Here is a 55407-nt window from a genome sequence, read left to right on the forward strand (position 1 = left end):
GCCCGGCGGCTGGGCCCAGTCCACCCGCGCCACCATGGCCGACCAACGCCTCGCCACCACGCTGCTGCGGATCGAGATCGACCTCCGGCTGGGCCGCTTCGGGGAAGTCGTCCCCGAACTCACCGCCCTCCGCGAGGAACGCCCCACCGACGAACGGGTCGCCGCGCACCTCCTGGTCGCACTGCACGGCGCCGGCCGGCAGGCGGAGGCGCTCGCCGTCTACCCCGCCGTCGTCCGCCGACTGCACGCCGACCTCGGCACCGGCCCCGGCGAGGCCCTCACCCGACTGCACGAGCGGATGCTCACCGGCGCCCCGCTGACCGGCCCCACCGTCCGCGCTCCCGCAGGCCGCGCTCCCGCGGGCCGGACTCCCGCCGACCGGACTCCCGCCGGTCCGCGTCCGGCAGCCGGCCCGCGCGGTGGCGCCGCCCCGGCCCCGCCGCCGGGGCGGCACATGATCGGCCGCCGGGACGACCTGCGCCGACTGCTCGGCAGCACCGGGGACGCGGTCGAACAGGGCGGCGTGGTGACGGTCTCGGCGATCCTGGGCATGGCGGGCGTCGGCAAGACCACCCTGGCGCTGCACGCCGCCCATCTGATGCGCGGCAGGTTCCCCGAGGGGTACGCCCACCTCAACCTGGGCGCCCACATCGTCAACCGGCACCCGCTCACGCCATCGGCGGTGGCCACCGCGCTGCTGCGCCGGCTCGGCGTGCCCGCCACCACGGTGCCGATCGACAGCGAGGAGCTGTTCGCCCTGTGCGCCGAGGTGCTCGCGACCCGGCGCGCGGTGGTCGTCCTGGACGACGCGGCGACCGCCGCCCAGATCAGGCCGCTGCTCCCCACCGCGCCCGCCTCGCTGGTCCTCGTCACCAGCCGGCGCCGGCTGGCCGAACTGCCCGGCTCCAGGGCCGTGTTCCTGGACATCCTGCCGGTGGACGACGCGGTCGCCCTGTTCACCTCGGTGGTGGGGCGGGAGCGCGCCGACGACCGCGGCCGGATCGTCGAGATCGTCGACCGCTGCGGGCTGCTCCCGCTGGCCATCGAGATCGCCGCCAGCCGGTTCAAGGCCCGGCCGTCCTGGACCCTCGGGCACCTCGCCCAGCGGCTGTCCCGCAAGACCGGGCGGCTCGCCGAGATCCGGCACGACACGGAGAGTGTCGCCCGGGCCTTCGAGATGACGTACCGGTCATTGCCGACCGAGCAGCAGGAGGCGTTCCGGCTGCTGGGCGCCCACCCGGGGCCCGACATCGGCCTCCATGCCGCGGCCGCCCTGTTCGGACGCCCGGTCGACGAAGCGGACCACCTGCTGGAGGCGCTGCTGCACTGCCACCTGATCCAGGAGGACACTCCCGAGCGATATCAACTCCATGATCTCATAAGGGAGTACGCACACGTCCTGACCCGTGACGAGGGAGGTGCGGAGGAGGCCTCCGGCGCACTCCGGCGACTTCTCGGATTCACCCTCCACGCGGCCGACCGGGCCGACCGGCTGATCTATCCGCGGCGATCACGGCTACCTCTTCCGATAATCCGTCAATTACCTGGATCGGAAGGGCTGCTGTTCGACCTTGACCTCGATTCGCATGACTCGGCACGGAAATGGCTGGTCACCGAGCAGTCCGGTCTGATCGTCCTGGCGGGCCATGCCCGCAGCGCGGGCCATCCGGAGGCCGCCGCCTGGCTCGCGCACATCCTGGCCGGCCATCTGGACTCCCAGGCCTACTGGAGCGAGGCCCACGAGTTGCATCAGGCCTCGGCGGCGTACTGGCGTTCGGTACCGAACGACCGCCGCGAGGCCCGCGCACTGATCGACCTCGGCGCCACCCTCGCCAACGCCTCCCGCTACCCGGCCGCACAGGAGGCCCTCCAGCGCGGCCTGGCCCTGGCGCGCGCCGACCAGGACGACGACGCCACGGCGGAGGCGCTGAGCCTGCTGGGCGGACTGCTCTGGCACCAGAGCTCCCTGGTCGAGGCAGTCGACGTCCTGGAGGAGTCCCTGCGGATCCGAAGAGAGAGCGGCGACCTCTGGAACACCGCGCGCTGCCTCGCCAACATCGGCACCATCGAAAATTCGCTCGGGAACCGGAAAAGCTCGCTCGCCGCCTACGAAGCAGCCCTTCCATTGGCAAGGGAATTCCAGGACAGAACTCTGGAGTTCCGCATCCTGAACAATCTCGGGGATCTCTTCCTGGGAATGCACGACCACGAGTCGGCCCGCACTTCCTTCGAGCGCATCCTGGATATCGCGGGCGACGATATTTCTCATTTCGACCTCGCCGTGGCGCAGGCCAACCTGGCCGCGTCCCTGCCAGTCCCGGAGCAGTACGACCGGGCGGTCGGCCTGTACCGGTCCGCACTGTCGACCTTCCGGTCGACCGGGAGCGTCCGGCACGAGGCGAACGCCCTGAACGGCCTGGGTGCCACCCTCCTAGCCACCGGTCGGTCCGCCGATGCACGCGACCAGTACACCCTGGCCCGGGAGTTGGCCCGCTCGGTCGGTGCCGCCCGCGAGGAGGTGACGGCCCTGCGCGGCCTCGGCGAGTGCGAACTGACCCTCGGCGCCCGCGTCCCCGCCGCTCTCCTCCTGACCGAGGCCGTCGCCCTGGCGGACCGCATCAAGGCGGCCGACGAACTCGCACTCGCCCGGGAAACTCTCGCCCGGACCTGCGACGAGCACGACGCCTGACGAAAATCCGCTCGAATACCACCCTCGGACCGAGCGCTCAAAGACGATTTGGCCCAACACTCTAGGAATGATTAACTGACCGCACGTTCAAACGACTTCGCGCCTGGCGCAGAAATGTGCGGTTCACCGTGTTCAAGATGATCATCGTGGGTGCCCTTTCGACCGTCTCCGCCCTCGGGTTCGACGGGACATCCATCTGGGGCATCGCCATTTGGTGCTGACGCCCGACGCGGAAAAACCCCGGGCCGGTGCGAGTCGCACCGGCCCTTGGTATGCGGGCACGCCTCGCGGGTCAGGGGGTCGTCAGGGGGACGGCGGCTTCGGGGGTGAGGAGGCGGGCGGTGAGGGACTCCTGGAGGTACAGCGCGACGGTGTCGGCGGTGTGGGAGAGGTAGCCGACCGAGACGTCCTGGCCCAGGACGAGGGTGAAGTCGCCGCCGCGGGTGGAGACGAGCAGGGCGCCCTCGATGGCGGGGGCCCAGATGAGTTCGCCGTCGAGCAGCCGGGCGATGTGGCTGGCGATGGGATATCCGTGGTCGGAGGTCTCGTTGACCGCCGTGTACGCGTCGGCGCCGAGGAGGAGGGCGTAGGGGCCGCCCACTCCGGCGAGGCGGAGGGTGGTGAGGGCGCGGCTCACCGCTTCCGGGTATTCGCGGACGTCGACGGGGAGCGGGACGGCGGGGTTGGTGGCCGCGGCGCGGAGGCCTTCGATGCCGGCGGCCGGGTAGCCGTCGAAGAGCGCCCGGTCCTCGGTGAGGGCGAGGGTGCGGGCGGCGTCCTTGACCGGCTGCCAGTCGGAGTCCCGGGAGCCGCGTTCGACGTCGTCCACCGCGGCACGGTCGACCGAGAACGGGACCCGGAGCTCGATCAGCGGGCGGACCTCGCGGGCGTGGGCCTGGACGCCCGGGGTGGGCGGCTCGATGGTGGTGAGGTGGCCGGTGCCGACCGCGGCGAGGGCGGGGCCGTCCGGGCCGGTCAGGTCGACGACCCGGCGGCCGGCGACGTGGAGTTTGAAGGTCTGCCTCGCCTCCTCCTCGATCTCCTCCCAGGCCGCGGCGGAGACGGGGGCGAGGTCGCGGTGCAGGTTGTTCATGACGCGGGGAGGCCTTTCAGGCTGCCGATGGCGAGGGAGCCGTCGGTGGGGAGAGCGGCGACGGGGAGGGCGGCCTCGGCGAGCGGGGCCGCGAGGGTGGCGGAGGCGGCCGGGGCCGGTGGCGGGTCGGCGAGGAAGTCTGCGGTCGGGACGTGGAACAGCGTGCCGGTGACCGCGGTGGAGAAGTCGAGCAGGCGGTCGTGGGCGGCCGGGCCCCGGCCGGCGAACATGTTGCGGATCATCTCCTCGGGCACCCCGGGGTCGCGCGCGTAGCCGATGAAGTAGGTGCCGGCCTCGCCGCGCCCCGACTCGCCCCCGTCGAACCGGCCGAAGGGCATGTTGAACCGCAGGATCTGCCGCTCCTCGCCGTCCGGGCCGGTGACGGAGGTGAGCGCGACGTGGGAGTCGGCCGGCTTGGCGGCGTCGGCGAACTCGATGTCGTCGGCCTTGCTGCGGCCGACCGCGCGTTCCTGCTGGTCGACGGTCAGGTGTTCCCAGGCCGCCAGGTCGTGCAGGTACTTCTGCACGATGACGTAGCTGCCGCCGGCGAACTCCTGGTCCTCCTCGCCGATCAGCACGGCCTCGGCGGCCTCCCGGCCCTCCGGGTTCTCCGTGCCGTCCACGAACCCGAGCAGGTCGCGGGCGTCGTAGTAGGCGAAGCCGTTGGTCGCGTCGACGACGGTGGCGGCGCCGGCGAGCCGCCGGGTGATCCGGCCGGCGAGTTCCCAGCAGACGTCCGTCCGGGCGGACCGGATGTGCAGGAGCAGGTCGCCGGGGGTCGCCGGGGCGCGGTGGCGGGGGCCGGCCACCTCGGGGAACGGGTGCAGGGCGGCCGGGCGGGGGCCGTCGAAGAGCCGGTCCCAGGCGTCGGAGCCGATGCCGGTGACGCAGGTGAGGCCGACGTCGGGGGCGCGGAAGGCGATGGCGTGGCGGAGGCCCGCGAGGTCGGGCAGCAGCTCGCGGACGGTGTCCTCACCGCCGGGGTCGACGGTCAGGACCAGGAAGATCGCGGCGGTGGTCAGCGGGGTGAGGACCGGCTGCGGGGCCGGTGGGTCGGCGGGCCGCGGCTGCGGCTGCGGCTGCGCCTGGGGTGACTGTGGCGGCATGGGCGGACTCCGGTCTCCGGGGCCTGATCATCCGTACGATTACACCCCGGAGCGGACATTTCGGCGCGGGCGGCGGTCCGGTCGGCCGTACGCCCCTCACCGCGCGGGAGCGGGAGGGGCGACAGCGGGACGAGGGCGGGCGTCGGTCAGACCCGGCCGCGGCGCAGACCGAGGGCGGTCACCAGGGCGCCGAGCGCGACCGCCACGACCGGCACCACCAGCGCGGCCCGCAGGCCGTCCGAGCCACCGACGGTCAGGCTCACGGTGGTGACCGCCGAGAGGCCGAGCGCCGCGCCGAACTGGAAGGCGGTGTTGAGCAGTCCGCCGGCCAGCCCCTGCTCCTCCTCGGCGACGCCGTCGGTGGCGGCGATGGTCAGCGGCCCGTAGGCGAGGGCGAAGGCCAGTCCGGTGAGGATCATGGTCGGGAACATCATCGGGTACGTCCAGTCCGGCCCGACGGGCAGGAACAGCGCGTAGGAGACCACCGCCAGGCAGAAGCCGCCGAGGATCACCCGGACGTTGCCGAAGCGCTCCACCAGCCGGGGCGTGAGGGTCGGCGCGAGCACCGCGTCCACCCCGACCGCGAGCAGGGCGAGACCGGTCTGCAGCGGGGACCAGCCGCGCAGGTCCTGGAGGTAGAGGGTGACGGTGAACTGGAAGCCGAAGAACGAGGCGGCGAACAGCAGCGCGCCGATGTTCGCCCGCAGCAGCGGGCCGGAGCGCAGCAGGCCGAGGCGGAGCAGCGGGGCGGCCGAGCGCCGTTCGATCGCGACGAAGGCGGCCAGCAGGGCGGCGCCGGCGGCGAACAGGGCGAGGGTCGGGCCGGCCGCGGCGTCGGGTTCGCCGAGCCGGACCACGGCCTGCACCAGCAGCAGCATGGCGCCGGTGACGGTGACGGCGCCGCCCAGGTCGAAGCGCTCGCCGGGGCGGCGGGCGGGTGCCTGGTCGCGCGGGAGCAGCGGCACGGCGGCGAGCAGCAGGCCGCCCGCGAGCAGCACCGGGGCGAAGAAGACCCAGCGCCAGCCGACGGCGGTGAGCAGTCCGCCGGCCACCAGGCCGAGGGAGAAGCCGGCCGCGGCGGTGCCCGCGTAGACGAGCAGCGCCCGGTTGCGGCGGGGGCCCTCGGCGAAGGCGGTGGTGATGATCGCGAGGCCGGCGGGGGTCATGAAGGCGGCCGAGAGGCCGGTGAGGAAGCGGGCCAGGATCAGTACCCAGGGGGCGCCGGCCAGGCCGCCGAGGCCGGAGCAGAGCACGAAGACGGTGAGCCAGAACAGGAACATCCGGCGCCGTCCGAGCAGGTCGGCGACGCGGCCGCCGAGCAGCATGAAGCCGCCGTAGCCGAGCACGTAGGCGCTCAGCACCCAGCTCAGCGAGCCGGTGTCCATCCCGAGGTCCGCGCGGATCGACGGGAGGGCCACGTTGAGCATGGCGACGTCGATGCCCTCCAGGAAGATCGCGCCGCAGAGGACGAGCAGGACGGCCGCCTCCCGGCCGGTGAAGCGGGAGGACGGTTCCGCCGGTGGCGACCCGGCCGGAGCGGCGGCCTGGCGGCCGGTTTCGGGCACGGCTGAGGACGTGGACACGGTGGTCTCCTGGAAGTGCGCGGGGGCGGGGACGCCGGACGGGGGCGGTTCCCCTTCGTCCGGCCGGTTCCCTCTTGTAACCATTGCCATCCTGAGGCAGCATCAGGGAGCATGGAAGAAGGCACTTTGAAGTCACCGACGCACTGTGCGGTGACCGAGGACGACTACGACGTGCTCCAGTGGGACACCCGGGAGGACTGCGAGGTGCGGCAGATCCTCGACCGGATCGCCGACAAGTGGTCGCTGCTGGTGATCGCGCTGCTGGACCGCGGCTCGCTGCGCTTCACCGAGCTGCGGCGGGAGATCGACGGGGTCAGCCAGCGGATGCTGACCGTCACCCTGCGGCAGCTGGAGCGGGACGGCCTGGTGGAGCGGACCGTGCACGCCGTGGTGCCGCCCCGGGTCGACTACGCGCTGACGCCGCTCGGGCGGACGCTGCACGAGACCGTCCGCTCGCTGGTCGCCTGGACCGAGACCCACCAGCGCGAGATCGCGACGGCCCGGGCCTCGTACGACGCGCGCGTGGGGTGAGGGCATGCGGGAGGGGCGGGTCCGAGACCTCCGGACCCGCCCCTCCACGGGCGCTCACGCCACGGGCTCAGACCCGCAGCGCCGCCAACTGCTGTTCGAACGGCACCACGGCCTCCTCCTGGGCCGCGCCGCCCCCGGCCCGGCCGTTCGGGGCCCGGCCGACGAGCAGTCCGGCGAGTTCTCCGGCCGCGCGGTCGATCCGGCCCGGGAGGCCGTCGGTGAGGCGGTCCCCCGTGGTGCCCCAGTCGTCGGTGGCCGCGTAGACCGAGGTCGGCACGACCACCGAGCGCAGGTAGGAGAACAGCGGGCGGACGGCGTGCTCCAGGGCGAGCGAGTGCCGGGCGGTGCCGCCGGTGGCGGCGATCAGCACCGGCTTGCCGGTGAGGGTGTCGGGGTCGAGCACGTCGAAGAACGACTTGAACAGCCCGCTGTAGGAGGCGGCGAAGATCGGCGTCACCGCGATCAGCGCGTCCGCCCCGCCGACCGCCGTGATCGCCTCGCGCAGCGCGGGGCCGGGGAAGCCGGTGACGAAGTTGTGCGCGATGTCGGTGGCGAGGTCGCGCAGTTCGACCACCTGGACGTCCACCTCGCGTCCCTCGGCGCCCAGTCGGCGGACCGTCGCCTCGGCGAGGCGGTCGGCGAGCAGCCGGGTCGAGGACGGCTTGCTCAGTCCGGCGCTGATCACCACCAGTCGGTACGCGGTCACTTGGACACCTCCACGGTCTGCTCGTTCTGCTCGGCCCCCTGCGCGGAAGCCTGCTCCTGACGGGCGCGCTCGGCCGCGAGCCTGCCGGCGTGGGTCGGCGCGTCCGGGACACCGGCCGGGCGGCCCTTGGCGAACTCCTCGCGCAGCACCGGCAGCACCTCCTCGCCGAGCAGGTCCAGCTGCTCGAGCACGGTCTTCAGCGGCAGACCGGCGTGGTCGATCAGGAACAGCTGGCGCTGGTAGTCGCCGAAGGTGTCGCGGAAGGCGAGGGTCTTCTCCACGACCTCCTGCGGGCTGCCGACGGTGAGCGGGGTCTCCGCGGCGAACTCCTCCAGCGACGGGCCGTGGCCGTACACCGGCGCGTTGTCGAAGTACGGACGGAAGTCCCGCACCGCGTCCTGCGAGTTCTTGCGCATGAACACCTGGCCGCCGAGGCCGACGATCGCCTGCTCGGGCGTGCCGTGCCCGTAGTGGGCGTAGCGCTCCCGGTAGAGGTTGACCAGCTTCTGGAAGTGCTCCTTGGGCCAGAAGATGTTGTTCGCGAAGAAGCCGTCCCCGTAGTAGGCGGCCTGCTCGGCGATCTCCGGGCTGCGGATCGAGCCGTGCCAGACGAACGGCGGGACGCCGTCCAGCGGGCGCGGGGTCGCGGTGAAGGACTGCAGCGGGGTGCGGAAGCGGCCCGACCAGTCGACCACGTCCTCGCGCCACAGCTGGTGCAGCAGCGCGTAGTTCTCGATCGCGAGCGGGATGCCCTGGCGGATGTCCTTGCCGAACCACGGGTAGACCGGGCCGGTGTTGCCGCGGCCCATCATGAGGTCCACCCGGCCGTCGGCGAGGTGCTGGAGCACCGCGTAGTCCTCGGCGATCTTCACCGGGTCGTTGGTGGTGATCAGCGTGGTCGAGGTGGAGAGGATGATGCGCTCGGTCTGCGCGGCGATGTAGCCGAGCAGCGTGGTCGGGGAGGACGGCACGAACGGCGGGTTGTGGTGCTCGCCGGTCGCGAAGACGTCCAGGCCGACCTCCTCCGCCTTGCGCGCGATGGCCACGGTCGCCTTGATCCGCTCGTGCTCGGTCGGGGTGCGGCCGGTGGTCGGGTCGGGGGTGACATCGCCGACGGTGAAGATTCCGAACTGCATGGTGCTCACCACACTCCTGGCTGATCCCGCCGGGAAGCCGGTTCAGGATCCGATCGTCAAAGTTTCAACCACCTTAGCATCCACCCCCTCGGGGTTATTCCCCCGAGCGCCCGGGGACCGGCCCGGGAGCGCACGGCGACCGCGCGGCACGTCCGGGAGCAGGCTGAGCAGCCCGGCGACGGCCATCGCGACCCCGAGCCACAGCACGGCACGCAGGCCGAACGCGTCGATGGCGAGGCCGCCGAGCAGCGAGCTGAGGATGACGCCGAGCGTGATGAACGAGTTGTGGACGGTGTTCACCAGCGGTCGGGAGCCGCCGATCCGCTGGACCCGCGAGACCATCGCGGGGTTCATGGTGACGCCGACCAGGCCGACACCCAGCAGCAGGCCGACGGCGGGCACCCGGAACTGGGCGAGCAGCGCGAGGCCGGCCAGGAACACGGCGTTCAGCGCCAGGCCGGTCGCCAGCACGGGCAGCGCGTACCGGTCGGCGAGCCGGCCGACCACGGTGTTGCCGACCACCGTCGCCGCGCCGTAGGCGACCAGCAGCAGCGGGACGGAGCCGACCGCGAAGCCGGTGAGCTCGGTCAGGATCGGGTTGACGTAGCTGAACAGCGTGAAGGTCGCGCCGATGATCAGGGTGCTGGTGACGAAGGCCAGCCACAGCCTCCGGTCGCGCAGCGCGCCCAGCTCGTCCCGGAGCGAGCCGGTGCCCTCGGCGTGGTCGACGTCCGGGACCCCGGCGAGGGTGCACAGCGCCACCGCCGCAGTGAGGACGGCCACCGCCCAGAACGCCGCGCGCCAGCCGAGGTGCTCGCCGATCACGGTGGCGAGCGGCAGACCGAGCAGCGTGCCGAGCATGAGGCCGTTCATCAGGACGGCGATCGCCCGGCCGCGGATCTCCGGACGGGCCAGCTGGGCGCAGAGCGAGATCGAGATCCCGAAGAAGGCCTGCGCGGCGACGCCGGAGACCACCCGGGCCGCCAGCATCACCGGGTAGCCGGAGGCCGTCGCGGCCAGCAGGTTGCCGACCAGGAAGATCGCGAACAGGAGCATCAGCGCCGCCTTCTGGCGCGCCCGGAGGAGGGCGACGGCGAGGAACGGGCCGCCGAAGGACATCGCCACCGAGAAGGCGGTGATCAGATAGCCGATCTGCGGGATGGTGGCGTCGAGGCCCTCCGCCAGCTGGGGCATCAGCCCGGCGACGGCGAACTCGCTGGTCACCATCGCGAAGACACCGAGGGCGAGGACGTACACGGCACGTGGCATGGGAAGGACTCCCCCGTTGCTTTTGGATCGATCGGTACATAATGAGGGCAGGCATGGACCCGCTCCGGAGCGGGCCGCACAGGACGGGCCGGATCGGATCAGGGAGCGAGGGCGTCCAGGGCGGTGGCGGCCACGGCCTCGACGGCGGCCCGGTCGGCCCCGCCCTTGGCGGCGACCCGCATGCCGCCGATCACCGCGTTGACGAAGCGCGCCAGCTCCTCCGGCGCCCGCCGGGCGGCGATCGCCCCCGCCAGCTGCCCGGCGGCGATCGCGGCCCGCAGCGCGGCGAGCCGCACCTCCTGGTCGCGGACCAGCATCGCGTCCGCCTCCGGGTCGCGCCCGGCCAGCTCCACCACGGTGTTCACGGTCAGGCAGCCGATGCTGCGACCCTCCGGGCGGTGCTCGAACTCGGTCTCGACGATCCGCGCGAGCAGGACCCGGATCCGCTCCAGCGGGGGCAGCTCCGGATCCTCCAGCAGTTCGATCTGCGGGACGGTCATCAGCTCGATGTAGCGGGCCAGCGACCGCTTGAACAGGTCGTGCTTGCTGCTGAACGTGTTGTAGATGCTGCTCCGCCCCAGGCCGGTCGCCTCGCAGAGGTCCTGGGTGGAGGTGGCCTCGTAGCCGTTCGCCCAGAACGCGTGCATCGCCGCGTCGAGCGCCCGGCCCTCGTCGAAGGTGCGCGGTCTCGCCATGGCAGCACGTTAGCCTTTTTGGAACGGTCGGTGCAATACCGGCGCGGTCGCTCGGGGCAGGCGGCGAGGCCGGGCGCGGGGAGGCAGGACGCGGGGGCGAACGCGGGGAGGCCCCCGACGGCGCGCCGTTCGCGCGCCGCCGGGGGCCTCCCCGTGCTTCCGAGTACTTCCAGGTGCTTCCGGGATCAGAACTCCGGTGTCAGTACTCGGCCTTGATGTTGGCGCCGGAGAAGGCCTGCTGGCCGTAGAGGCTCAGGAAGACGTAGCCGGCCGGCGGGTTGGTGATGGTCAGGGTCTCGGTGTTGCTGTTCGCGTTGGTGGACTTGGCGGTGTACGAGTTGGTGTACGCCCAGTTGGTGGCGTTGTAGTAGAGGTCGGCGTTGCCGGTGCCGCCCGTGCTGGTGAGCTTCAGCTGCTTCACCCCGGCCGGGAGGTACAGGTAGAAGTGCGCGTAGTTGCCGGTGCTCGCAGAGAGGTTGCTGCGGCCGCAGTTCTTGTCCAGCTGGCGCGGGTCGGCACCGGTGCACTCCGACAGGCCCGCCACGGTGACGTTCTGGCGGGTGCTCGCGGTCGCGCCCTTGTCGTCGGTCACGGTGAGGGTGACGGTGTAGCTGCCGGCCTTGGTGTACGACTTGGTCGGGTTGGCGGTGGTGGCGGTGGTGCCGTCGCCGAAGTCCCAGGCGTAGGCGGCGATCTTGCCGTCCGGGTCGGTGGAGCGGTTGGCGAAGGTGACGGCCAGCCCGCTGACGGCGGCGGTGAAGGCGGCGGTGGGCGGCTGGTTGCCGGGCGGGTTGGTGCTGCCGGAGCAGGCACCGGCCGCGCAGCGGGTCAGCCAGGCGTCGAAGTCGGCGTCGTAGCGGGTGCCGATGGTGGTCTTGAGGACGGTGCGGGCACCGTTCCAGTCACCGGCGCGGTACTTGGCGAGCACGGCGTCGACGTCGGCGCGGTGCTGCTCCAGCATGTAGCGCACCGCGAGGTAGCCCCAGCGGTAGGTGCGCTCGGTGTCGGTGTTCTCGTAGGTGGTGTCGAACAGCGTGGAGAGCTTGTAGGTGTGCAGGCCCGCCGCGGAGATCGCCGCGTCGTAGTTGACCTTGCGGTAGGAGTAGGAGACGTACTCCGCGAAGCCCTCGATCCACCAGATGGTCGGGGTCGTCACGCCGGCGTCGAAGTCGCCGTACATGTCGAACCGGCCGTCGAGGTAGTGGGTGTACTCGTGGTTGAGGTTCCAGACCTGGAAGTCCGGGCGCGCCCACTCGGCCTCGTAGGCGAGGAAGCGCGGCTGGTTGCCGACCTCGTTGGGCTTGCCCTCCAGGTACATGCCGCCGTTGTCGGTGTTGATGCCGTAGATCGAGGCGGCGAACACCCCGTAGTCGAAGGAGCTGTGGAAGACCACGACCTCGATGGTGGTGTTCCGGTCGTCCGCGACCGGGCCGTTGTCCTTGGCCACGCCGTGGAAGTACGCGTCCTGGCCGGTCAGGCTGGTGCAGGCGGTCGCCAGCTGGGTGGCGTCCAGCGCCTGGGCGAGGATCTTGATGCTCTGGCTGCAGGTGTAGCTGACCGTCAGCACGGCCGACTTGAGCCGGGCGGCGGAGTCGCAGGTGCCGTAGTAGGAGCAGTTGCCGTTGTCGTAGGCGTCGGTCATCTCGGCGACGGCGGCCCACTGGTAGGCGGTGTTGCCGGTGGGCGAGGAGCGGTCGGCCAGCCCCTTCAGCAGCGGGCGCACCTTGGACTGGAGCACCGGGTACTGCACGAAGCGGCCCAGCTCACGGGTGGCGTTGTAGACCAGGAAGGTGTAGTCGCCGCCGAGCAGGCCGCTGTTGGCGGACGCGAAGGAGTAGAGCGCGTCGAGCACGCTCGGGTCGGCCGCGACCGCGTCGACGAAACCGGTGGTCTGGTGGCCGCGCCACAGCACGGTGAACACGCTGTTCAGCGCGTTGCCCATGTTGGTCGGGTTGTGGGTGGCGGCGTCGTAGGCGCCCAACAGCCGCTTCACCACGGGGAGGTAGCGGACGTTCTCCTGCGCGCTGTCGATCAGGGTGATCGCCTCGCCGAGGGTGCCGGCGTTGGCGGAGGTGACGTCGCGGGAGTGCGCGCTGTTGAAGAAGCTGTCCAGCGCGCCGCGGATCGAGGTCTGCAGGGCGGTGCCGTAGGTGCCGACGTCGGAGGCGTGGTACCACTGCACGAAGTAGCCGGCCCGGAGGAAGAGCACCAACTGGCCGGTGGAGGTGGAGTTGTCGCCCGGGTAGGCGGCCGCGTTGTCGCGCAGGGCGTCGGCCACCGAGACCATCTGGGCCTCGCGGAAGGCGCCGCGCGCGTCGGTGCCGACCAGGTTGAACAGGCTGTTGATGCAGCCGAGGTCGGCCGCCTTGACCGCCTGGACCAGGGCACTGCCGGTGCGACCGGCGAAGTCCGGGATGTTGCAGGCCTGTTCGGCGAGGGCCTTGGGGGCGGCCGCGCCGAAGGTCTTGACGATCTCGGCCTGCCGGTGGGCCGCCGACGGGGCGTCGGAGCGGTCCGGGGAGGCGGTCGAGAACGGGGCGCGGTCCCGGGCCGGGACCGGCTGGTTCTTGCCGCCCGCGTCGGGGGTGTCACCGACGGCGGGCCTCGGGGCGAGCCCGGCCGGGCCGGCCGAGGTGGCGGCGGGAGAGCCGCCGCCGAAGTCCGGACGGGTCCGCTCGGTGGTCGCCTGGGCGCGCGGGGCGAACAGGCCGACCGTCACGAACAGCGCCAGGATCAGCGTCAGGAGCTTTGCGACGTGCGGTATTTGCGTTAAAGGGCGTGCGGTTCTCATGTGGGGGCCTCCGGGCCTTCGTCGGTCGCATGGGGGTGCGGCCGGTGGGGGTGAATGAGGGCCGTTGTGGCGCACCGTTGGGGCGGTAGCGCCGAACACCGTTGGGGAGTGTGACATGTACAATGGCATACATCACAAGGCCGGGGAACCCTCGAAACGGAGATTCTCCGGCAACTGCCCCGCCTGCACAGGAAATTCACCGCTCGACCACGGAACGGCGAAGGCCGCCGGTCGGTGGACCGGCGGCCTTCGCGGCGATTCACGGCCTCAACGGCCTTTCATCGATGGTCAGTTGCGAGCCAGAAGCACGGCGCCCGCGGTGACGAGGGCGAGCACCACGGCGGCCGCCCCGTAGCTCAGCCGGTGCGCGCGCACCACCGGCAGGTAGCGGTCCGCGGCGTAGCGGCCGGGGCCGGTCAGCGCGAGCGCCGCCGCGGCGGCGATCAGCAGGAGTTCGTACTCGCTGCCGCCCTTGGCGGCGAAGAAGGTGCTGCTCCAGGTGACGGCCAGGGCGTTGATCATGGTGCCGAGGATCGCGGCGGCGGCCAGCGGGGTCAGCAGGCCGACGGCGAGCGCCAGTCCGCCGCCGGCCTCGGTGAGACCGGCCACGGCGGCCATGAACTTCGGCGCCGGGTAGCCCTTCGCCTCGAAGAACTGTCCGGTGCCGTCGATGCCGCCGCCGCCGAACCAGCCGAACAGCTTCTGGCTGCCGTGGGCGGCCATGGTCAGGCCGAGAGCCACCCGCAGCAGCAGGAGGCCGGCGTCGTAGGCGTGCGGGGAGGTGGTCACCGATCCGGGGACCGACCCGGATGCGGAAGGGGGGGCGGTGGCGGCGGTCGTGCTCGGGCTGCTGCTCGGCATGCGCGTCTCCATCAGAAAGGGGGGTTCGTCGATACCGGCCGAATTGTTTGTTCAAATTCGAACCAGCTGGGGTGTGTCGACCGTACCTGGAAGTTTGAATTTGAACAACCGACTGGACCGAGGATATTGGCGTGGCCGGGTCACAAGTGGTGTAGACCGGCGTACGGAAGTGCGCGGCGGGGCACGCTCAGGACATGGCACATCGCAAGGAACACCCGTGGCCGGCCGACCGGGGCACCCCGCACGCCGAGGCCCTCGCCGCCTTCACCGAACGGATCCGGCTGGTCACACCCGACCAGTGGGACGCCCCCACCCCGTGCACCGACTGGAGCGTCCGCGATCTGGTCAACCACCTCACCGGAGAGCAGCTCTGGGTGCCCGAACTGCTGATGGGCGCGACGATCTCCGAGGTCGGCGGCCGCTTCGACGGCGACGTGCTCGGTGACGACCCGGTCGCCGCCTGGACGGCCGCCGCCGACGCCGCCCGCGAGGCCTTCGCCGTCCCCGGCGCCACCGAGCTCACCGTCCACCTCTCCTTCGGCGACGTCCCCGGCCAGTACTACCTGGACCAGCTCACCACCGACGCCGTCGTCCACAGCTGGGACCTCGCCGAGGGCATCGGCCGGCGCACCCGGCTCCCGGAGGAGCTCGTCGACTTCGCGCTCGCCGAGTTCGCCGGCTACGGGGACCTCTCCGGCAGCGGACTGTTCGACCCGCCGCTCCCGGTGGCCGGGGACGCCGGGCCGCAGACCCGGCTGCTGGCCCTCGCCGGGCGGCGCGACCGCCCCTGAGCGGACGGCGGCGCGGGGCCTGCGGACCGGCGCCGGCACGGGCGCCGGGAGCGGGCGGGTCCGGTGGATGCCCCGGTTGCCCGGGCGGCGCCGGATACTGGAGGTATCGGGGGGCGCACCGGACGTCGACGGAGAGGCGGGCGCGCCATGAACCGCAGGCCGGACATCCTGGGTGAGTTCACCGCGGAGCACCGCGCGGTGGAGGAACTGCTCGTCCGGATCGAGGCCGGCCGGGCCGAGGGCCGGGCGCCCGGGGTGCTGCTGGACCAGCTCACCGACCTGCTGCTCAGCCACTGCGCGGCCGAGGAGGAGCACCTGTTCCCGGTCGTCCAGCACGATGTGCCGGACGGCGGCGCGGTGGTGTTCCGGTGCATCCACGACCACCTCGCGATCGGCCAGTACCTCGCCGACCTCCAGGCCCTCCCCGATGGCGACCCGGCGCTGGGCACCCTGCTGAACGGACTCACCGAGCGGCTGCGGCGGCACCTGGCGACCGAGGAGAAGCAGCTCTTCACCGCCGCCCGCAAGGCCCTGCCGGCCGCCGAGCGGGCCGCGCTCGGCGAACGGCTGCGGGCCGATCGGGCGGAGATCGCCGGGGCGTAGGGAGGTGTTCGACGGGCGCGGTCAGGACTTGGCGCTGATCACCGCGAAGCGGCCGCCCTCGGGGTCCCGCAGCCGGGCCACCCGCCCGTACGGCGAGTCGAAGGCCGGGCCGAGCACGCTGCCGCCGAGCCGCTCCGCCCGGACCAGCGCCTCGTCGGTGTCCGGCACGGAGAAGGAGACCTCCCAGTGCGGGGTCAGCCCCGTCGGCCCGCCCGCCTGCTCCCGGGCCAGCGCGGCGACACTGTGCCCCTCCGCCCGCAGCACCACCCGGTCGTGCTCCCAGCGGACCTCGAACCGCTCCGGGTCGCGGCCGTCCCAGCGGAACACCTCGCCGTAGAAGAGCGCCGCCGCGAACGGGTCCGGGGTGCGCAGCTCGATCCAGACCGGGGCGCCCAGCAGGTCCAGCCGCCGGGCCCGGCCCGGCGGGCCCTCCCAGATGCCGAACACCGCGCCCGCCGGGTCGGCCGCGAACGCCAGCCGGCCGGCGTCGAAGGACAGCGGACCGACCGCGAGGGTCGCCCCGCGCTCGCGCACCGCGTCGGCGGCCGCGTCGGCGCTCTCGGTGCCGAAGTAACTGGTCCAGGCGACCGGCATGTCCCAGCCGCCGCCCGCCACGCCGACCCCGGCCACCGCCTCGCCGCCGACGACCGCGTGCTCGTACGGGCCGAAGCGGTCCGGGCCCGGCTCGAACTCCCAGCCCAGCAGCGGTCCGTAGAAGGCCCGGGCGGTGTCGAGGTCGCGGGCCATCAGGCTCACCCAGCAGGGGACGGCCGCCACGCAGCGCACCTCGGCCGTCGGACCGTCGCTCGTCGAACCGTCGCCGCCCATCGCGCACCACCTCCGAGATCCCGGCCGCCGGGCCCCTCCCGACTCCCACGGCCGTCCGGCCGTCCGGGCGGGTTCAGCCTAGGCCCTCTCTTTCGGATCCCGTCGGATCAGCGGGCGTCTCCCCCAGCCTTCGGCCGGGAGGTACCCCCATTCGTGCGTGCCTCGGCGGTGCGGAGGTGGGGGTACCTCCCGGCCGGAGGCTGGGGGAGGAGTCCATGCGGTGGGGGCACCTCCCGGCCGGAGGCTGGGGGCCATCGGCGACCGACGACAAGCCGGCGTGGGGGTACCTCCCGGCCGAAGGCTGGGGGCGTGCGTGCTCCGGCGGCGACCGCCCGGCGTGATCCGAAAGAGAGGGCCCAGGACGTGTCCGAGATTTCGTGCCGCGCCACGCGCGCGGGGGTGGGTGTGGGGCCGGTGAGGTGGTGGTGAGGGTGACGGAAGGGCCGGGAGTCCGGGGGTGCTACCCGGGCGGGGCTGCGTCCTGTCGCCCGAACGGGTGAGCCGTCGAGGCGGGGTGCAGCCGGCCGTCGGCCAGGGTGGCCACCCGGTCGGCCAGGGCGTCGACGGCCGCCGGATCGTGGGAGACGAACAGCAGCGCCAGACCGGCCCGGTCCCGGCGGTCGGCGAGGTGGGCCAGGATCGAGTCCCGGGTGTCCGCGTCCAGTCCCGCGGTGATCTCGTCGCACACCAGCACCGCCGGTTCGACGATCAACGCCCGTGCCAGTGAGGCCCGTTGAAGCTCGCCACCGGAGAGGCCGGCGGGCGGACGGGCGGCCTTCGCCGGATCGAGGCCGAGTGCGGCGAGCAGGGCGGCCGACTCCGCCCCGGCCGCCGACGGGGTGCGGCCGCGCAGCCGCACCGCCGCCCGGGCGACCTGGTCGAGCATCGGGCGGTGGTCCGCGAACGCCGACCGGGCGTCCTGGAAGGCGTACTGCACGGCCGCCAGCCGCCGCCGTCCGCGCTGCCGGACACTGCGCGGCAGCGGCTCGCCGTCCAGCAGGACCGTGCCCTCGTGGCGCGGGTGCAGCCCCGCCAGGCAGCGGCCGAGGGTGGTCTTGCCGCTGCCCGTGCGGCCGGTGAGGGCCAGGCACTCCCCCGCCCGCAGGCTCAGCGCGACCTCGCGCAGCACCACCGCGCCGCCCGGGTGGCGGGCGGTGAGGCCCGTGACGGCGAGCCGGACCGGCGTGGCCGGGGCCGACGTCGGAGCCGGGGCGGGCCGGACCGGGGGCACCGCCGCCCGGGCGAGCACGCGCAGGACCTCCTCGGGCGGGCCCGTCCGCACCGCGCGGCCGTCGGCCAGCAGCACCACCTCGTCGGCCGCCTCCCGGACCAGGGCCAGGTCGTGGCTGAGCAGCAGCAGCCCGGTGCCGCGCGCGGCGAGCCGGCGGAACAGGGCGGCCAACCGGCGTGCGGTGGCCGGGTCCTGGCCCGTGGTGGGTTCGTCGGCGACGATCACCCGCGCTCCGGTGAGTAAGGCCTGGGCCAGCACCAGGCGTTGCTGCTGGCCGCCGGAGAGCTGGTGCGGATAGCGGCGCAACAGCCCCTCCACCTCGGACAGTTCGGTGTCCTGGAGCGCGCGCCGGACGGCCTCCTGGCCGCCGCCGTGCACCCTGGCGAGGTCGCGCAGCAGGACGCCCGCCCGACGGGCCGGGTTGAGCACCGCGCCGGGGTGCTGGGGCACATGGCCGACCGGGGCGCCGCCCGCCCCGGCGAGGGAGACCGTGCCGGACACCCGGGCGCCCTCGGGGTAGGCGCCCAGCAGGGCGAGCGCGGTCGTCGTCTTGCCGCTGCCGGACGGGCCCACCAGGGCCGTCACCCGGCCGGCGCGCACGCGCAGCGACACCCCGTCCACCAGGACCCGGGGGCCGACCCGCACCCGCAGGCCGTCCACGGCGGCCAGCTCCGGCCCGCTCACGCGGCGGCTCCCGATCCGCGCCGACCCGCTCCCGGACCGCGCCCGCGCGGCCGGGCCAGGGCCGTGTCGAACAGCAGATTGGTGCCGGTCGACAGCCCGGCCACCAGCAGTGCCGGGACGACCACCGCCCAGGGCTGCAGGAACAGCCCCGCCCGGTTGCGGTCCACCATCACCGCCCAGTCGGCGGTGTCCGGCCGCACCCCGACACCGAGGAAGGCCGCCGTCGCCACCAGGTACAGGGCGCCCACCAGCCGGGTGCCCGCGTCGGCGGCCAGGGTGCGGCGGATCGTCCGGACGACCTGTCCGAAGGCGATCCGCCCCCAGGACTCGCCGTGCAGCCGCAGCGCCTCGACCACCGGGCGGGACGCCGCCGCCACCGCCGCCGCGTGCGCGACCCGGGCGATGTCCGGCACCGCCGTCACCCCGACCAGGACGGCCAGCCCGACCGGTCCCGGCTCCGCGGCGGTGGCCACCAGCAGGACCAGGAGCAACGCCGGTACGGCGATCAGCACGTCCAGGGGCCGCAGCAGCAACTCCTCGACCCAGGTCCGCCCGGTCAGTGCGGCGGCCAGCGCGAGCGGCAGCGCCAACGCGTACCCGAGGACGGTCGCGGCGACCGCCACCAGCACCACCGGGCGGCCCCCGAGCAGGACCTGGCGCAGGACGTCGCGGCCGGCGTAGTCGGTACCGAGCCAGTGGCCGCCGCCCGCCGTGAAGGAGACCCCGCGCGGCCCCGGCCCGCCCGCCAGCAGCGGCCCGCCGAGGGCGAGCAGCAGCGGTACGGCGACCAGCGCCAGCCCGAGCGCGTAGCGCCTCACGGTGCCACCGAGGCGCTGGGGTCCGTCGCCCGGCGGCGCCCGGCGACGGACCCGCCGACCCGGCGGACCAGCCACCGGCAGCGCCGGGCGAGGGCCCGGCAGACGCCGCAGTCGCAGCGCCGGGCGGTGAGGTGGTCAGCAGGTCCGCGGGCGGGCCGGTGGTCGGCGGGACGGTGGAGCGGGGTGGCACGGGGCGGGGCGGTCATACGGCGACTTCCGTTCGGGGGGCGAGGCGGCGGGCGGCGAGGTCGGCGGCGAGGTTCAGCAGGACGGTCACGGTGCCGAACAGCACCGCCAGGCCCTGGACCACCGGCACATCACGGGCGGCGACGGCGTCCAGCAGCACGGTGCCGAGCCCGGGGACGACGAACAGGGCCTCCGCCACGATCACCCCGCAGAGCAGCCATTCGGCGGTGCGGGCGAGGTGCTGGACCACCGGGGCGAGGGCGTTGGGCAGCGCGTGGCCGAGTCGCACCCGGTTCGGCGGGACTCCGCAGCGCAGCGCGTGGACGGCGTACGGGGCCGCCATGGCGTCGAGCAGCCCGGCCCGGACCAGCCGCGCGGTCGAGCAGACCGGGCGGGCCAGCAGCACCACGACCGGCAGGACCAGCACGGCGGGCTGCCGGCCGATCCCGCCGACGGCGGTCGGCGGGAGCCAGCCCAGCCACAGCGCGAAGACCCCCGTCAGCAGCACGCCGAGGGCGAACTCCGGTACCGCGTACACCGCGAGGGTCACCGTGCTGACGGCGCGGTCCAGCGGTCCGCCCTCCCGCCGGGCGGCGAGCAGCCCGAGGCCGACCGCCGCCGGGACGAGCAGGGTCAGGGTGAGCGCGGCCAGCAGCAGGGTCGGGGCGAGGGCCTCGGTGAGGTGGTCGGCGACGGGGCGGCCGCCGACGAGCGAGCGGCCCAGATCGCCGTGCGCCAACTCCCCCGCCCAGTCGGCGAAGCGCTCCACCGCCGGGCGGTCCAGCCGCAGCGCGGCGCGCAACGCGGCGATCCGCGCCGGGTCGGGGTCGTCCCCCGCGGCGACCACGGCTGCGTCGCCGGGGAGCGCCTCGGTGAGGACGAAGACCAGGACCGGGACGGCCGCGACCTGCCCGGCGCCGAGCAGCAGCCGGCGCCGCACCCAGCCGCGCGGCGTCGCCGTCACGCCAGCCGGACCTTGTCGAACCTGGCCCAGTCGAGGGTGTTGGCCGGGGCGTCCGCCGCCACGCCGCGCAGCCGCGGGGCGTGGCCGACGATCCAGTCGGCGAACCCCCACACCAGCAGTCCGCCCTCGTCGAACAGCCGGCGCTGCATCCGCTCGTAGAGGGCGGTGCGGGCCGCCGGGTCGGCCGTGGACTGCGCCTGGGTGTAGAGGTCGTCGAAGTCGGGGCGGCGCCAGTGGGTGGCGTTGGTGGTGGAGCCGGAGAGCAGCCGCTGCGAGAGGTGCGACTCGATCGGCATCGCGCCGGAGCGGAAGGAGGCGAGCACGCCGCCGTCCAGGATGTCCTTCCAGTAGGTGTCCTTGTTGCCGACCCGCACGTCGATCGTGATGCCGGCCCGCGCCGCCTGGTCCTTGAGGATGCCCGCCGCCTCGACCAGTCCGGCCGCGACCGGCGAGGTGTCGAGGGTGACCCGCAGCCCCTCGGCACCGGCCTCGCGCAGCAGCGCGCGGGCCCGGTCGAGGTCCCGGGTGCGCTGCGGGAGACCGGCCGGGTAGTACTGACTGCCCTTGCCGAAGAGGTCGTTGCCGATCTCGCCGGCACCGGAGAGCGCGCCGTCGACCAGCTCCTGCCGGTCGACCAGATGGAAGAACGCCTGGCGGACCCGGGGGTCGTCGAAGGGCGGCCGGTCGGTCTTCATGACGAAGCCCTGCATGGCGCTGTTGCGCAGCCGGACGACGCCGATCCGCCCTCCGGACGCGTGGGCGCGGGCGGTGGCCGGCGCCAACTCGTGGGCGTACTCGGCCTGTCCGGCCAGCAGGGCGTTGGCGCGGGCGGACTCCTCGGCGGCCGCGAGGATCTCCAGCTCGTCGAGGTGCGGGGCGCCGTCCCAGTACCCGTCGAACCGCCGGAGCAGCAGGGAGCGGCCGGGCTCGAAGGAGACGAAGGAGAACGGCCCGGAGCCGACCGGTGCCCGGAAGTCCTCGGCGCCCTCGGGGACGATGTAGGCGCCGAACGCGGCCAGGACGTTGGGGAATTCGGCGCACGGCCGGTTCAGCCGGAACTCCACGGTGCGCGGGTCGGTGGCCCGGCTCCCGGCGAGGTCGATCGGTTCGAGCGAGGCCCGGGCCCGGAACGCCCGCTTGGGGTCGGCTATTCGGCGGTAGCTGTACAGGACGTCGGCGGCGGTGACCGGTCGGCCGTCGTGGAAGGCCGCCTCGCGCAGCCGGACGGTCCAGACGTCGAGACCGGGGCCCGGCTCCCAGCCGGTGGCGAGCCGGGGGACGGCGGCCAGGTCGGGGCCCCAGTCGGCGAGCTTGTCGTGGAGCGCCTTGGCGCGGGCGACGTCGGCGAAGAGGTTGACCCGGTGCGGGTCGAGGGTCTCGTCGGCGCCGCCGCCGGCGAACAGGGCGCGCAGCCGGCCGCCGCGCCGGGGGGTGGCGGCGTCCGGTTCGCGGTCGGCGGCGGCCGGGCCGCCCGGGGCGGAACAGGCGGCCAGGGCGAGCGCCGCGCCGGAGGCGGAGGCGGCGGTGAGCAGGGTACGGCGGGCGAGCGGGCGGGTCATCGGGGTCACCTTCCCTTTCGGGCGGGGGGTTCGAGCCGGGCGACCAGGTGCAGCCGGTCGCCGTCGGCGGTCTCGGGGGTGTCGGCGGTCCCGGGGGCGTCGGGGGTGCCTGCACTGCCTGGGGCGCCGTCCGTCCACGGGGGTTCGGTGCGCGGGCCGGGCCGGTCGTGCAGGGCGAGGACGCCGAAGCCGTGGTGGGCGAGCAGGTGGCGCAGCTCCTGCGGGAAGAGCAGCCGCCAGGCGGAGTGCTGCTCGACCGGCGGCGCGCCGTCGTCCCCGGCCCAGCTGCGGGTACGGCGCAGGAGTTGGGCGGCGTGGTCGATCCACAGCACGGTGCGCGAGGTGAGGGTGACGCCCTCGTGGGTGATGCTGTCCAGCCTCGGCGCGTCGAGGAGTTCGGTGCGCCCGAGGAAGAAGGCGCCGTTGCGCATCTCGGCGACCAGCAGTCCGCCGGGGCGCAGATGCCGGCGGATCCGGCCGAAGAAGGCGTCGAGGTCCTCGTTGGTGTGGCAGTGGAGCAGCGCGCTGTCCAGGCAGAGCACCGCGTCGAACCGCCCGGGCAACGTGAACTCCCGCATGTCGCCGACGTGGTAGGCCGGTCCGGGGTGGCGGGAGCGGGCGTGGGCGATCATCTCCGGGGAGCTGTCCAGGCCGGTGACGGTGCGCCCGGCGACGCGGTGCAGCCACCCCGCGTCCCGCCCGGTGCCGCAGCCGAGGTCGAGCACCTCGGGCCCGGCGCCGTGGGCGCGCAGCATCGCCTCGGCCCACCGGGCGGCGGTGGACTCCGGGTCGGGGAAGCGGAGTTCGTAGAGTTCCGGGCGGTCGGTGAGCAGGTTCCGGTGGGTCTCGGCGGGCGGCGGCGGGGTCGGGCGGCGGTTCATCGGGCCTCGCTGGGGAGGGGGCGGGCGGGGACGGGGAGTCGCCCGGTGCGGTGCAGCCGGGCGAGCGCGGTGGCGGAGGCGAGGCCGAGGCCGGCGCAGAGCAGCCAGGGCGCGGTGGCGGCGCTGTCCATGGCCCGGCCGACCAGGGTGTTGCCGAGCGCGGCGGCGAAGCCGGAGACCACGTAGTACAGGCCGTAGTAGGTGCCGGTCAGGCCGTCGCGCCCGAAGGCCGGGATCAGGGCGAGGACGAAGGGCTGCGCGGTCATCAGCCCGAGCTGGAGCAGCAGGACACCGCCGAGGACGCCGGGCAGGCCGGGTGCGGCGAGCGGCAGCAGGAAGCCGGTGGCGGCGACGGCGAGGCCGAGCGGGATCCAGCGGGAGGGCGGACCGTGCCGCTGCAAGCGGGTGGTGATGCGCAGTTGCAGGGTCAGGTTGGCGAGGGTGGCGGTCAGGAAGACCAGGCTGACGGCGCCCTCCCAGCCGGTGGCGCGGCGGGCCGCGTCGGGCAGCAGCAGGTAGAGCTGGCTCTCCATGCCGAACAGGCCGACCATGCCCAGGGAGAAGGCCAGGAACCGCCGGTCCGAGGCCACTTCGCGCCAGTCGGCGAACACCCCGCGCGGGGCGGGTTCGGCGGCGCGCTCCGGCAGGGCGAGGGCCTGGGCGACGGTGAGGACGGCGAAGACGCCGGCCGCGGTGAGGGCGGCGGCCCGGAAGTCCACCAGCAGCAGGACGGTGCCGATCAGCGGGCCGGCCAGCGCACCGGTGGTGGCGAACACCGAGAACAGCGCGAACGCCTCGGCCCTGCGGTCCGCCGCCTCGCGGGCGACGTAGCTGCGCACGGCCGGGTTGAACAGCGCGCCGGCCAGCCCGCTGAGGGCCGAGGCGGCGAGCAGCACGCCGAGGGTGTCGCCGAGCGCGAACAGGCCGAAGCCGACGCTGCGCAGCGCGCACCCGGCGATGATGACGCGGCGCGCGCCGAGGCGGTCGGCGGCCGAGCCGCCGAGGATGAACAGTCCCTGCTGGCTGAGGTTGCGCAGCCCGAGCACGGTGCCGACGGCGAGCGCGGACAGGCCCAGGTCGTGCCCGAGGTGCCCGGCCAGGTACGGGATCAGCAGGTAGAAGCCGGTGTTGACGCCGAGCTGGTTGACCAGCAGCAGCCGTACGGGCAACGGGAAGGTCCGTACGGCGCGCAGTATTCTCACCGGCCGGCCGCCGGTCGGGCCTCGGCGAACGACCCGGCGCGGCCTTCGGGCACGGGGGCGCCGGATGCTGCGACCCCGGGCCCGGGTGCCGGTACGTCGGGAGCGGGGGCGCCGGGAACGGGCAGCACGCCGAGACCGGCCCGGTCCGGGGTGCGGACGGTGCCGTCGGCGCCGCCGATGCCCTGCCAGGGGTCGTGGGCGAGCAGCAGATGGCCGTCGAGGTCGAGCCAGCGGGCCCGGTCGGCGAGGTGGACGGCGGGCGCGATGCCCAGCGAACTCGCCACCAGGCAGCCGAGCATCAGCTCGGTGCCGCTGCCGCGCAGGGCCTCGGCGATGCGCAGCACCTGGTGGACGCCGCCGCACTTGGCGAGCTTGAGGTTGACGCCCTGGACCCGACCGGCGAGCCGGCACGCGTCCTCGTAGTCGACGGCGTCCTCGTCGGCGATCACCGGGACCGGCGAGTGCTCGGCGACGGCGGCCAGCGCGTCGGGGTCACCCGGGGCGATCGGCTGCTCGACGGCCTCGACCCCGATGGCGGCGAAGGCGGGCAGCAGCCGGAGGGCCTCGGCCGGGGTCCAGGCGCCGTTGGGATCGAGCAGCAGCCGGGCCCCGGGCGCGGCCTCGTGCACGGCCCGGACCCGGAACAGGTCGAGGGCGGGGTCGGGGCTGCCGGCCTTGATCTTGAGCACGGTGAAGCCCGCGTCGGCGAGCCTGGCGGCCTGGACCGCGGCACGGGCGGGCGGCTCGATGCCGATGGTGCGGGCGGTGACGGCGGCGACCGGGTCGGCCCGGCCGAGGAGGCGGTGGACGGGTTCACCGGCCCGCTTGCCGACCAGGTCCAGCAGGGCGGCCTCGACGGCCGCCAGCACGCCGGCCGGCAGCGCCGCGAACGGGGCCGCGCCCGAGGACAGCTCGACGAGGGCCTGCTCGGGGTCCTGATGGCGCTCCAGCACGGGCCGCAGCAGGGCGAGTTCATGGTGGATCCGGTGGGTGGGCAGGCCCAGGTGGAGACTGCTGACCACCTCGCCGTGGCCGGTCAGCCCGCCGTGGCCGAGGGCGAGCCGGACGGCGTCCCGCTCGGTGGTCACCGAGCGGGAGATGCGCAGCGGTGTGGCCAGGCGGAGCCGTCCGGTGCGGATGTCGAGCCTCATCGGTCCTCCTCGGTGCGGGCGGGTCCGGCGGCGGCCGGGACGGTGACGACGGCGGGAGCGGGGGCGGGGGCGAGGCCGGAGGCGGGGGTGGTGGCGGAGGCAGGGGCGGGGGCGGGCGCCGTCCGGCCGGTGCTGCAGCGGGCCCAGCCGCTGACCTCCACGGCCGCCGGGTGCGGGATCTCGATCGGGCGCGGCGCGGCCCGCTCGGCGTCCAGACCGTGCCGCCGGCAGAACGCGTCGTCGTACACCGTGCCGAGGTAGCGGTGCGGGCCGTCGGGGAAGACGGTGGCCACGGCGGCGCCCGGATGGACCCGGGCGGCCCAGGCCGAGACCAGGGCGACCGCGCCGGTGGACCAGCCGCCGCTGACGAAGGCCCCCCGGGCCAGCCGCCGGCAGGCGTCCACCGCCTCCGCCGGGCCGACCCAGTGCACCTCGTCGAAGGCCTGGTGGGCGACGTTGCGCGGGTGGATCGAGCTGCCCAGGCCGCGCATCAGCCGGGGCCGGGCGGGCTGGCCGAAGATGGTGGAGCCGACCGAGTCGACGCCGATGATCCGCAGCCGGGGCCAGCGGCGGCGCAGGGCCTCGGCCAGCCCCGCGCTGTGCCCGCCGGTGCCGACACTGCACACCAGCACGTCGAGGTGGTCGAGCTCGGCGGTGATCTCCTGGGCCATCGCCCGGTAACCGGCCGCGTTGTCGGGGTTGTTGTACTGGTCGGGCCAGTAGGCGTCGGGCAGCAGGTCGAGCACGGCGCGCAGCCGGGCGAGCCGGGCCGCCTGCCAGCCGCCGTGCCGGGCCGGCCGCTCGACCAGCTCCAGCCGGGCGCCGTAGGCGTGCAGCAACTGCCGCATGGACGGTTCGAGTTCGCTGTCGCCGACCAGCACGACCGGGTGTCCGAGGGCCTGCCCGGCGAAGGCCAGGCCGACCCCCATGGTGCCCGAGGTGGACTCCACCACCGTGGCGCCGGGGCGGAGTTCACCGCGCGCCTGGGCGCCGCGCAGCATGGCGACGGCCGAGCGGGCCTTCATGCCGCCCGCGCCCAGCCCCTCCAGCTTGGCCCAGAAGCCGGGGTGCGGGTGCGGCAGCGGAGTGGTGATGCGGGTCAGCGGGGTGCCGCCGAGCAGCGGGAGCAGGTCCGGATTGCCCAGCGCCGCGCCCGGGTCGAGCAGGGCCGTCACCGCGCCGCACCCCCTCGGCCCGCCGGGCCGCCGTAGAGATGGAGCACGGTGGGGCCGCCGTCGAGCCAGAAGAAGGGGTAGGGCTCGGCGCTGACGGCGGTGACGCCGTCCCCCAGCAGTCGGGGCAGCACCGAGCTGCCGGTCTGGGCGAACAGCACCAGCGGTTTGCCGGTGGCGCGGGCGTGCGCGAGCAGTGGATCGAGCGAGCCGTTGCCCAGGGTCATGCCGGAGGCGAGGACGGCGTCGCAGCTGTCGAGGTGGGCGAGGGCGTCGGTGCGCACCGGTTCGTCCCACTCGGTGACGCCGCCCTTGAGGTCACAGGGAACGTACTCCGTTCCGCGCGAACGGAGCTGCTCCAGGAGCGAGTTGACGACTCCGACGACCAGTGCACGGCGGACGTCGGCGAGCGGCAGCAGCCCCACCACGGCGGCGGCGCGGGCGCGGGACTTCGCCAGCGAGGAGCCCGCGGGCAGCGGGTGCGGGCGGGCGCCCTCGGCCGGTCCGTGCGGGCGGCAGTGGCCGAGGTAGGCGTCCAGCGCGGCGACCCGGACGGCGGCGCGGGGGTGGTCGAGCAGTTCGTCGACGGTGGCGCCGACGCAGTCGGTGAGGGTGTCGGCGGGGAGTTCGCCCGGCTCGACGGCGCAGGAGCCGACCGCGGCGCCGAGCCGCAGGCTGAGCACCTCGTTGCGGTAGCCGCGGGCCCGGCCGGCGTGCCGGACCGCCTGGGCGGTGGTGAAGGCGAGCGCGATCCGCAGGGAGGCCGGGTCGGGCCCGTACGCCCCCGTACGGGCCCGCCCGGTGATCAGGTCGAGCGCGGGGGTACCGGCGCTTGGGGGGACACCGACGCCCGCGGTGGCGGCGGTGGTTGCAGCGGTGGCGGCGGGGGCGGCAGGGGCGGGGGCGGGGGCGGCGCTCATGCGGGCACCTCCGCCGGTTCGGCCCCGACGGCGGCCGTGAGCCGCGGCGTGAGCCCGGCCAGCAGCCGCTCGGCCGCGCCGCGCGCACCGGCCCCGACGCTGTCGGCGGTCATGACGTGCCCGAGATACTCGTTGTTGCTGGTCGCCGGCCGGACCTCGCGGCCGGCCCCGGCGAGCGCGAGCTCGACCAGCGCCGGGTCGCGCCGCACCGCGTCCTCGCCGTCGAAGCCGTCCAGCAGTCCGGCCTGCCCGCCCTCGGGGACGAGGAAGGCGATCGCCGCGCTGCTGACCCCGGTCGGGTGGACCGCCAGGTCGGGCCGGCGGCCGAGGGCCACGTCGACGGCGGCGGCCGCCAGGTCGACCCCGGTGACCCGCCGGACCAGTTCGGTGATCCGGTTCCCGGCCGGTCGCGGATTGACCTCGACCACGCGGGGCCCGGTCGGGGTCAGCTTGATCTCGGTGTGCGCGACGACCTGGTCCAGCCCGAGCGCCGCCAGTGCGGCGAGGGCCGTGTCGGCGGCGGCCCTGGCCTCGGCCGGCTCCAGGGCGGCCGGGAACATGTGCCCGGTCTCGACGAACGCGGGCGCCCCGGCGACGCTCTTGTCGGTGATCCCGACGACGTGCGCGGTACCGCCCGCCGAGACCGTCTCGACACTGACCTCGGGCCCGGTGAGCAGCTCCTCCAGCAGTACGGCCGGCTCCCGGCGCTGGCCGCGCGCGTTCACCGGGAACGCGTCCAGGGCCCGGATCGCGACCAGGAGCTCGGTCTCGTCGACGACCTCCCGGACGAACATCCCGGCGCACAGGTCGACCGGCTTGACCACCAGCGGGTAACCGATCGCCCGGGCCGCGGCCCGGGCCTGCTCGCGGTCGGCGCAGAGCGCGAACGCGGGCCCGGGGACGCCGGCCTCGGCGAGCTTCCGGCGGGTGAGGTCCTTGCGGCAGGCGGCCTCGACCGCCTCGGGGGCGGCCCCGGGCAGGACGAGCCGGTGGGCCACCCGGGCGACCTGGGGGAGGTAGTAGTCGCAGGAGGAGAGCACCCCGTCGAAGCCGAGCAGTCCGTGCAGCCGCTCGGCGTACGGGAGCAGCACGGCCGCGTCGTTGGTGTCGACGGTGAGGATGTTCTCCGCCGCGAGCAGCGGGTGCGGGCCGTCGACGGGGGCGGCGCGCAGGTAGTGGTGCAGGTCGCGGGTGAGGAAGGTGAAGCGGTGGCCGCCCTCCCCCAGGGCCCTCGGCAGCAGCCTGCTCATGGAGCCGACCCAGCTCTCGATCACCAGCAGATGCGCCACGGTTCTCCCCTTCGACGGACACGACGATCGGTGGACAGGCAGGACGGTAACGGGATTCGTTTTCATTTTCAACACGCCGGACCGCTCTTCCTCCGACGCGTCAGATGAAAGTGGTTTTCATGTACGCTGACCATCACCCTCCCGCCCCACCTTCGGTCGGAGTTTCTGATGCAGCGTCAATTTTCTTATGTGATCCGCCATGCCCTGCCGCAGGACGTTCCCGGGGCGCGCCGCTTGATCCTCGACACCTTCTACCGGGAGTTCGGCTACGGCTACGTGCCCGAGTGGCACGCCGACGTGGTCGACCTCCAGGGCCACTACCTGGACCACCCCCGGCACGCCCTGCTGGTCGCCGTCCACGCCGAGGAGGTGGTCGCCACCACCGCACTGCACTCCACCGGGCCGGTCCACCCGCCGCACCCGCGCGAGGTCGCCGAGCGCTACCCCTCGGGGACCACCGCCCAGCTGGTCCGGGTGTACGTCCGGGCGGAGCACCGGCGGCACGGCCTGGCCCGCGAACTCGTCGAGCGCGCCCGCGCGTTCGCCGCCGCGGAGGGCGGCTACCGGAGGCTCTACCTGCACACCAACACGGCGATCCCCGGCGCCGAGCCGTTCTGGCGCAGCCTCGCCGAGGAGGTCCACGACGCCCGCCCGAGCGGCGAGCACGGCCCCGGCGTGGCCACCGTCCACTTCGAGATCCCGCTGCACCGGCCCACCCGGAGCGGGCCGGGCGCCGGGACGCGGGTCGCGGTGGGGTGAGCCTTCGACCGGCGGGCCGCCCCTCGACAGCCGTGCGGGCGCGCGGCCGGCAGTGACGGTGACGGTGACGGGACGACCGAAGCCCGGACCGTGATGTGACGCAGGTCACACCGAAGCGTGAAATTTCCGGGGAGCGATTCCCCGTTTAGCCCTTCGTAGGACTAAGCGGGGAGTTTCTCCCCGGAACTTGTATGCTTCGGGAGGAGCAAAGCCGTGAGCACCGCCGCCGTCCGCCCGACCACGGAACCGGCCCGCACGCCCCGACTGCGTGCGGACGCCAGCCGCAACCGTGAGCGGATCGTCCTGGCGGCCCGGGACGCGTTCGTCGAGCACGGCGCCGAGGCGCCGCTGGACGAAATTGCGAAGCGGGCAGGCGTCGGAAACGCTACGCTCTACCGGAACTTCCCCACCAGGGCGGCACTGATCCGCGAGGTGGCACTGCTCGTCAAGAACCGCATCGTGGCGATCGCCGAGCGGGCCGCCACCGAGGCCGCCGGCCCGTTCGACGCCCTGGAGCGGTTCGCCCACGAGACGGTCGACGAGAAGGTCGGCGCGCTCTGCCCGATGCTCACCAACCGGGTCGACCTGAACGATCCGGACCTCGCGGAGGCCCGCGAGCGCCTGCTGGCGGTCGTCGGCGATCTGCTGGACCGGGCGAAGGCGGCGGGCGAGATCCGTCCGGACGTCGCCCACGGTGACCTGTTCATCGCGCTCAGCCAGCTGACCCGCCCGCTGCCGGGCACCTCGTGCCACATCCTGGAGGGATTCGTCCACCGGCACCTGCAACTGTTCCTGGACGGCATGCGGGCGCCCGCCCGTTCGACCCTGCCCGGCCGGGCCGCGACCTTCGAGGACTTCCACGGCGACCACTGATCCGACGCGTCCGCCGCTGTTCTCCTCCCCTTAACCCTTTGCCCCTTGCACTGCCCCGCACGTGTTCCGCACACCTCGCACCGTGAAGTGAGTACCTCCATGTCGAAAACCGACGCCCTGCCCTCCCTGCAGCCTGATCCCAGGCGCTGGAAGGCCCTGATATTCATCGGCCTCGCGCAGCTGATGGTCGTCCTGGACGCCACCATCGTGAACATCGCGCTGCCGTCCGCCCAGAAGGACCTCGGCATCACCGACGGCAACCGCCAGTGGGTGATCACCGCGTACGCGCTGGCCTTCGGCGGACTGCTGCTGTTCGGCGGCCGGGTGGCCGACCTGTGGGGGCGCAAGCGCACCTTCATCGTCGGTCTGACCGGCTTCGCGCTGGCCTCCGCGCTCGGCGGCGCCGCCGCCAACACCGCGATGCTGCTCGGCGCCCGCGCCCTCCAGGGTGTCTTCGGCGCCCTGCTCGCCCCGGCCGCGCTCTCGCTGCTGGCGGTCATGTTCACCGAGGCCAAGGAGCGCGCCAAGGCGTTCGGCATCTACGGCGCCATCGCCGGTGGTGGCGGTGCGATCGGTCTGATCCTCGGCGGCCTGCTCACCGAGTACATGAACTGGCGCTGGACCTTCTTCGTCAACATCCCGTTCGCCGTGGTCGCCGCCGTCGGCGCCGTCATGGTGATCCGCGAGCCCGCCGAGGGCCGCAACCGCAACAAGCTCGACGTGCCCGGCGTGCTGCTGGTCACCACCGGTCTGGTCGCGCTGGTCTACGGCTTCACCCGGGCCGAGTCGGACGGCTGGAGCTCCGGCATGACGATCGGCCTGTTCGTCGCCGCCGCCCTGCTGCTGGCCACGTTCGTCCTGGTCGAGAGCAAGGTCAAGGCGCCGCTGCTGCCGCTGCGCGTCGTGCTGGACCGCAACCGCGGCGGGGTCTACCTGTCGCTGGGCCTGGCCGTGATCGGCATGTTCGGTCTCTTCCTCTTCCTGACCTACTACCTGCAGATCGTGCTCGACTACAGCCCGGTCCTGACCGGCGTGGCCTTCCTGCCGATGGTGGCGGGCATGATCACCGGCTCCACCCAGATCGGCGCCCGCCTGATGACCCGCGTCCCGGCGCGGTACCTGATGGCACCCGGCTTCCTGCTGGCCTCGGTCGGCATGCTGATCCTGACCCAGATCGACCTGGACACCTCCTACCCGGCGCTGATCCTGCCCGGTCTGGTCCTGATGGGCCTCGGCATGGGCACCGCGTTCATGCCGGCGATGAGCCTCGCCACGCACGGCGTCCAGCCGCGCGACGCGGGCGTGGCCTCCGCCATGGTCAACACCTCGCAGCAGGTCGGCGGCGCCATCGGCACCGCGCTGCTGAACACCATCGCGGCCAGCGCCACCACCACCTGGCTGGCGGCCCACGCCGGCGAGGCCACCAACCCGGCCGCCGCGAAGGCGGTGCAGTTCGGGGGCATGGTGCACGGCTTCTCGACCGCGATCTGGTGGTCCTTCGGGATCCTGGCCCTGGCGGCCGTGCTGGCCTTCGTCCTGATCAACGCCGGTCGCCCCGGCACCGGCGGTGCCGGTGAGGGCTCGGGCGCGGGTGCGGCGGACGCCAACGAGGTGCCGGTGCTGGTGCACTGACCCTCGCGGGGTAGCGCGACGGTGCGAAGCGGCCCGTCCGGTGTCTTCAGGACGCCGGGCGGGCCGTTCGCCGTTTTCCGGGTGTCCGGGGCGGCGCGTGCGTCCTGCGTCTGCGTCGGTGCCCGGGTCTGCGTCCTGGGTCTGCGTCTGTGGCTGCGTCCGTGGCTACGCCGTCCGGGTGGGATTCTCCGTCGCCGCCGGGCGGCACCGGTTCAGGTCCACGGCAGCGCACGCCCCCCGCCCGCGCCCGCGGGACCGCACCGGTTCAGCGCTTTCGAGCGCCCCCGAGACCTCGAAACGGCGGCCGCATCGGACGACAATGGAGTGGCCCACCCGGCCGGGTTCCTTGACCGGACCCGTGCCAGGCTGTCCCGTGGGTCGTACGGCGCGGACACCCGGACCGTCGGGCCCACCGCGGAACACCGCACCGCCTGCGAGCAGCACGCCCCTGTGGAGCGCCACGGGAGCACCGGTCGCCTCGACCTCCGAGGCCGCGCCGGCGCGACCGCCCGCCGGACCGGAGAGGGAGGACACCGTGCACGACCCTACCGACCAGCTCGCCGACAGCAGATACCTCCTGCTCACCTCCTACGGCGAGGACGGCCGCCAGGTCCACTCGCAGAGCTGGGTCGTCGCCGACGGCACCGCGCTCGGCATCTGGACCCCCGCGCACTCCGGCGAGGCCGAACGGATCCGCCGCCACCCCAAGGTGCTGGTCGGCCCCTGCGACTCGCACGGCCGCCCGACCGGGGCGCAGCTCCCGGCCCGCGCCGCGGTCTGCGACGAGGACGCCACCGCCCGCTACCGCGCGTCGCTGATCAACAAGTACGGCCTGTCGGCCTTCGTGGTCCTGGCCCGCAGCCGGATGCGGCTGGGGCTGGCCGGGACGATCGGGATCCGGATCACGCTCAACGAGCTGGAGCGGCGGCTGATCGGGCCCGAGTGGCAGGTGCCGACCACGTACTGCCCGAACTGACCTCTCGCGGGGCGCGGGCCGGATCGGCGCGGCCTGGGCGGCGCAGGCCGGCTCAGGACGGCTCGGACCCGCTCAGGACGGATCGGGGCCGCTCAGGACGTGCCGTTCTCCGGGGCGCGGGCGAGGTCTCCCGGCTCGCAGGCCTCCTGGCCGGTCCCGGCGTGCACCACCTTGACCGCGCGGCCCGCCCCGCCCGGCACCACCCGCTGCTCCTTCCCGCACCTCGGGCAGATCAGCGGGATGCGCGAGCGGTGGGAGGCCGGGCCCGCGGCCCGCTCCGACGGCGTCACGACAGCGGGTGGGTCGGGATCGGGCTGACCTGCTGGATCTCACCGTGGGCCTTGGTGAGCAACTGCGAGGCGAGGTCGTTGAGCGCCCGTGCGGCGGCGATCTCCTCGCCGACCTTGAGCTGTTCCGGGTCCGACGGGTGGCGGCTGGTGAAGCCGTGCGCGCGCAGCTCCGATCCGTCGCCCAGCCTCAGCAGGGCGGCGGCGGCCGTCCGCGCCCCCTCTTCGCGGAACTCCATCTCGATGTGCCAACCGACAAGAGTCTGCATGGCGGATCACCTCCGGCGGTCGCTCCTCGTCCGGTCACCCCTCCTACTCCTCCAGGGTGCGCCGCGCCCCTCGCGAACACCAGGGCAGGCGGCCCCCGCTGCCCCGGGACCGGAACTTGAACGCGTTCAATGCCGCGCGTAGAGTCGGCGCGCACGGGTAGTTTGAACGCGTTCAAGGAGGTCGGGGCGGCCATGGGCAGAGGCACCACCGAACTGGTCGACCTGCTGGTCCTGCTCGGCATGGGCGCGGTGGTCCCGCTCGGCCTCGCCCTCGTCGACGAACCCGGCCTCGCCCGGCTGCGCCGCCTCTGGCCGCTCGCCGCCGTCCCCGGCGCGCTGTCGCTGTGGCTGCCACGGGGCCCGCTCGCGACCGGCACCGCCGCCTGCTACGCCCTCGGCACCCTCGCCGTCGCCGCCCACGCCCCGCTCCGGCTGGCCCGCACCCGCTCGCTCGTCCCGGCCGAGATCGCCGTCCTCACCGCACTTGCCATGCCCTCGGTCGCCGGACTCGCCCTGGTCGCGGAACGCGCCGGGTACCGGCTGTTCGGCTTCGACCTCGACATCCTCGCCCTGACCGTCCCGCACTTCCACTACGCCGGGTTCACCGCCGCCCTCGTCGCCGGACTCGTCTGCCGCGCCGTCCCCGACCACCCCGCCGCCCGGTGGGCCGCGCTCAGCGTCCCGACCGGGACCCTGCTGGTACTCGGCGGCTACTTCGTCGGGGACTGGGCCGAACTCGTCGGCGCCGCCGTCCTCACCGCCGGCATGTGGCTGGTCGGCCTGCTCACCTGGCGCGACCTGCGCCCCCGGGCCGAGGGCCGCGGCGGCGCGCCCCGGTCCACCGGCACGCCCGTGCTGCTCGGCGTCTCGTCGGCCGTCCTCGCCGTCACCATGCTGCTCGCCCTGTGGTGGGCCCTCGGCGAAGCCTCCGGCCTCCCCCACCCCACCCTCGGCTGGATGGCCGCCACCCACGGCGTCGGCAACGCGCTCGGCTTCGCGCTCTGCGCGCTGCTCGCCTGGCGCCGCCTCGCCGTCGCCCCGATCCCGCCGATCCCGCCGATCCCGCCGAGCCCGCAGGAGACCCTCCGATGAACGCCGCCGCCGCACCGCTGGACGACCTCAACTACCCCGAGGTCGGCGCCAGCACCCGCCTCGACGCCCCACTGCCGGCCGGCTACAACCACCTCCGCCACCGCGCCCTGCTCGGCCACGGCCGCGCCGCCCTCGACGCCGCCGGGACCGCCGTACTGGACTGGCGGATGCACCGGGCGGCCGGTGTCCGGATCACCACCGACGCCGACCGGGCCGCACCCGGCGTCGCGGTCCACTGCGGCATCGGCCTCGGCCCACTGCGGGCCGGCGCCCCGTGCCGGGTGGTCTGGAGCACCGCCGACAGCGAGCGCGACCGCTACGGCTTCACCTACGGCACCCGCCGGGGGCACCTCGCGGTGGGCGAGGAGACCTTCGTGGTGGAACTCGCGCCGGACGGGGCGGTCTGGTTCACCGTGAACGCCTTCAGCCGCCCACAACGCTGGTACGCCCGCCTCGCCGGCCCCCTCCTCCCCCTCGCCCAACGCCTCTTCGCCCACCGCTGCGCCCGCGCCCTCACCCACCTCGCCACCCGGGCACCCCGGTAGGCCGCGGAGTGGGAAGTCGGCGCCATCGACTTCCTACGCCACCACCCCCAACCGCATCAATACAAACGCGCCTCATCGCGCGGGAAGTCGGCAGGAACGACTTCCCACGCCACTCCGGCCACCGCCTCGGGTCACACAAGCGGGGTGGCGCCATCACGCGCCAGCGGCGGGAGGCAGAAGTGAGAAGTCAGCCCCATCGACTTCCCGTGGCAACGGACGAAGGAGCGGGGGTGGCGCAGGAAGTCGGCGACATCGACCTCCCGTGGCGACCGACAAAGGAGTGGGGGTGGTGGCGCGGGAAGTCAGCGACATCGACTTCCCGCGCCACTCCGGCCACCACCTCGGGTCACACAAGCGGGGCGGCGCCATCACGCGCCAGCGGCGGGAGGCGGGGGTGGGAAGTCGACCCCATCGACTTCCCACCCCCGCACCCCGAGGACAACACCGCCAGCACCGCAGGCGCACGGGAAGTCGGCGATGTCGACTTCCCGTTCCGCGCCGACCATCACCTCGGCTCACCCCGAGCACGGCAGTGGGAAACGAGACTGGAAGTGGGAAGTCAGCGATGTCGACTTCCCACGCCACACCGGCCGCTACACCGGCTCACGCCAAGCAGGGCGGCAGCGCCCCGCGCAGCCGACGGACGAGCGGGAGCAGAAAATCGGCCCCATCGACCTCCCGTGGCAACGGACGAAGGAGCGGGGGTGGCGCAGGAAGTCGGCGACATCGACTTCCCGCGCCACACCAGCCACCACCTCGGCTCACACAAGCGGGGCGGCGCCATCACGCGCCAGCGGCGGGAGGCAGAAGTGGGAAGTCAGCCCCATCGACTTCCCACGGCAAGCGGCGGCAGCTCCGAGTAGGGGCACGGGAGGTCGGCCGCATCGACCTCCCGTGGCGACGGACGAAGAGGTGGGGGTGGCGGCGCAGGAAGTCGGCGGGAACGACTTCCTGCGCCACACCGGCTGCCACCTCGGGTCACACAAGCGGGGTGGCGCCATCACGCACCAGCGGCGGGAGGAAGAAATGGGAAGTCGGCGAGATCGACTTCCCGCAGCGGGTGGCGGGAGCGCCGGGAATGAGTGCGGGAAGTCAGCGCCACCCGACCTCCCCTGGCAGGCGGCGAAGCCCAGCGATGGCGCAGGAAGTCGGCGACATCGACTTCCTGCGGCGGGTGGCGGGAGCGCCGGATATGGGAATGCGGGAAGTCGACGGCATCCGCCCCCTTCGGCGAACGGGCCGTGGCACCGAGCGAGTGGTGCAGGAAGTCGGCAGGGTCGACTTCTCGCGCCAGACCGGTTGCCGCTTTGGATTGCGCCAGGCCGGGCGGCAGCACCGCGCACCGTCGGCCAGAAGTAGAAGTGGAAGTCGGCTCCATCGACAACACGAACACCCCGCCCGGAGTAGGAAGTCAGCCGGGCGGACTTCCCGCTCCAGCACCCTCGTGACAACCACGGAAGCACTGCAGGCTCATGGGAATCGGCCGCATCGACCTCTCGTGGACGGCAGGCCTGAGCCGTTGGTGAGGGGGTGAGGGTCGGGTGGCAGAGGAAGTCGGCGGGAGCGACTTCCTGTGGCGGTGCGGCTCAGGGGGTGTGGGTGGGGATGGTGAGGAGGAGGGTGTCGGTGTCGAGGGTGCGGATTTCGAAGTGGTCGATGGTGGTGGGTGGGAGGGCGGTGCCGCCGGTGGTGTGGAGGGCGGCGGTGGTGTAGCCGGTGGCGGGGACGCTCCAGGTGGTCACCGTCTGTCGGTCGCCCGCGCCGGAGACGGCGACCAGGTCGCAGGTGAGCGGGCCGGGCACGCCGGAGAGTTCGAGGGTGATCCGGCTGCCCCAGGGCGCGGGGTCGACGCCCACGACGGCGTTGGCCCCGGTCGTGGGGTCCGTCGCGGTGAAGCGGTGGGCGGCGGCCGTGGCGACCACCGCGGGCGGGGAGTCGGCGGTGATGACGGCGGCGGTCACCGCGGGTCCGGCCAGTGCCACGGCGGTGGCCGCGACGACCAGTGCCAGCCGCCGGACCCGGCCCCGGCGGCGGACCGCCCCTACCTCCGCCACCAGCCGGTCCAGCAGCGCCGGGTCCGGCCTCGGCAGGGGGTCGGCCGGATCGCCGTCGGCCGCGTACTCGGCCAACAGGGTTCCGACGGGGGTCAGTTCGGCCAGTTGCCGGGCGCACTGCGGGCAGCCGGTGGCCAGATGGGCGTCGAAGGCGGCGCGTTCGGCCGGGTCCAGTACGCCGAGGACGTAGCCGGCGACGTCGAGGTGCACGGACGGCTCGGGGCCGGGCTCGTGCGGTGTCACGGTGTCACGCCCCGTTCCTCCAGCGCGAGCCTGAGCGCGCGCAGCGCGTAGTACAGCCGCGAGCGCACGGTGCCCGCCGGGATGCCGAGTTCGGCGGCCGCCTCGGTGGCGGTCAGACCCTTGAAGTACGTCTCCACGACGACCTCCCGGTGCGCGGGCGACAGGTCGCCGAGGGCGTCGGCGACCGTCATCATCCTCAGGGCGCGGTCGAGTTCGTCCGCCGCTGGCAGCAACTCCAGTGGCGCCGCGTCCACTTCGCGCGGTCGGGCGAGCGCGGCACGGTGTCCGTCGATGACGATCCGCCGCGCGACGGTGGCGAGCCAGGGACGCAGCGACGCGGTCGCCGGGTCGAGCCGGTGGAGGTTGCGCCAGGCCCGCAGCAGGGTCTCCTGCACGACGTCCTCGGCGCGTTGGCGGTCCCCGGCGACGAGGTGGAGCACGAAGCCCAGCAGCGGCCCGGCGTGCTCGCGGTAGAGGGCGCGCATCAGCTCCTCGTCCGGTGCCGACGCGCTCCGCGCGGCCGGGCGGCCGCCACCGGGAGGCTCCTCGGTCACCATCACATCCTTGCGCACCCGTGCCTCCGGGTCGAGTGTGGGCGGCGGCCCGTCGGGCTCAGTAACCGGAGCCGCCCGAGGTGGCGGCGGCCCGGTCGCCGGTGGGGGTCACCGCGAACCAGACGCCCTGGACGCCCTGGCCCTTGGTGTCGCCCGGGTTGTGGTCGGGGGCGTAGCGGTAGAGCGGCCAGCCGGCGAGGGTGAGCTGCTTGCTGCCGTCGGCCCGGGTGACGGTGCCGACGAGTTTCGCGTCGAGGCCGTTGACGGTGGCCGTCGTGCCGTCGGCCGGGGCCGCGGCCGGGGGCCAGAGGGTGGCGCAGTCGCCGGTGCAGGTGGCGGTGGGCGGGGTGGCGCTGTCCTTGTCGAAGCGGTAGAGGGTGAAGCCCGCACTGTCGGTGACGACGGTGCCGAGCCGGGCGTCGTCGGTGGTCCGCAGGGTGGCGGCGGCCGTGCCCGGTACGGCGGGGGCGGAGGAGGACGCGGGCGGGTTGGCGGGCGGCGAACCGCCGGAGGAGGCGGAGGAGCCGCAGCCCGCGACGAGGGCGGCGGCGGCCAGCCCGGCGGCGGCGAGCACGGCGAGGCGCCCGGGCCCGCGAACGGAACCGGTCGGGCCTTCGGTACGGGTACGACGGGTGTTGCGCATGGTGACCGCTCCCCGGTCGGTGGGTGGGCACGTGGGTGCCTGACACCCTCCGGTACGGACGCGGGCCCACTTCCGCTCGACGAACCGCGCGGTAGGGTCCGCGGAATAGCACGCGGACAGCGGCCGTTGTCGGGGGCAGATGGCCTGGATCGCCACCACCGGAAGGGCAGGAATCGCGAGATGAGCAGCACGGTCGAGCTGACCAAGGAGAACTTCGACGACATCGTCCCCGGTGAGGGCGGCAAGGATTTCGTCCTGATCGACTTCTGGGCGGCCTGGTGCGGCCCGTGCCGGCAGTTCGCGCCGGTCTTCGAGAAGGCCGCCGAGCGTCACCAGGACCTCGTGTTCGCCAAGGTCGACACCGAGGCCCAGCAGGAGCTCGCCGCGGCGTTCGGGATCCAGTCGATCCCGACGCTGGCGATCATCCGGGAGGGCGTGCTCGTCTTCTCCCAGGCCGGGGCGCTGCCCGAGCCGGTCTTCGAGGATCTGATCGGTCAGGCCAGGAAGCTGGACATGGACGAGGTCAAGCGGCAGGTGGCGGCGGAGCAGAACGGCGCGCCGAAGGCCTGACGGCCGGTCGCCCGTACGGCGGGCTCCGGGGCGGTTCGTCCGCCCCGGAGCCCGCCGTCGCTTTTCTTCGGCGGACCGTCACGCGTTCGGAGGGCTCGGTGTCGGCTCAGCCGTCGGCCGGGCCCGGGACCGGTCCGTCCTCCGCCCAGCCGGCGAGGCGGGCGGCGAGTGCGCGGACCTCGTCGCGCAGGGCGGCGGGGCGGCGGACGGTGAAGGGCCAACCCAGGCCGGCGAGCATGACCGCCATGCCGTCGAGGCGCTCGGCCCGGGCGCGGAGCAGCACCCGGCCGTCCTCGGTCGCGGTGACCGTGCCGGCGGTGGGCGGGATGCGGTGGCGGGCCTCGTCCAGGCCGGCGGTCAGGACGACCTCGATCTCGTGCTGCCACGGCACCGAGGCGAGGGATTCCAGGACCCGCCGCACCGGGTCGGCGTCCGCGGGCGGCTCGAAGCCGGTCCCGCCCGGGTGGACGGAGCGGATCCGGTCCAGCCGGAAGGTCCGCTGCTCGCCGCTGCGGTGGTCCAGCCCCGTGGTGTACCAGCGGCCCGAGTGGAACACCAGCCCGTACGGGTCGAACTCGCGCTCGCTGGGCGTGCCGGTGCGGTCCCGGTAGTCGAGCCGGACCCGGTGGCTGCGGCGCGCCGCCTCGGCGAGCGTGAACAGCGCCGAGGCGGCCGGGCTGGGGCCGGTGGCGGGCGCGGCGGTCAGTCCGAGGGTCTGTTCGACGGCCGCGACCTGGTCGCGCAGCCCCGGCGGCAGCACCCGCTGGATCTTGGCGAGGGCCGACTCCCCGGCCTGCTCCCCCACCGACAGCCCGGACCGGCGTCCGGCCAGCAGCCCGAGCACCACCGAGGCGGCCTCGTCCCCGGTGAGCATCAGCGGCGGCAACCGGTAGCCGGGCAGCAGCCGATAGCCCCCGTAGCGACCCCGGTCGGCCTGGACCGGGATGCCGAGTTCGGCGAGCCGGGCCGCGTAGCGGCGCACGGTGCGGACGTCGACGTCCAGCCGCTCGGCGAGGTCGGCGCCGGTGAGGCCGGGGCGGGCCTGGAGCAGTTCGAGGAGGGCGAGGATGCGGCTGACCGGGTGCTCCACCGTGCTCCGCTCCTGTTCTCCCGTGCGGCCCGGACGGTCGGCCGGGCGCCCGTACGGTTCGAACCGTTCAGCCGGAGAGGCCGGATCGGCCGGATCGGCCGGAGGGGCGGTGGGCGGGGCTGACGGCCGGGTGGTCGAACCGGCGGCAAATCCGGTCGAGTTCTGTCCGGTTGCCATTCTAGGGTCGGGTCACGGCGGGCGGCCCGGGTGACGGTCAGGACCGGGTCCGGGCCCACCACAGGCATTCCAGAGAGGACCGTCCCACCATGAGCACTTTCGTACTCGTCCCCGGTTTCTGGCTCGGCGGCTGGGCGTGGGAGGCCGTGGCCGAACCCCTGCGCGCCGCCGGCCACACCGTGCACGCGGTGACCCTGCCGGGGCTCGCCGAGCGGGCCGGCGAGGCCACGGCGGAGACCGGAGCGGAGGCCCAGATCGCCGATCTCACCGCACTGTTGGTCCGCGAGGACCTCCGGGACGTGGTCCTGGTGGCGCACAGCGGCGGCACCGTCGCCGTGTCCGGCGCGGCCGACCGGGTGCCAGACCGGATCCGGCGGGTCGTCTACGTCGACTCCGGCCCGCTGGCCGACGGTGTCGCGCTTGCGGACCTCTGGGAGCCGGACCAGCGCGCCGCGATGGAGGCCGCGGTGGTGGACGGCCGGTGGCTGCCGCTGCCGTCCTGGGAGGTGCTGACCTCCGACGGCACCTCCGTGGAGGGCATCGACGAGGCCGGGCTGGCGCAGTTCCGCGAGCGGGCCACGGCCCAGCCGGCCGGGACGTTCTCCGAGCCGGTGCGGCTGACCGGCGGGGCGGACGAACTGCCGAAGGCCCTGGTCTCCTGCTCGATCCCGCTGGCGCAGCTCCGGGAGCTGATCGCCGCCGGGCACCCGTTCTTCGCGGCGCTCGGCGGGGCGGAGTGGGAGCTGCGCGAGGTGCTGACCGGGCACTGGCCGATGTTCTCCCGGCCGGCCGAAACGGCGGCGGCGCTCGCGGAGTTGGCGGCGCTCGGGTAGGTCGTGCCGTTCGGACCGCTCCCGGTGGCCGCCGTACCGCACCTCCGTGGTGCGGCGGCCACCGGGGTGTGAAGGGGTTGTTCGGACCGGCGCCTCGCCCGCGTGTTCGGCTGCGCCGGGCGGTCCGGTCGGCGCAGGATGGGCACGGCACGACGGTGCGGCGGCGGGACGGCACCCCCGCAGCACCGGGCGCACCGGCACCGGAGCGCCACCGGCACGTCCGCGGGCCCGCGTTGTCCGCCCGAACAACAGCACCGATCCAGAGCAGCGAGGAGCACGTATGACCTCCCCCCAGTCCCCCGCCCCCGAGGAGTTCGACGTCATCGTGATCGGCGCGGGCCCCACCGGCGAGAACGTCGCCGACCGGACGGCCGCCGCCGGGCTGCGCACGGTGATCGTGGAGAGCGAACTGGTCGGCGGCGAATGCTCCTACTGGGCCTGCATGCCGAGCAAGGCGCTGCTGCGCCCGGTGGCCGCGCTGGCCGACGCCCGCGCGGTGGCCGGTTCCCGGGAGGCGGTCGGCGGCGGGGCGCTGGACGCGGCCGCGGTGCTCGCCCGGCGCGACTCGTTCGCCTCGCACTGGCAGGACGACGGCCAGGTGCGGTGGCTCCGCGACACCGGCATCGAACTGGCCCGGGGCCACGGCCGACTGGCGGGCGAACGGCAGGTGACGGTCGAGTCGGAGGACGGCGGCGAGCGGCTGCTGGTGGCCCGGCACGCCGTCGTGATCTGCACCGGGAGCCGCCCGGTGCTGCCGCGCGACGTGACCGGACTGGCCGACGCCCGGCCGTGGACCAACCGCGAGGCGACCGGCGCACCCGCCGTCCCCCGACGGCTGGCCGTGGTGGGCGGCGGGGTGGTCGGCGTGGAACTCGCCACCGCCTGGCGGGCGCTCGGCTCCGAGGTGGTGCTGCTGGTCCGCGGCTCCGCGCTGCTGCCCCGGACGGAGCCGTTCGCCGGCGAGCTGGTCGCGGACGGTCTGCGGGACCTCGGGGTGGACCTCCGGTTCGGGACGGAGGTGACCGCGCTGGAGCGGCGGGCGGTGGCCGGGGCGGAGGGAGCGGACGGGGCCGAGGACGGTTCCGAGGTCACGCTCACCCTGGGCGACGGCGGGCGGCTGACCGTGGACGAGGTGCTGTACGCCACCGGGCGGGCCCCGCGCACGGCCGACGTCGGACTGGAGCAGGTCGGTCTGCACCCCGGCGACTGGCTCGACGTGGACGACAGCTGCACGGTGCTCGGTGTCGACGGCGCGTGGCTGTACGCCGCCGGGGACGTCAACCACCGGGCGCTGCTCACCCACCAGGGCAAGTACCAGGCGCGGATCACCGGCGCGGCGATCGTCGCCCGCGCCCAGGCGCGCCCGCTGGACACCGAGCGCTGGGGCGCGCACGCCGCGTCCGCCGACAGCGCCGGGGCGCCCCAGGTGGTCTTCACACAGCCGGAGGTCGCCGCCGTCGGTCTGACCCTCGACGCCGCCGAACGGGCCGGGCTCCGGGTCAAGGCGATCGACCACGACCTCGGCGCGGTCGCCGGGGCCTCGCTCTACGGCGACGACTACCGCGGCCGGGCCCGGGTCGTCTTCGACCTGGACCGGGAGGTGCTGGTCGGCGCGACCTTCGTCGGCCCCGGTGTCTCCGAGCTGCTGCACTCGGCGACGATCGCCGTGGTCGGCGAGGTGCCCATCGACCGGCTGTGGCACGCGGTGCCCGCCTACCCGACGATCAGCGAGGTCTGGCTGCGGCTGCTGGAGGGCTGCCGGGGCTGACGGCGGCCGGTGGTCGGCGGCGCGGTGGCCCGGACGTCCCGGGCGCCGCGCCGCCGGGTGCGTCGCCGGTCGGGTGCATCGCCGTCGGGTGCGTCGTCGGGCGGAGGCGGTACCCGGCGGCGGTCCGCACCGGCGCGGCGAGATGTGGCGGACCCCCGACGGCGGGACACTGGCCCGGGAGGGGTGTCCGAGGGGGCCGTTTCGCCGACCGGGTGGTGTGTGGCAATGACCGAGGTGCTGTTGGCCGTCGGGACCGAGAAGGGCCTCTTTCTCGGCCGCAGTCGTGACCGGCTGGACTGGGAGTTCAGCGGGCCGCACTTCCGGATGAACGCGGTCTACTCCGTCGCCGTCGACCGCCGCGGCGGTCGGACCAGGCTGCTGGTGGGCGCCGACAGCAGCCACTGGGGCCCGTCGGTGTGGCGCTCGGACGACCTCGGCGCGAGCTGGTTCGAACCGTCCACCCCGGCCATCCGCTTCCCGGAGCACACGGGCGCCTCGCTGACCCGGGTCTGGCAGCTCCAGCCGGCCGGGCCCGAGGCCCCGGACGTGGTCTACGCGGGCACCGAACCCGCCGCGCTGTTCCGCTCCGCGGACGGCGGCGAGACCTTCACCCTGGTCGAGTCGCTGTGGGACCACCCGCAGCGCACCGAGTGGGGCGCCGGCTTCGGGGGCCAGGGTCTGCACACCGTCCTGTGCGACCCGCGCGACCCGGAACGGCTGCTGGTCGCCGTCTCCAGCGGCGGCGTCTACCGCAGCAAGGACGGCGGCGGCAGCTGGGAGCCCTCCAACACCGGTCTGCGGGCCGAGTTCCTGCCGGAGGAGAACCAGTACCCCGAGTTCGGCCAGTGCGTGCACAAGATCGCCCGGGACGCCGTGAACCCGGACCGGCTCTACCTCCAGAACCACGGCGGCGTCTACCGCAGCGACGACGGCGGCGCGAGCTGGCGCTCGATCGCCGACGGCCTGCCCGCCGACTTCGGCTTCGCGATCGCCGCCCACCCGCACCGCGCCGACACCGCGTACGTGTTCCCGCTCGGCGGCGCCGACGACCGGATCCCGCCGGGCCGCCGCTGCCGGGTCTTCCGCACCAACGACGCCGGCGACAGCTGGCAGGCGCTCGCCGAGGGCCTGCCCGGCGAGGACCACTACGGCGTCGTGCTGCGCGACGCGCTGCGCACCGACGACCTCACGGCGGCCGGCATCTACTTCGGCACCCGGACCGGCGAGGTCTACGCCAGCAACGACGAGGGCGCGCACTGGTCGCCGGTGCTCTCCCACCTGCCGGACGTGCTCTGCGTCCGCGCGGCGGTGATCGCGGACTGAGCGGCCGGGGAGCGGGCCGGGGGCCGGGCTCAGGTGTCGTACTCGCCGTCCCAGGGGGCGTGGAAGCCGAGGCGGTCGGGGTAGAGCTCGACCCAGTCGTCCTCCGTCGCTTCCTCGTCGTGCCGCTCGGTCACCAGGCCGAAGCGGCAGCCGTCGACCAGCACCTGGAAGGGCGCGACCGCGATGTCCCCGAACTCCCGCTCCGGCAGGGCGTCCAGCCACTCCCGCAGCAGTTCCTCGGCGGTCCTACCGGTGCCGGTGTCGAACTCCTCGGGCGCCGCCTCGATCCGTGAGCCGAGGTGTCGCCCGGCCGGGTCGAACCGGTGCAGCACCGCGTACCAGGCTCCGTCGTCGGAGTCGGACGACTCCTCGGGGCTGGCGTAGCAGACGGAGGCGAAGAACTGGCCGCCCCGGCAGCGGCCGATGGTGTCGGTGCGGTAGCCGGGCTCGTGCAGGATCGGGACGACCTCGGGGACGCTCATGCCCGGAACGCTGAGCGCCACCACCGACAATCCGGCGCGTCCCGGCCGATTCTCCGCCCGAGCAGGCCGGTTGACCGACAGTCGGTTGATCCCGGGCGGATCGTTCACCGAGCATGGCGGACGACAGGGTGTGCCCGAGGGGGTGTGCCGACGGGCGAGGATCGGACGGACGGCGTGACGCAGGCGGGGAGCGACTGGCAGTACGGGTACGGGGCCGACGGGGTCGCCGTGGTGCGGTTCGAGCGGGGCGAACGGGAGGGCCGCCCCTGGGCGGACCGGCTGGAGGTGGTCGACCCGGACGCCGATCCGGCCGCCCTGGCCGCCTTCGTGCGGAAGGAACTGGCGGGCTGGGTGGTCTCCGGCCCGGTCCGGCTCGGGGAGGAGCTGGTGCGCCAGGGGGCCTCGGTGCTGCGCCACGGCCACACGATGCACCGGGAGCTCATCGACGCTCCCCCGCCCGGGGGCTGGGCGGACTGGGCGGACACCCCGCTCCGGGACGGGTTCCGGGCCGTCCCCTGCGACCGGGGGGCCGAGGCCCTCGTCCCGGCCTCCCGGGCGGCCTTCGGCCCCGGCCACCCCGACCACCGCCCGGACGAGGGCCGGGACGACCGGTCCTCGGTGCAGCGGATCGCCGAGCTGCTCTCCGGGCAGGTGATAGGACCCCCGCTGTCGGCCAGCAGCCTGGTCGTGGACGGCAGCGACCTGGTGGTGGCCGGTGCCGTCGTCACCGACTGGGACGGCCTGCCCTGGATCGCCCATGTGTTCCGCCACCCGGCACACGGCTACCCCGGTCTCGGCCGCGACCTGCTGCGCCGGGTGGTCGCCGAGGTCGCCGCGAGTGGTGCCGCCCGGATCGGACTGGCCGTGACCGAGGGCAACCGGGCCCGTCGGCTGTACGAGGAGCTGGGTTTCACGACGACGCACAGCTCGCTGACGGTCGTCGTCCCCTGAATCGCGCGGAGCGGCCCCCGCCGTCCTGGAACCGGCCTCAGGGGCGGGCCAGTTCCAGGACGGCTATCCCGGCCAGCACGGCCGCGCTCGCCGCCATCCGCAGCCGCCCGAGGCGCTCCCGGAAGACCACGGCGGCGATCAGCGCGGCGATCACGATGCTCGTCTCGCGCAGCGCCGCGACGGTGGCGAGGTCCCCCCGGGACTGCGCCCACACCACCAGCCCGTAGGCGGTCAGCGACAGCACTCCGCCGAGCAGCCCGAACGGCACCGCCGGACCGGCCCCGGCCAGCAGGCCCGGCCCGCGCCGCACCCTGGCGATCAGTGCCAGCACCGGCCCCTGGAGCAGGAACAGCCAGGCGACGTAGCCGCCGACCGTCCCCGCGTGCCGGACGCCGCCGCCGTCGGACACGGTGTAGGCGGCGATCATCACCCCGGTGCCGAGCGCCGCCGCGAGCGCCGGCAGCTGGGCCCGGCCCGGGATCCCCTTGGCGAAGGCCAGCCCGACCAGCCCGCAGGAGATGACGGCCACCCCGAGCAGCTCCCCGAGCCCGGGCGACTCGCCGAGGAGGGCCACCGACAGCACCGCCACCAGCAGCGGCGCCGAACCGCGAGCGATCGGGTACATCTGCCCGAAGTCCCCCAGCTGGTAGGCCCGCAGGAGCAGCAGCTGGGACGTCACCTGCATCGCCACGGAGGCCAGCAGGTACGGCCAGGCGGCGGCCGCCGGGAACGGGTTGAGCAGTACCAGGACCACCGCGCACGCGGTGTACGCGAGGTTGATCAGGGTGAACCCGACCAGCTTGTCCTCGATCCGGTGCGCCAGCCCGTTCCAGACCGCGTGCAGGACGGCGGCGGTCAGAACGGCCACGGGAACGGCGGCGGCTGCCACGGCGGGCTCCCCTCCAAGGGCGGAACAACGGAACGACGGACTGACGGAACGACGGATCGACGGATCGGCGGATCGGCGGATCGGCGGATCGGCGGATCGGCGGATCGGCAGGCCGGTGGAGCACCGACCCGCGGAATCCCGTTCCACGTTACACTGGATCCATGGAAGAGCATTCCGATTTTTCTCCGCTGGAGTCCCAGCTGGCCGCCCACATCCGCGCCCGGCTGGGCGAGCTGCGCGGCAGCGAGGAGCGGGTCGCCCAGGTGGTCCTCGCCCGGGGCGCCGATCTGGTCGGCCTGAGCGTGAGCGATGTCGCCGAGCTCGCCGGGACGGCGCCGTCCTCGGTGGTCCGCGCCTGCCAGCGGCTCGGCTTCCGGGGCTACCAGGAGCTGAAGATCGCGGCCGTCCGCCAGGCGCCGGCCCTGGTGCCGGACACGTCCGACGTCCGGGACCCGGCCGCCCGCGCCCTCGCCGACACCGTCCGCGCCGCCCGGGAGGCGCTCGACGGGATCACCACGACGCTCGCCGTCGACGGGCTGCGGGCGGCGGCCGGGGCACTGAACGCCGCCGACCACGTCCTCCTCCTCGGCGAGGGGCTCTCCGGCGCGGTGGTCCTGGACGCGGCCTACCGGCTGCGTGCCCTGGGCCTGCGCACCGACGCCCCCGCCGACCCGAGCACCGCACAGCTGGCCGCCGCCCAGCTGACCTCCGCCTCCGCCTGCCTGGCGGTCAGCCACACCGGGGCGACCCGCACCGTGGTCGACGCCGCCCGCCACGCCCGCGGCAACGGCGCGGCGGTGGTGGCGGTCACCAGTTACGCCCGCTCCCCGCTCGCCGAGGCCGCCACCCACACCCTGGTCGCCGGCGGCCAGGACCTCGTCTTCGGGCTGGAGACCACCGCCAGCCGGATCGCCCACCTGACGGTGGTGGACGCGCTGACGCTCACCCTGCTCGCCCTGCGCGGCGAACCGGCCGAGCAGGCGCTGCGCCGCTCCGCGGACGTCACCGCCGACCAGATGTACTGACGGCGCCCGACGCGGCACCCCGTGCGGTGCTCCACGCGGCGTCCGACTCGGCACCCCACGCGCCGTCCGACGCGGCGTCCGGCCGGTGGAACGACGGCCGGGCCCGTCGGTGCCGGTGTGTAGGCTCGCCGACATGGCAAGGGTGACGCGGGACGACGTGGCGAGGACGGCGGGGACGTCGACGGCGGTCGTGAGTTATGTGATCAACGACGGGCCCCGGCCGGTGGCGGCCGCGACCCGGGCCCGGGTGCTCGCCGCCGTCGAGGAGCTGGGGTACCGGCCGAACCGTGTCGCGCAGGCCATGGCGCGGCGGCGGAGCGACCTGATCGGCATGGTCGTGCCGGACGCCCGCCAGCCCTTCTTCGCCGAACTCGCCCACACCGTGGAGCGGGCCGCCGCCGAACGCGGCAAGCTGGTGCTGATCGGCAACTCCGACTACGCCGACGAGCGCGAGGCCCACTACATCCGCGCCTTCCTGGGCATGCAGGTGGACGGTCTGATCCTGGTCACCCAGGACCCGTCCGCCCCCGGCGTCGCCCGGGCGGACGCCCCGGACGGGACGCCGGTCGTGCTGCTGCACCACCGCGCCGAGACCGAGCACGGGCTCGCGGTCGTCGCGGACGACGAGGGCGGGGCGCGGGAGGTCGTCGGCCATCTGCTCGGGCACGGCCACGCCACGGTGCACTGCTTCGGCGGCACCTTCTCGCTCAGCCCGAGCGACCCGGTCACCGTCCGCACCGCCGGCTGGGCCGCCGCGCTCGCGGCGGCCGGGCTCACCACCGAGGGCCGGCTGGTCGGCGCGCCCTTCGACCGTGTCCGCGCGCACCGGGAGGCGCTCGCGCTGCTGGCCCGCGCCGACCGGCCGACGGCCGTGTTCTGCGCCACCGACGACCAGGCGATCGGCCTGCTGCGGGCCGCCGACGACCTCGGCCTGCGGGTGCCGGAGGACGTCGCGGTGGCCGGGTTCGACGACATCGCGGAGGCCGTGATCGCCGGCCCGCCGCTGACCAGCGTGGCCACCGCGCAGGAGGAGATGGCGCGCGCCGCCGTCGACCTGGTGCTCGGCGCGCGCGCCGACGGGGAGCCGACGCCCACCACCGGGGCCCGGATGTTCCCGGCCCGGATGGTGGTCCGGCGGTCCTGCGGCTGCACCGGCGCCTGAGCCGGTACCCGGACCGGGCCCCGGGCAGCCGCGTCAGGCACCGTCCGGCGGACCGGGCGGACCGGCCATGAGGTGCAGGTTCTCGTGGCCGTCCGGGGCCAGCACCCGGTCGTGGTTGAACGCGGAGATGCCGGCCCAGAACGCGCCCCGTTCGAACATCGCCTTCTCGTAGCCCTCGACGGCGGCGTCGAGGGCCGCCGCGGTCGAGGTCTCCCAGCGGGCCGGCGGAGCCAGTACGGGGGCCACCGCGAGCGCGAGTTCGGCGGCGTCCCACATCGCGAGGTTGACGCCCTGCCCGGCGAACGGGGACATCAGGTGCGCCGCGTCCCCGACCAGGGTGACGCCCGGGCGGCGCGACCAGCGCAGGCCGACCGGCAGCATCTCCAGCGGCTGGGTGCGCAGGATGTCGTCGCAGGCGGCCAGGGCGTCCCGGAACTCCGGCGCCCAGTCGGCGAAGTGCCGGACGACGGCGGCGCGGGTGCCCACCGGGTCGTCCGCGGAGAGGCCGGCCACCCGCAGCCAGTCCTCGGGGCTGCGGAAGAAGGCGTAGACGCGGATCCGGCCGTCACTGTTGCGCTGGAGGACCAGGCCCTTGTTGTCGTGGAACGCGAACAGGCTGCCGTGGCCCACCGCGGCGGCGGCCCCGGGGGCGGTCCGGTCGGCGTCGGGGATGCCCAGCTCGACCAGGCTGGCACCGGTGTAGTGCGGCTCCACCGGGGTGAGCAGCGGGCGGACCCGGGAGTGCGCGCCCTCGGCACCGACCAGCAGGTCGCAGAGCTCGACGGCGCCGTTGTCGAAGTGCAGCCGGTGCCGGCCGTCACCGAGCGGCTCGGCGCGGTCGAGGCGGTGGCCCCAGCGGACGGCGTCGGAGGCGAGCGAGTCCAGCAGCAGTCCGCGCAGGTCGCCCCGGTCGATCTCGGGGCTCTCCCCCGGGTCGGCCCCGCCGGGCGGACCGGACCCGTCCCCGGCACCAGGACGGCCCGGCGCACCGGCGTCCTCCGGAGCGGGCCCGGCGCCGAAGCCGCGGGGGGCGGCACCGTGCTTGTCGACGATGCGGAACTCCGCACCCTCGGGCCTGGCCCTCGCCCAGAACTCCTCGGTCAGCCGCGCCTCCTGGAGGGCACGCCGACCGGTGTCGCCGTGCAGGTCGAGGGTCCCGCCCTGGCCGCGGACGTCCCGGTCGGGCTCGCGCTCGTACACGGTGGCGGCGAGGCCGTGGACCTGGAGGATCCGGGCCAGGGTGAGGCCGGCGGGGCCGCCGCCGATGACGGCGATGCGCGCGGTCGTCCCGACCCCACCGGTCGTTCCGGTCGTTCCGGTCCTTGCTGTCGTTCCGGTCATGCTGCGCAGTTCTCCTTCTGGGACGGGGGAGACCGCAATCGGCCGTGGAGCCGTCCCAGTCTGCTGGGCCGGGCGCGCGGGCAGAAGACCGTAATCGGACGGCGCCGGACCCGTTCGGACCACCCCGGACCCGTTCAGAACCCCGGACCGTTCGGAACCCCGGACCGTTCGGAACCCCGGACCGTTCGGACCACCCAGGACCGTTCAGACCCCGGCGCGGGTGAGCCGGCGCAGGACGACGGTCACCACCACGGCGGTGAGCGCCAGCAGCAGACCGGCCTCGACCAGCTGGATCGGCACCAGGTGCGAGGCCGGGTGGTACTGGCCCCAGGAGGTCGGAGCCTGGTCGCAGGCACTGGCCGCTTCGAAGCACTGGTCGCGCATCAGCCGGGTGCCGTCCGCGCGCACCACGCCGTTCTCCACCAGCCAGGCGCCGGCGGGCTTGACGAAGCCGCCCATCATGTTGTTGTACGGCTGCTCCTCCTCGACCAGCGGCCAGAAGAACGGCCGCCAGGCGACCATCACGGCCTGGGCGAGTGCCACCACCACCCCGCTGACCAGCACGGCGGCGACGGTGCGCCGCAGCAGCTGCCCCACCAGCACGCCCAGGGCCAGGCCGAACAGCGACCAGGCGACCGGGGCGAGACCCAGCACCGGGTAGGTGAAGCCCTGGAACGGGGGGTCGAAGGCCACCGGGCCCCGGTAGATGTCCGACCACCACACCCAGCTGGTCAGCGCGGACAGCACGGCGGTCGCCACCAGGACGGTCGCGCCGGGGACGGCGAGCCGGGTCAGCAGCCAGCGGCGCGGGGAGACGGACTGCGTCAGGACCAGCCGGACGGTGCCGCGTTCGTACTCCTGCGCCAGCAGCGGCCCGCCGAGGAACATGCCGATCAGCACCGGGACCGCGGTGACGGCGGGCTGGACGATGTCGGTGAACATCCGGCTCAGCAGCTCGACCCGGCCGGACCGCACCGCGCACTCGATCCCTTGCCAGGACGCCGGGGTGTAGCAGGAGGTCTCCTGCATGGCCACGATCCGGTCGTGGACGAGGACGTGCATGGCGATCAGGACGGCCGAGGCCAGGACCAGCAGGATCGCCACCGACCGGATCGCGGGCCGGTTCTGGTGCAGCACCAGCCACAGCGCGCCGCTCGGCCCGCGCCTGCGGCGGACCGGGGCGGCGCCGCCGTTCGGGGACGGGGCGGCCGGGTGCGGCGGGGTCGCCGGGCCGGACAGGGTGCTGGTGCTCATGCGGCGGCCTCGCGATCGGGGGCGGTGGCGGGCGGGGGCAGCGGGGTGCGGAGGTAGGCCAGCAGCAGTTCCTCCAGACTCGGCCGGACCGACTCCCACGGCCCGTCGACCGGTTCGCCGGTGTGCAGCAGCGCGGTGACCTGGCGGCCCCGGACCCGCCGTTCCACGGCGGTCCCGGCGGGGAGCTCCGCCCCTTCGGCGATGCCGGTGAGCAACTGGTGGCTGTCGAGGATCTCCTCCGGGTCGCCGGACAGCCGGATCCGGCCCGCCTGCACCAACAGCAAGTGGTCCATGATGCCGTCGAGTTCGGCCAGGATGTGCGAGGAGAGCAGGATCGTGGTGCCGCGTTCGGCGGCCTCGGCCATCAGGACGCCCATCAGCTCGTGGCGGGCGAGCGGGTCGAGGTCGGCCATCGGCTCGTCGAGCAGCAGCAGGTCGGCGCGCTTGCCGAGGGCGAGCGCGAGCGCGACCCGGGTGCGCTGTCCCCCGGAGAGCGAGCCGACGCGGGCGTCGAGCCTCAACTCCCCCATGTCGACGACCCGCTGGGCGGCTTCCTCGTCCCAGCCCGGGTTGAGTTCGCGCCCCATCCGCAGAGTGCCCGCCACCGTGAAGGAGGGGTAGAGCGGCTTCTCCTGGGTGACGCAGGCGACCCTGGCCCGCGCCTCCGGGGTGCTCGACGCCTCGCCGAACACCCGCAACTCGCCCTCGGTGGGCTCGATCAGGCGGGCGGCCAGGGCGAGCAGGGTGCTCTTTCCGGCCCCGTTGGCACCGACCACGCCGCAGATCCGGCCGGCCGGGACGGTGAACTCGCAGCCCCGCAGCGCCCACCGGTCGCCCCGGTAGCGCTTGCCGAGCCCCACAGCCTCGACGGCCGGCGTCCCGTCGGACGGTGTGCCGTCCGTCGACGCGCCGTCCGACGGCCCGGATATCGCGTGCGTCGCCGCTGTCGCGTCTGTCATGCGGCCCCCACCCTCTCTGTTCTGCGCGTCTACGCGTCTACGCGGCCGGATCCGCCGGCCCGGTGCCCCCGGCCGAACCGGCGCTCCCGGTGACGCCGGTGACGCCGGTCTCGAAGCGCTGCTCCAGCACGGAGGCCATCAGCGCGGAGATGTCCTCGCGTTCGAGTCCGGCCGCGCGGGCCTCGTCGACCCACCCCACCAGCCCCGCGCGCAGCGGTCCGTCGGCGGCCGCCTCGGGCCGGGCGAGCGAACGCCGGACGAAGGTGCCGAGGCCGGGCCGCGGCTCGACCAGCCCCTCGCGTTCGAGTTCGCGATAGGCCTTCAGCACGGTGTTCGGGTTGATCGCGGTCTGTTCGACCACCTCCCGCGCGGTCGGCAGCTTGTCCCCGGGCTGCAGCACACCGAGTCGCAGCGCCTGCTTGGTCTGCTGCACGATCTGCTGGTAGGTGGAGACGCCACTGCGCCGCTCGATGCGGTACTCGATCACACCCGCATCACCCTTTCACTAGTTTATTGGTGGAATGGTGGCGGACCGCTGCGCCTCGGTCAAGTCCGACCCACCCCCCGGGGGGACGTTCGGGAAGGTCCTACGGGTGGCCGAGCAGCCGCAGGTCGCCGTCGTCCACGACCCGGCGGTAGCCGAGCCGCTCGTAGCGGTCGAGCATCCGGAGGGTGTCGGCGATCGCGCAGGGCGCCTTCACGCTCGGGTCGGCCAGGTCGACGACCACCCACTCCGGGCCGCCCCGCACCACCCCGGGCGGCGGAGCCCCGACCAAGGGCGGCTCCAGCAAAGGCGGCGACGGCTCGCGGCACACCAGGCCGACCGTGGTCCGCCCGGCCAGTTGCGCGGCGAGGCGGTTCGAGGCGGCGACGGTGGCACCGTCGGGTATCCGGGCGAGCATCGACCGGGCCCGCTCCAGCCGGGGCGAGGTCCCCCAGGCCCCGGGGGCGAGGAGTTCGTGCAGCGGATAGACCGGCAGCGTCACCAGCGCGACCAGGCCGGCCACCGCCAGCGCGCGGCGGGCCCGACGGACGGCCGCCCGGTCCGGTCCGGCCTCCCGGCCCCGCGCGAGCACCCGGCCCGGGCCCGCGAAGGCCCCGGTCCGCCGCACGGCGTCCACCAGGGCCGCCAGCAGCAGCGGCATCAGCACCGCACTGTAGTGGTAACTCACGCCCCAGTAGTGCGAGTTGTCGGCAGCCAGCCGCCAGCCGAGGGTGGGCAGGCAGAGCAGGACCAGTGGCGACCGCAGCCCCAGGAAGCCCGCCGTCGCGGCGGCGAGCCCGAGCAGCAGCCACTTCAGCGGCGGCCAGACCAGCCGGCCCGCGAGCTCCCACGGCGCGCCCGCCGCCTCCCGCGTCCCCATCTGACCCCAGTAGTCGAAGCCCCCGTCCGGATTGAACGAGGGCAGCACCACCAGCACGGTGAGCGCGGTCGCGGCGAGTCCGAAGAGCGCCACCCCGAAGCCCAGCGCCCTGGTCCCGCTGCCCTTCTCGGCCCGGACGAAGACCAGTGCGCCGACCACCGCCACGGTGAGCCCGAGGTCCTCCTTGACCAGGACCAGCGGCAGCGCCCACAGCACCGCGGCGACCGGTCGGCCCCGGCCGAGCGCGGTGGCGGCGAAGGCCAGCAGCGGCACCGCGAACGCGATCTCGTGGAAGTCGTCGGCCACCGCCTCGACGATCCCCCAGGAGGCCCCGGTCAGGCCGCCGACCAGCACGGCCAACCTCGGGCCGCCCACCTCGAAGGCCCACCGGGCGAGCGGCACGACGGCCAGCGCCATCAGCACCGCCTGCGCCAGCAGCAGCGTGACGGCGCTCGGGAACAGCCGGTACAGCGGGGCGAGGGGGGCGAGCAGCGGGTGGAAGTGGTCGCCGAGCAGCTGATAGCCGGGGCCCTTGAGCAGGACCACCGGCGCCTCCCCGTGGGCGTAGGCGCGCACCGCCTGCTCGAAGATGCCCAGGTCGTAGGACTGGGTGAGCATCCGCCGGTGCCGGTTGACGGCGACGCAGGCGTAGAGCGCGGCGAACAGCGCGGCCAGCCCCCAGGACAGCGGCCGGGGCCGCCGGAGGGCATGGAGCATCCACATGAGTAAACCACCCTTTCACTACTCAATTAGTGAAAGGGTGGTGGAACCCCGCCTCGGCCGTCAACCCCGACCGCCGCCGGACGGGGGCTTTCCCACCCCCGGACCGGGGGTCAACCCCCCTACCGGAAAGGGGGCTTGTCCGGTTCCCCGGCACCGGCCCGGCCACCAGACTTCCTGCCATGAGCCCAGAGCCCACGACGCTTGCCCCACCCGCACCCGCACCGGCCACCACGGCCACCGCCGCCGTCACGGCCGGGCAGGAGCGGGAGGGCAGCGACTTCGCCCAGCTGGCCCGCCGGATCAACGAGGAGGGTCTGCTCGACCGGCGCCCCGGCTACTACACGGTGCGCATCGGCCTCACCCTCGCGGCGTTCGCCGGCGGCTGGTACGCCCTGTTCGCCCTGGGCGACACCTGGCTGCAACTCGCCCTGGCGGCCGGCATGTCCGTGGTTTTCACTCAACTCGGACTGCTTGCGCACGACCTGGCGCACCGTCAGGTCTTCGGCGGACGACGGGCGAGCGAGACCGGCGGGCGGATCGTCGCCAACCTGCTGATGGGCATGAGCTACGGCTGGTGGATGAGCAAGCACACCCGCCACCACGCCAACCCCAACCACGAGGGCCGGGACCCGGACGTCTCCCCCGACATCGTGGTGTGGTCCCAGCAGCAGGCCCGGGAGGCGAGCGGGGCCGCCCGGTTCATCGGCCGCCGACTGGCCTTCCTCTTCGTCCCGCTGCTCTGCCTGGAGGGCCTCAACCTCAGCTGGAACAGCTTCCGCGCGCTGCGCAACCCCGCCATGAAGCGCCCCCGACTGGAGGGCGCCCTGCTG

The 55407-nt window shown here is 74.4% G+C and carries 53 protein-coding genes (2 of these 53 only partly in view); 18 read left to right on the forward strand and 35 right to left on the reverse strand.

Translation table 11 applies throughout. The annotated features are described in order from the left end of the window. Window positions 1-2689, forward strand: partial view of an AfsR/SARP family transcriptional regulator gene (locus ACW14Y_RS11245; protein ID WP_456986637.1) — the 3' portion only. Its footprint begins 449 nt before the window's first position; only the last 2689 of its 3138 coding nucleotides appear in the window; its start codon lies off the left edge, out of view; it ends in the stop codon at window positions 2687-2689. A 292-nt stretch (window positions 2690-2981) separates the two neighbouring features. Here the strand turns inward: ACW14Y_RS11245 and ACW14Y_RS11250 are convergent, their stop codons facing one another. From ACW14Y_RS11250 to ACW14Y_RS11260, 3 genes are all read right to left on the reverse strand, one after another. Then, window positions 2982-3782, reverse strand: a complete 801-nt coding sequence (locus ACW14Y_RS11250; RefSeq protein WP_456986638.1) for a family 1 encapsulin nanocompartment shell protein — start codon at window positions 3780-3782, stop codon at window positions 2982-2984. Further along, window positions 3779-4888 carry a Dyp-type peroxidase gene (locus tag ACW14Y_RS11255; protein ID WP_456986639.1) on the reverse strand — a complete coding sequence of 370 codons (1110 nt, stop codon included), beginning with the start codon at window positions 4886-4888 and terminating at the stop codon, window positions 3779-3781. Before ACW14Y_RS11255 ends, ACW14Y_RS11250 begins: the two co-directional genes overlap by 4 nt. A gap of 146 nt (window positions 4889-5034) precedes the next feature. Next, window positions 5035-6471: an MFS transporter gene (locus ACW14Y_RS11260; RefSeq protein WP_380390015.1), complete on the reverse strand. Its 1437-nt coding sequence runs from the start codon at window positions 6469-6471 to the stop codon at window positions 5035-5037. A gap of 111 nt (window positions 6472-6582) precedes the next feature. On the opposite strand from ACW14Y_RS11260, the gene ACW14Y_RS11265 reads away from it, so the two are divergent. Next, entirely contained in the window at window positions 6583-7002 is a 420-nt protein-coding gene (locus ACW14Y_RS11265) for a winged helix-turn-helix transcriptional regulator (protein WP_340632013.1), read from the forward strand. Window positions 7003-7069: 67 nt separating this feature from the next. On the opposite strand, the gene ACW14Y_RS11270 is transcribed toward ACW14Y_RS11265, so the two are convergent. The 6 genes from ACW14Y_RS11270 to ACW14Y_RS11295 form a co-directional block, all read right to left on the reverse strand. Continuing rightward, window positions 7070-7708, reverse strand: coding sequence for an FMN reductase (locus ACW14Y_RS11270; RefSeq protein ID WP_456986640.1), 639 nt, complete (start codon window positions 7706-7708; stop codon window positions 7070-7072). Then, entirely contained in the window at window positions 7705-8844 is a 1140-nt protein-coding gene (locus ACW14Y_RS11275; protein WP_456988135.1) for an LLM class flavin-dependent oxidoreductase, read from the reverse strand. Before ACW14Y_RS11275 ends, ACW14Y_RS11270 begins: the two co-directional genes overlap by 4 nt. 42 nt (window positions 8845-8886) lie before the next feature. Further along, the gene (locus tag ACW14Y_RS11280) at window positions 8887-10113 is read right to left on the reverse strand and encodes an MFS transporter (protein ID WP_456986641.1); all 1227 of its coding nucleotides are present in this window, start codon (window positions 10111-10113) and stop codon (window positions 8887-8889) included. Window positions 10114-10211: 98 nt separating this feature from the next. Next, on the reverse strand, window positions 10212-10808 hold the full coding sequence (locus ACW14Y_RS11285; protein WP_380390019.1) for a TetR/AcrR family transcriptional regulator: 597 nt from the start codon (window positions 10806-10808) through the stop codon (window positions 10212-10214). A 199-nt stretch (window positions 10809-11007) separates the two neighbouring features. Then, on the reverse strand, window positions 11008-13599 hold the full coding sequence (locus ACW14Y_RS11290) for a collagenase (protein ID WP_456986642.1): 2592 nt from the start codon (window positions 13597-13599) through the stop codon (window positions 11008-11010). A gap of 288 nt (window positions 13600-13887) precedes the next feature. Next, window positions 13888-14460: a DoxX family protein gene (locus tag ACW14Y_RS11295; RefSeq protein WP_380303944.1), complete on the reverse strand. Its 573-nt coding sequence runs from the start codon at window positions 14458-14460 to the stop codon at window positions 13888-13890. Between the two features lie 194 nt (window positions 14461-14654). Here ACW14Y_RS11295 and ACW14Y_RS11300 point away from each other — a divergent pair, with 194 nt between their 5' ends. Together ACW14Y_RS11300 and ACW14Y_RS11305 are read left to right on the forward strand one after the other, a co-directional pair. Then, window positions 14655-15251 (forward strand): TIGR03086 family metal-binding protein, encoded by a 597-nt coding sequence (locus ACW14Y_RS11300; protein WP_380303942.1) that lies wholly within the window; start codon window positions 14655-14657, stop codon window positions 15249-15251. 147 nt (window positions 15252-15398) lie between these two features. Continuing rightward, window positions 15399-15854, forward strand: a complete 456-nt coding sequence (locus ACW14Y_RS11305; RefSeq protein WP_380303940.1) for a hemerythrin domain-containing protein — start codon at window positions 15399-15401, stop codon at window positions 15852-15854. Window positions 15855-15875: 21 nt separating this feature from the next. On the opposite strand, the gene ACW14Y_RS11310 is transcribed toward ACW14Y_RS11305, so the two are convergent. From ACW14Y_RS11310 to ACW14Y_RS11365, 12 genes are all read right to left on the reverse strand, one after another. Further along, a complete protein-coding gene (locus tag ACW14Y_RS11310; protein WP_402724575.1) occupies window positions 15876-16682 on the reverse strand; it encodes a VOC family protein in 807 nt (268 codons plus the stop codon). 460 nt (window positions 16683-17142) lie between these two features. Next, window positions 17143-18597, reverse strand: a complete 1455-nt coding sequence (locus tag ACW14Y_RS11315) for an ABC transporter ATP-binding protein (RefSeq protein ID WP_456986643.1) — start codon at window positions 18595-18597, stop codon at window positions 17143-17145. Beyond that, window positions 18594-19415 carry an ABC transporter permease subunit gene (locus ACW14Y_RS11320; protein WP_456986644.1) on the reverse strand — a complete coding sequence of 274 codons (822 nt, stop codon included), beginning with the start codon at window positions 19413-19415 and terminating at the stop codon, window positions 18594-18596. Before ACW14Y_RS11320 ends, ACW14Y_RS11315 begins: the two co-directional genes overlap by 4 nt. Beyond that, a complete protein-coding gene (locus ACW14Y_RS11325) occupies window positions 19412-19621 on the reverse strand; it encodes a hypothetical protein (RefSeq protein ID WP_456986645.1) in 210 nt (69 codons plus the stop codon). Before ACW14Y_RS11325 ends, ACW14Y_RS11320 begins: the two co-directional genes overlap by 4 nt. Further along, entirely contained in the window at window positions 19618-20565 is a 948-nt protein-coding gene (locus ACW14Y_RS11330) for an ABC transporter permease (protein ID WP_456986646.1), read from the reverse strand. The genes ACW14Y_RS11325 and ACW14Y_RS11330 overlap by 4 nt, the downstream gene beginning before the upstream one ends. After that, a complete protein-coding gene (locus ACW14Y_RS11335) occupies window positions 20562-22124 on the reverse strand; it encodes an ABC transporter substrate-binding protein (RefSeq protein WP_456986647.1) in 1563 nt (520 codons plus the stop codon). Before ACW14Y_RS11335 ends, ACW14Y_RS11330 begins: the two co-directional genes overlap by 4 nt. A 5-nt stretch (window positions 22125-22129) precedes the next feature. Further along, window positions 22130-23005: a class I SAM-dependent methyltransferase gene (locus ACW14Y_RS11340; protein WP_380442709.1), complete on the reverse strand. Its 876-nt coding sequence runs from the start codon at window positions 23003-23005 to the stop codon at window positions 22130-22132. Beyond that, complete coding sequence (locus ACW14Y_RS11345) at window positions 23002-24207, reverse strand: MFS transporter (RefSeq protein WP_380442707.1); 1206 nt, start codon at window positions 24205-24207, stop codon at window positions 23002-23004. Before ACW14Y_RS11345 ends, ACW14Y_RS11340 begins: the two co-directional genes overlap by 4 nt. Further along, a complete protein-coding gene (locus ACW14Y_RS11350; RefSeq protein WP_456986648.1) occupies window positions 24204-25358 on the reverse strand; it encodes a dipeptide epimerase in 1155 nt (384 codons plus the stop codon). The genes ACW14Y_RS11345 and ACW14Y_RS11350 overlap by 4 nt, the downstream gene beginning before the upstream one ends. Continuing rightward, window positions 25355-26533, reverse strand: a complete 1179-nt coding sequence (locus ACW14Y_RS11355) for a PLP-dependent cysteine synthase family protein (protein ID WP_456986649.1) — start codon at window positions 26531-26533, stop codon at window positions 25355-25357. Before ACW14Y_RS11355 ends, ACW14Y_RS11350 begins: the two co-directional genes overlap by 4 nt. After that, window positions 26530-27450: a Rossmann-like domain-containing protein gene (locus ACW14Y_RS11360; RefSeq protein WP_380303920.1), complete on the reverse strand. Its 921-nt coding sequence runs from the start codon at window positions 27448-27450 to the stop codon at window positions 26530-26532. Before ACW14Y_RS11360 ends, ACW14Y_RS11355 begins: the two co-directional genes overlap by 4 nt. Next, complete coding sequence (locus tag ACW14Y_RS11365; RefSeq protein ID WP_456986650.1) at window positions 27447-28739, reverse strand: ATP-grasp domain-containing protein; 1293 nt, start codon at window positions 28737-28739, stop codon at window positions 27447-27449. The genes ACW14Y_RS11360 and ACW14Y_RS11365 overlap by 4 nt, the downstream gene beginning before the upstream one ends. 168 nt (window positions 28740-28907) lie before the next feature. Here ACW14Y_RS11365 and ACW14Y_RS11370 point away from each other — a divergent pair, with 168 nt between their 5' ends. From ACW14Y_RS11370 to ACW14Y_RS11385, 4 genes are all read left to right on the forward strand, one after another. Beyond that, complete coding sequence (locus ACW14Y_RS11370; RefSeq protein ID WP_456986651.1) at window positions 28908-29498, forward strand: GNAT family N-acetyltransferase; 591 nt, start codon at window positions 28908-28910, stop codon at window positions 29496-29498. 213 nt (window positions 29499-29711) lie between these two features. Beyond that, complete coding sequence (locus tag ACW14Y_RS11375) at window positions 29712-30371, forward strand: TetR/AcrR family transcriptional regulator (RefSeq protein WP_380303914.1); 660 nt, start codon at window positions 29712-29714, stop codon at window positions 30369-30371. A 99-nt stretch (window positions 30372-30470) separates the two neighbouring features. Continuing rightward, entirely contained in the window at window positions 30471-32003 is a 1533-nt protein-coding gene (locus tag ACW14Y_RS11380; protein WP_380303912.1) for an MFS transporter, read from the forward strand. Window positions 32004-32538: 535 nt separating this feature from the next. Then, the gene (locus ACW14Y_RS11385) at window positions 32539-32979 is read left to right on the forward strand and encodes a PPOX class F420-dependent oxidoreductase (RefSeq protein WP_456986652.1); all 441 of its coding nucleotides are present in this window, start codon (window positions 32539-32541) and stop codon (window positions 32977-32979) included. Between the two features lie 92 nt (window positions 32980-33071). Here ACW14Y_RS11385 and ACW14Y_RS11390 read toward each other — a convergent pair whose 3' ends face one another. After that, on the reverse strand, window positions 33072-33269 hold the full coding sequence (locus tag ACW14Y_RS11390; protein ID WP_380303908.1) for a hypothetical protein: 198 nt from the start codon (window positions 33267-33269) through the stop codon (window positions 33072-33074). Beyond that, on the reverse strand, window positions 33266-33535 hold the full coding sequence (locus ACW14Y_RS11395; protein WP_380303906.1) for a DUF1876 domain-containing protein: 270 nt from the start codon (window positions 33533-33535) through the stop codon (window positions 33266-33268). Before ACW14Y_RS11395 ends, ACW14Y_RS11390 begins: the two co-directional genes overlap by 4 nt. 192 nt (window positions 33536-33727) lie before the next feature. On the opposite strand from ACW14Y_RS11395, the gene ACW14Y_RS11400 reads away from it, so the two are divergent. Both ACW14Y_RS11400 and ACW14Y_RS11405 read left to right on the forward strand, forming a co-directional pair. Beyond that, window positions 33728-34627, forward strand: a complete 900-nt coding sequence (locus tag ACW14Y_RS11400; protein ID WP_456986653.1) for a YndJ family protein — start codon at window positions 33728-33730, stop codon at window positions 34625-34627. Further along, window positions 34624-35172 (forward strand): DUF1990 family protein, encoded by a 549-nt coding sequence (locus ACW14Y_RS11405; protein ID WP_456986654.1) that lies wholly within the window; start codon window positions 34624-34626, stop codon window positions 35170-35172. Before ACW14Y_RS11400 ends, ACW14Y_RS11405 begins: the two co-directional genes overlap by 4 nt. A gap of 1000 nt (window positions 35173-36172) precedes the next feature. Here ACW14Y_RS11405 and ACW14Y_RS11410 read toward each other — a convergent pair. The 4 genes from ACW14Y_RS11410 to ACW14Y_RS11425 form a co-directional block, all read right to left on the reverse strand. Then, on the reverse strand, window positions 36173-36565 hold the full coding sequence (locus ACW14Y_RS11410) for a hypothetical protein (protein ID WP_456986655.1): 393 nt from the start codon (window positions 36563-36565) through the stop codon (window positions 36173-36175). Between the two features lie 193 nt (window positions 36566-36758). After that, window positions 36759-37469, reverse strand: a complete 711-nt coding sequence (locus ACW14Y_RS11415; protein WP_380390049.1) for an anti-sigma factor family protein — start codon at window positions 37467-37469, stop codon at window positions 36759-36761. Then, window positions 37466-38026, reverse strand: a complete 561-nt coding sequence (locus tag ACW14Y_RS11420; RefSeq protein ID WP_045942181.1) for a sigma-70 family RNA polymerase sigma factor — start codon at window positions 38024-38026, stop codon at window positions 37466-37468. Before ACW14Y_RS11420 ends, ACW14Y_RS11415 begins: the two co-directional genes overlap by 4 nt. A 55-nt stretch (window positions 38027-38081) precedes the next feature. After that, window positions 38082-38666, reverse strand: coding sequence for a hypothetical protein (locus ACW14Y_RS11425; protein WP_456986656.1), 585 nt, complete (start codon window positions 38664-38666; stop codon window positions 38082-38084). 180 nt (window positions 38667-38846) lie between these two features. Between ACW14Y_RS11425 and trxA the strand changes: the two genes are divergently transcribed. After that, entirely contained in the window at window positions 38847-39236 is a 390-nt protein-coding gene (trxA, locus tag ACW14Y_RS11430) for a thioredoxin (RefSeq protein WP_380303894.1), read from the forward strand. Between the two features lie 106 nt (window positions 39237-39342). On the opposite strand, the gene ACW14Y_RS11435 is transcribed toward trxA, so the two are convergent. Continuing rightward, complete coding sequence (locus ACW14Y_RS11435) at window positions 39343-40326, reverse strand: helix-turn-helix transcriptional regulator (RefSeq protein ID WP_380386254.1); 984 nt, start codon at window positions 40324-40326, stop codon at window positions 39343-39345. Window positions 40327-40592: 266 nt separating this feature from the next. Here ACW14Y_RS11435 and ACW14Y_RS11440 point away from each other — a divergent pair, with 266 nt between their 5' ends. The 3 genes from ACW14Y_RS11440 (at window position 40593) to ACW14Y_RS11450 (ending at window position 44427) form a co-directional block, all read left to right on the forward strand. Next, window positions 40593-41336, forward strand: coding sequence for an alpha/beta fold hydrolase (locus ACW14Y_RS11440; protein WP_456986657.1), 744 nt, complete (start codon window positions 40593-40595; stop codon window positions 41334-41336). 280 nt (window positions 41337-41616) lie between these two features. Further along, on the forward strand, window positions 41617-43104 hold the full coding sequence (locus tag ACW14Y_RS11445; protein ID WP_380303524.1) for a dihydrolipoyl dehydrogenase family protein: 1488 nt from the start codon (window positions 41617-41619) through the stop codon (window positions 43102-43104). A gap of 225 nt (window positions 43105-43329) precedes the next feature. Then, a complete protein-coding gene (locus ACW14Y_RS11450) occupies window positions 43330-44427 on the forward strand; it encodes a WD40/YVTN/BNR-like repeat-containing protein (protein WP_456986658.1) in 1098 nt (365 codons plus the stop codon). A gap of 29 nt (window positions 44428-44456) precedes the next feature. On the opposite strand, the gene ACW14Y_RS11455 is transcribed toward ACW14Y_RS11450, so the two are convergent. Next, window positions 44457-44909 carry a hypothetical protein gene (locus ACW14Y_RS11455; RefSeq protein ID WP_456986659.1) on the reverse strand — a complete coding sequence of 151 codons (453 nt, stop codon included), beginning with the start codon at window positions 44907-44909 and terminating at the stop codon, window positions 44457-44459. 174 nt (window positions 44910-45083) lie between these two features. On the opposite strand from ACW14Y_RS11455, the gene ACW14Y_RS11460 reads away from it, so the two are divergent. Continuing rightward, window positions 45084-45860, forward strand: a complete 777-nt coding sequence (locus ACW14Y_RS11460; RefSeq protein WP_380386245.1) for a GNAT family N-acetyltransferase — start codon at window positions 45084-45086, stop codon at window positions 45858-45860. Window positions 45861-45897: 37 nt separating this feature from the next. Here the strand turns inward: ACW14Y_RS11460 and ACW14Y_RS11465 are convergent, their stop codons facing one another. After that, window positions 45898-46749, reverse strand: coding sequence for an EamA family transporter (locus tag ACW14Y_RS11465; RefSeq protein ID WP_380386242.1), 852 nt, complete (start codon window positions 46747-46749; stop codon window positions 45898-45900). Window positions 46750-46910: 161 nt separating this feature from the next. Between ACW14Y_RS11465 and ACW14Y_RS11470 the strand changes: the two genes are divergently transcribed. Continuing rightward, a complete protein-coding gene (locus ACW14Y_RS11470) occupies window positions 46911-47774 on the forward strand; it encodes a MurR/RpiR family transcriptional regulator (protein ID WP_456986660.1) in 864 nt (287 codons plus the stop codon). A gap of 133 nt (window positions 47775-47907) precedes the next feature. Beyond that, the gene (locus ACW14Y_RS11475; RefSeq protein ID WP_380303509.1) at window positions 47908-48936 is read left to right on the forward strand and encodes a LacI family DNA-binding transcriptional regulator; all 1029 of its coding nucleotides are present in this window, start codon (window positions 47908-47910) and stop codon (window positions 48934-48936) included. Window positions 48937-48969: 33 nt separating this feature from the next. On the opposite strand, the gene ACW14Y_RS11480 is transcribed toward ACW14Y_RS11475, so the two are convergent. From ACW14Y_RS11480 to ACW14Y_RS11500, 5 genes are all read right to left on the reverse strand, one after another. Continuing rightward, window positions 48970-50277 (reverse strand): FAD-dependent oxidoreductase, encoded by a 1308-nt coding sequence (locus ACW14Y_RS11480; RefSeq protein WP_456986661.1) that lies wholly within the window; start codon window positions 50275-50277, stop codon window positions 48970-48972. Window positions 50278-50481: 204 nt separating this feature from the next. Continuing rightward, a complete protein-coding gene (locus tag ACW14Y_RS11485) occupies window positions 50482-51531 on the reverse strand; it encodes an ABC transporter permease (protein WP_456986662.1) in 1050 nt (349 codons plus the stop codon). After that, window positions 51528-52490 (reverse strand): ABC transporter ATP-binding protein, encoded by a 963-nt coding sequence (locus tag ACW14Y_RS11490; protein ID WP_456986663.1) that lies wholly within the window; start codon window positions 52488-52490, stop codon window positions 51528-51530. Before ACW14Y_RS11490 ends, ACW14Y_RS11485 begins: the two co-directional genes overlap by 4 nt. A gap of 37 nt (window positions 52491-52527) precedes the next feature. Further along, complete coding sequence (locus ACW14Y_RS11495) at window positions 52528-52977, reverse strand: GntR family transcriptional regulator (protein ID WP_456986664.1); 450 nt, start codon at window positions 52975-52977, stop codon at window positions 52528-52530. 100 nt (window positions 52978-53077) lie between these two features. Continuing rightward, window positions 53078-54571: a DUF2079 domain-containing protein gene (locus tag ACW14Y_RS11500; RefSeq protein WP_456986665.1), complete on the reverse strand. Its 1494-nt coding sequence runs from the start codon at window positions 54569-54571 to the stop codon at window positions 53078-53080. 185 nt (window positions 54572-54756) lie between these two features. Here ACW14Y_RS11500 and ACW14Y_RS11505 point away from each other — a divergent pair, with 185 nt between their 5' ends. Then, a protein-coding gene (locus ACW14Y_RS11505; protein ID WP_456986666.1) for a fatty acid desaturase family protein crosses the window boundary here: on the forward strand, window positions 54757-55407 show its 5' portion. Its footprint extends 432 nt past the window's final position; only the first 651 of its 1083 coding nucleotides appear in the window; the start codon lies at window positions 54757-54759; its stop codon lies off the right edge, out of view.

This window comes from Kitasatospora sp. cg17-2 (assembly GCF_054031055.1).

Excerpts from the sequence above, each read along its gene's own strand:
- trxA (WP_380303894.1), top strand. The coding sequence starts at position 38,847 with ATGAGCAGCACGGTCGAGCTGACCAAGGAGAACTTCGACGACATCGTC.
- ACW14Y_RS11475 (WP_380303509.1), top strand. The coding sequence starts at position 47,908 with ATGGCAAGGGTGACGCGGGACGACGTGGCGAGGACGGCGGGGACGTCG.
- ACW14Y_RS11265 (WP_340632013.1), top strand. The coding sequence starts at position 6,583 with ATGGAAGAAGGCACTTTGAAGTCACCGACGCACTGTGCGGTGACCGAG.
- ACW14Y_RS11455 (WP_456986659.1), bottom strand. The coding sequence starts at position 44,909 with ATGAGCGTCCCCGAGGTCGTCCCGATCCTGCACGAGCCCGGCTACCGC.
- ACW14Y_RS11485 (WP_456986662.1), bottom strand. The coding sequence starts at position 51,531 with ATGAGCACCAGCACCCTGTCCGGCCCGGCGACCCCGCCGCACCCGGCC.
- ACW14Y_RS11370 (WP_456986651.1), top strand. The coding sequence starts at position 28,908 with ATGCAGCGTCAATTTTCTTATGTGATCCGCCATGCCCTGCCGCAGGAC.
- ACW14Y_RS11335 (WP_456986647.1), bottom strand. The coding sequence starts at position 22,124 with ATGACCCGCCCGCTCGCCCGCCGTACCCTGCTCACCGCCGCCTCCGCC.
- ACW14Y_RS11285 (WP_380390019.1), bottom strand. The coding sequence starts at position 10,808 with ATGGCGAGACCGCGCACCTTCGACGAGGGCCGGGCGCTCGACGCGGCG.
- ACW14Y_RS11275 (WP_456988135.1), bottom strand. The coding sequence starts at position 8,844 with ATGCAGTTCGGAATCTTCACCGTCGGCGATGTCACCCCCGACCCGACC.
- ACW14Y_RS11350 (WP_456986648.1), bottom strand. The coding sequence starts at position 25,358 with ATGAGGCTCGACATCCGCACCGGACGGCTCCGCCTGGCCACACCGCTG.
- ACW14Y_RS11280 (WP_456986641.1), bottom strand. The coding sequence starts at position 10,113 with ATGCCACGTGCCGTGTACGTCCTCGCCCTCGGTGTCTTCGCGATGGTG.
- ACW14Y_RS11420 (WP_045942181.1), bottom strand. The coding sequence starts at position 38,026 with ATGGTGACCGAGGAGCCTCCCGGTGGCGGCCGCCCGGCCGCGCGGAGC.
- ACW14Y_RS11450 (WP_456986658.1), top strand. The coding sequence starts at position 43,330 with ATGACCGAGGTGCTGTTGGCCGTCGGGACCGAGAAGGGCCTCTTTCTC.
- ACW14Y_RS11480 (WP_456986661.1), bottom strand. The coding sequence starts at position 50,277 with ATGACCGGAACGACAGCAAGGACCGGAACGACCGGAACGACCGGTGGG.
- ACW14Y_RS11425 (WP_456986656.1), bottom strand. The coding sequence starts at position 38,666 with ATGCGCAACACCCGTCGTACCCGTACCGAAGGCCCGACCGGTTCCGTT.
- ACW14Y_RS11310 (WP_402724575.1), bottom strand. The coding sequence starts at position 16,682 with ATGGGCGGCGACGGTTCGACGAGCGACGGTCCGACGGCCGAGGTGCGC.
- ACW14Y_RS11400 (WP_456986653.1), top strand. The coding sequence starts at position 33,728 with ATGGGCAGAGGCACCACCGAACTGGTCGACCTGCTGGTCCTGCTCGGC.
- ACW14Y_RS11290 (WP_456986642.1), bottom strand. The coding sequence starts at position 13,599 with ATGAGAACCGCACGCCCTTTAACGCAAATACCGCACGTCGCAAAGCTC.
- ACW14Y_RS11325 (WP_456986645.1), bottom strand. The coding sequence starts at position 19,621 with ATGACCGCCCCGCCCCGTGCCACCCCGCTCCACCGTCCCGCCGACCAC.
- ACW14Y_RS11255 (WP_456986639.1), bottom strand. The coding sequence starts at position 4,888 with ATGCCGCCACAGTCACCCCAGGCGCAGCCGCAGCCGCAGCCGCGGCCC.
- ACW14Y_RS11300 (WP_380303942.1), top strand. The coding sequence starts at position 14,655 with ATGGCACATCGCAAGGAACACCCGTGGCCGGCCGACCGGGGCACCCCG.
- ACW14Y_RS11380 (WP_380303912.1), top strand. The coding sequence starts at position 30,471 with ATGTCGAAAACCGACGCCCTGCCCTCCCTGCAGCCTGATCCCAGGCGC.
- ACW14Y_RS11445 (WP_380303524.1), top strand. The coding sequence starts at position 41,617 with ATGACCTCCCCCCAGTCCCCCGCCCCCGAGGAGTTCGACGTCATCGTG.
- ACW14Y_RS11295 (WP_380303944.1), bottom strand. The coding sequence starts at position 14,460 with ATGCCGAGCAGCAGCCCGAGCACGACCGCCGCCACCGCCCCCCCTTCC.
- ACW14Y_RS11440 (WP_456986657.1), top strand. The coding sequence starts at position 40,593 with ATGAGCACTTTCGTACTCGTCCCCGGTTTCTGGCTCGGCGGCTGGGCG.
- ACW14Y_RS11305 (WP_380303940.1), top strand. The coding sequence starts at position 15,399 with ATGAACCGCAGGCCGGACATCCTGGGTGAGTTCACCGCGGAGCACCGC.
- ACW14Y_RS11250 (WP_456986638.1), bottom strand. The coding sequence starts at position 3,782 with ATGAACAACCTGCACCGCGACCTCGCCCCCGTCTCCGCCGCGGCCTGG.
- ACW14Y_RS11500 (WP_456986665.1), bottom strand. The coding sequence starts at position 54,571 with ATGCTCCATGCCCTCCGGCGGCCCCGGCCGCTGTCCTGGGGGCTGGCC.
- ACW14Y_RS11360 (WP_380303920.1), bottom strand. The coding sequence starts at position 27,450 with ATGAGCGCCGCCCCCGCCCCCGCCCCTGCCGCCCCCGCCGCCACCGCT.
- ACW14Y_RS11395 (WP_380303906.1), bottom strand. The coding sequence starts at position 33,535 with ATGCAGACTCTTGTCGGTTGGCACATCGAGATGGAGTTCCGCGAAGAG.
- ACW14Y_RS11405 (WP_456986654.1), top strand. The coding sequence starts at position 34,624 with ATGAACGCCGCCGCCGCACCGCTGGACGACCTCAACTACCCCGAGGTC.
- ACW14Y_RS11340 (WP_380442709.1), bottom strand. The coding sequence starts at position 23,005 with ATGAACCGCCGCCCGACCCCGCCGCCGCCCGCCGAGACCCACCGGAAC.
- ACW14Y_RS11470 (WP_456986660.1), top strand. The coding sequence starts at position 46,911 with ATGGAAGAGCATTCCGATTTTTCTCCGCTGGAGTCCCAGCTGGCCGCC.
- ACW14Y_RS11490 (WP_456986663.1), bottom strand. The coding sequence starts at position 52,490 with ATGACAGACGCGACAGCGGCGACGCACGCGATATCCGGGCCGTCGGAC.